This is a genomic window from Asaia sp. Ae19-3 (assembly GCF_059801175.1).
Genome location: NZ_JBCHWF010000001.1, coordinates 1317940 through 1375610 on the forward strand (window position 1 = coordinate 1317940; position 57671 = coordinate 1375610).

Genomic DNA, 57671 nt, shown 5'->3' on the forward strand with positions numbered 1-57671 from the left:
CCCCGGCGCGACGCAGGCGCTTGACCGCCCCTTCAAGGCGCGGCGACGAGACGTCGCAGGCCACGATCTGCCCCTTGTTTTCCATCCCCATGGCAATAGCAAGCGTCTTGCCCCCTGCACCGGCACAGAAATCGACCACGCGCTCGCCCGGCTTTGCATCGAGCGCCCCGACGATGAGCTGGCTGCCCTCATCCTGAATCTCGATAATGCCCTCACGGAAGCTCTGGGTCGCCGTTACCGGCTGACGGCCCGGGAGACGCAGCCCCCAGGGTGAGAGCGGTGTGGGTGTGGCTGTGATTTGCTCATTTCGCAGCGAGCGGATCGCCTCGTCACGATGACCCTTGAGAAGATTGGCGCGCAGGTCGAGCGGCGCTGCGCCGTCGAGCGCCGCCATTTCCGTTTCCAGCTCAGGGCCGAAAGCCCGCTCCAGATAAGGATGCAGCCAGTCAGGATATTCCAGACGCACCGGCCCGGGCATATCCGGGTCGTTCAACGCCTTTCCGCCTAGAGCCGAGAGCGCCGCGTCTTCACGCGATGTCAGATGGGATTGCGCGAAACGCTCACCATTGAACAGGTTGCGCACCGTGCCGATCTCTTCGCCACCAAGCATGAGCGAGGCTGCGCAAAGCGTGCGAGGCGAAGCCCCACCCGGAATATCGCGCAAATGCCAGTGCAGACGGCGCCACTGACGCAGCACGTCCCAGATACGGGCCGAAATGACCCGTCGATCGCCGCCACCAATATAGCGGCGATCACGGAAATACGCATTGGCCGTCGCATCTGCGGGACGGCGGGGGGCAGCCTCGATGGCGCAAAGCAGATCGATGGCGGCTGAGAGTCGAGCGGCGGGAGTCATGCCCCCGCGCTTACAAGTTTTTGTCAGTCCTGGCGATAGTTAGGTGCTTCACGCGTGATGGTCACGTCGTGAACGTGGCTTTCACGCAGGCCCGCATTGGTGATGCGGCGGAAGCGCGTGCGAACCTGAAGATCAGCAATCGTGGCCGAGCCCGTATAACCCATACCAGCCTTGAGACCGCCCACGAGCTGGTGCACGACAGCCGCCATGCTGCCTTTGAACGGTACCTGACCTTCGATACCCTCGGGCACGAGCTTCAGCGAGTCTTTGACCTCGGCCTGGAAGTAGCGATCGGCCGAACCGCGCGCCATCGCGCCGAGCGAGCCCATGCCGCGATAGGCCTTGTAGGAGCGTCCCTGATGCAGGAACACCTCACCGGGGCTTTCCTCACATCCAGCGAGAAGCGACCCGATCATCACGACATCGGCGCCAGCACCAATGGCCTTGACAATATCGCCCGAAGTACGAATGCCACCATCGGCGATGCCGAAAATACCCGCTTCATGGCAGGCTGCAGAGGTTTCCATGACCGCCGAAAACTGCGGCACGCCTACGCCTGCTACCACACGCGTGGTGCAGATCGAGCCCGGTCCGATGCCGATCTTCACGCAGTCAGCGCCGACGCCCGCAAGGGCAATGGCGGCTTCGGGCGTTGCGACATTACCGGCGATGACCTGAATTCCCGGATGGCGCGCCTTGAGCGTTGCCACCGTGTCGAGCACACCACGGGAATGGCCATGGGCCGTGTCAACAATGACGATATCAACGCCAGCCGAGACAAGCGCCTCGGCGCGGGCCAGACCATCGGCACCGACACCGATCGCAGCAGCACAACGCAGGCGACCGAACTGGTCCTTGATGGCGAGCGGATGCGCTTCGGCCTTGTCCATGTCCTTGACGGTAATCAGACCCGTGCAGCGATTCTGGTCATCAACCACCAGAAGCTTCTCGATACGATGGCGATGCAGCAAATCCTGCGCCGTGGCAGCGTCGGCACCATGACGCACCGTCACGAGCTTGTCGCGTGTCATCATGTCGCGCACAGGGGTCGAGAGATCGCTGGTGAAGCGCATGTCACGATTGGTCAGAATGCCGACGAGTTCACCCGTGCCCGGCATGACGACGGGCAGACCGCTGATACCGTGCTGCGCCATGATGGCATGCACATCACGCAGGGTCTGATCAGGTCCGACCGTTACCGGATTGACGACCATGCCCGATTCGAAGCGCTTGACGCGGCGCACATGCTCGGCCTGCTCTTCAACCGAAAGATTCTTGTGAATGACGCCCATGCCGCCCTGCTGTGCCATGGCAATCGCCATCGCGTCTTCGGTCACGGTATCCATGGCCGAAGAGAGAAGCGGAATGTTGAGTTCAATAGAGCGTGTCAGACGCGTGCGCGTCGAAGCCTGGGCAGGGAGCACTTCCGAAGCCGCAGGCTCGACCAGAACGTCATCAAAGGCGAGGGCTTCACGGATGCGGTCATGCGACACGCTGCGCGACGCATAAGAACCAACACGTTCCCCAGCCATTCCGGTCGGTGTTTCATTGGTCGTGGTCATCTGCCGCTGCCTCCCCGCAAATCAATCAGGAAAGCCCGCGGCTTTCCTACCGTTGGCGCGTCCTCTTAGACCAAACCAGTCCGTGTTGAAAACAGGAGATTGCGTTACCGCCTGCAATTTCATTGATTTGCCACGCTAAAAAAGCGACAGGGCACGGTCGGCTCATGACCCGGCGTACAAACCACGAGCGACCAATGCTGAATGACTGTCTTTTCAGGCGACAGCAGGAAGAGGCGCAACCGTGAAGTCGCCCCGCAGGAATTCGCGTATGGACTGCGCTGCGCGATGAGACGCGCCGCGCCGCGGCTGAGAGCCGAAAGTTTCGTGAATCACCTGCTCCTGACGCGCACGGTACAGCACATGACGCGGCTCTGCCTGAGCCAATGCAGGAAGGATATCTTCCTCACGCTCGACCACGTCGCCGAGCGTCCAGTGACGGAAATGAGGGTCGTCCCGCCAGGCAACGCCATGTGGATTGAGAAAGACACAGGGGCGCGGTCGGATCAGGAATTCATACACCTGACTGCTGACATCACCGATATAGAGCGACGCCCGGGCCGTATGGGTCATGTCGAGCAACGCAGAGGAAGCGGCATCGAGACTGACGCGCCCGCCCACGACACTTTCGAACAGACGGCGACGCCCCCCGAAATCCTTGTGGAAAATCTTGATATGCGGCGCAATCAGGAGATCGTATCGATCAAGCTGGTTCACCGCATCGACAAGCGGATGAAGAAACCTGCCATAGGATGACAGACCCTTCTTGTAATGCGGGTTGTACAGAGCAACCGGCTTTCTGGCAGCGAGTGATGGCTCCTGACAGCGCTCCTTGCTCACCGCGTCGAATTTCGGATAACCGACAATTCTGGTTTGCGCTGCCGTTGCCAACTTCTTCGCCAGAAAACTCTCGGCAATCTTGGGCCCGGAGACGAGAGAAAGGTCGAAATGACGAATGAGATGCTCATCATTCACGGCACGATCGCCAGCACCATGCTGGATCAGAATGAGCGCCGGGCGAACCAGCCCCATCTCCCGCAGAAGGCCGGCTGAATATTCCGTCGCCACCACAGCATCAAACTGCTCCAGCTGCGCCAGGTTTTCACGCATGACGACTTCACGCTCGGCGTCGAGCCGACGCAAACGCCTGAGCAGAGCCGCCTTCAGGGGGAATTTCAGAACACCGCGTTCGATCCTGCCGCCCAGATTGTTATCACGGCGGATGGTCTCCAGATGCTGGGCCGTTTCAGGGAAACTGACAAATTCGGTGACCGACACATTCGGGAATTGCGCCAGAGCCGATGAAACGGCGGCGACGTGGTAGCATTGATAAGGCTCTGCGACGTAAAGAAACGCAATCTTCATACGAGCCTTATCCTCTTCCCTCGAGTTGATATCACCCCTTTATAGGTCGAAGATTTATGACAATAAGTAACAATAAGATGCAGCGCTTGACCGCTCGACCTTCGAAGGCCGCATCCAACATAAACACCGCAAGGCGGTTTATGGTATATATAAAAATTATAGGGGAATAACTTCCCACATATCAGGAATTACCATTAAAATATTCTACCCATCATATAATTACAGGTAAACTCTTTGTCTCCCCCCCCCCGCCCCCACAACCCAAAACCCGCAATACAAAACCGCCAAGCCTCTTTTCTTGATGAAAATGTGAGTTTCATTACTTTTAAGACAGACGGTAGAACGCCACCGCATCGAAAGACGCCTGAGCAAAGTTGCTGAATGATGCGATCATTGTAACTTGATGGTTACAAGATTCTGACAGCAGCCGATCGCACGGAGTATGCAAGCCCCCCCCCCTACTGCCCCAGGAAGCGCCCTGAACTGACCTCACGATATTCGGCATGGTCACCCAGAATGCCGAAGGCCTCTCTGTCGGTCCCGGTCATAAAAGCCGTGATCTCACGGTCACGCAGAAAACAGAGCAAGGCGTCGCGCCTTTCTGCGTCGAGATGATTGAGCGGTTCGTCGAGCAAGATCAAAGGCGCCCTGCCCGCTTTTCCCGCAGTCAATGCCGCATGATTCAGCATGACATGCACCAGCATGGCCTTCTGCTGACCACTACTCGATAGCGCCGCCTCTCGCCCTGTCAGCGCGTCTCGCAATGACAGATCGGCGCGATGGGCGCCGAATGACGTGCTGCCCTTCTGGGCATCCTCCACTCGCGAACGTTTCAACGCCGCCCGCAGACTGTCCTCAACCGCAAGCGCCGGCTGCGATGCCAGATCCCTCTCCACATCACAGACAAGCTGCAAACGGGCGACCGGAAAAGACGTATCATCCGTCACGGGAACCCGGTTCATCGACTCGACCAGCGCCATACGGGAGGCGGTCAGGGCGACTGCATGGCGGGCAATGCTGTCTTCAAGGCCATCGAGCCAGGTCGTCTGATCCGGTCGGGTCGCCAACAGGCGGTTACGCTGCGTCAGAGCGCGCTCGTGAGCGGCACTTTCACGCGCATGATTCGGATCAAGAGCAAGAACCAACCGGTCGAGAAACCGACGACGTCCGGAGGCCGGATCGCTGAACAGGCGGTCCATCTGTGGCGTCAGCCAGATCGTCGAGAAATGCGGGGCAATCTGGCCCTGATTACGCACGACCTCGCCATCGAGACGAAAGACGCGACGTGAGGAATTTGCAGGATCGGCACCGGTTGCCAATTCGAGTGCATCCTCGCCATCGCGTGCGAGACGGGCCATGACACCCCATGAATGCCCCTGGTGCCGCTGGATCAGCGCATTGGTGGCACCGCGCAGGCCTCGGCCAGGCGCCAGAAGCGAAAGCGCCTCAAGCAGATTGGTCTTGCCCGCCCCATTTTCGCCAGTGAGAACAGCGAGGCGGCTTTGCGGCGCCCATGCCAGACGCTCGTAATTGCGAAAATCAGTGAGGACGAGCCTGTCTATACGCAAATCAGGCCCGCCATTCCCTAAATTCAGACGCGCATCGGCATCAGCACATAAAGCGCTGTCGGCAGATTGGTATCACGCACCAGTGTGGGTGCTGCGCTATCGGCGAAGGCAAACTCGGCCTCGACGTCGATCTGGTCGGTGATATCGTTGAGATAGCGCGCCTGGAAACCAATCTCGAGCGACGGGCCGTCGTAGGAAACGCTGGTTTCATCCAGCTCTTCCTTGGCCATACCCTGATCGGGGCTGATTGCAGAAAGCGTCAGCAGGTTGGTCTGCACAGCCAGCTTGACCGGGCGCGACCGCTCCTGGCTGATCGCAGCAACGCGCGCCACAGCATCGGCGAAGGCCTGCTTGTTCACACGCAGGAAACGGTCATTGTTCTTGGGAATGACGCGCTCATATTCCGGGAAAGTGCCATCGATCAGCTTCGAGGTCAGCATCACTGCGCCGACGCGAAACTGGATACGCGTGTCGGACAGGCTCACCTGCACCGTGCCTGCCCCCTCATCGAGCAGCTTGCGCAGTTCGGCAACGGTCTTGCGCGGAATGATGACGCCCGGCATGTCGCCAGCGCCTGCCGGCAGATCGGTTTCCACACGGGCCAGACGATGACCGTCAGTCGCGACAGCGCGCAGCTTGGGGCCGTCACCATCCTTGGCAACATGGAAATAGATACCGTTCAGGTAGTAACGTGTCTCTTCGGTGGAAACGGCAAAACGTGTGCGGTCAACCAGACCACGCAGAACGGCGGCCGGGATCGAGAATTCATGCGGAAGATCACCCGCCACCATCGACGGAAAATCCTCGACGGGCAGAACATTCAGGCTTGTGGCATAGCGCCCGGCGCGCAGAGCCAGCGGCGCATCGCCACCGCCATGATCGAGCTCGACCATCGAGCCATCGGCCAGTTTGCGCACGATCTCGTAAAGCACGCTTGCCGGTGCCGTAACCGCACCATCACGCGCCCCTTCTGCCGCCACTTCCTCGACTACCGCAATTTCCATGTCGGTGGCTGTCAAGCGCAGAAGATTGCCTTCGATCGACAGCATGACGTTGGCGAGAATGGGAATGGTGTTCCGCTTCTCGGCGACGCTCTGGATATGGGCAAGGGCACGGATCAGCGTAGTGCGGTCAGCCTGAAATTTCATATGATCGTAGACCCTCGAACACCCGAATAACAAAAAATCATACTAGCAGAGCCGCCAGTAGCAGCAAAGAGATCAGCCTTCCAGCATGCGACGCAGAAGCTCGACATCCTCGGCGAAAGCGACATCACGCTCCATCAGTTCCTGCACACGCGATACGGCATGCATGACCGTCGTATGGTCACGATTGCCGAATTTACGCCCGATCTCGGGAAGGGAACGGCTGGTAAGCTGCTTAGCCAGATACATCGCCACCTGGCGCGGGCGGGCGACAGCACGCGCACGACGGGCAGAAGACATATCCGTCAGGCGGATATTCCAGTGTTCGGAAACCTTGCGCTGGATTTCCTCGATCGTCACGCGACGGTCATGCGCCTTGAGGATGTCATGCAGCACATCCTGCGTGCTTTCGAGCGTCACAGAGCGCCCGAAGAGATTGGCATGAGCAATAAGGCGATTCAGCGCCCCTTCGAGCTCGCGCACATTCGATGTGATCTTATGCGCGAGGAACTCCAGCACCTTGGCAGGAACCGCGACACCAGAGGCGAGCGCCTTGGCCTCGAGAATGGAAATACGCAACTCGAAAGTTGTTGCATGGATATCAGCCACCATGCCGCAACCCAGACGGGTGCGCAGGCGGTCTTCGAGACCAGACAGATCGGAAGGTGACTTATCGGCGCTGACCACGATCTGGCGACCGGCATCGACGAGGGCGTTGAAGGTATGAAAAAACTCTTCCTGCGTGTTGTCCTTGCCGATCAGGAACTGAAGATCGTCGATCATCAGCACGTCAACCGAACGCAGCTGCTCCTTGAACTCCATGGTCGATTGCGAGCGGATAGCCGCAATGAACCGGTACATGAACTTCTCAGCCGACATGTAGGCGACGGACACGCGACCACCGCTGGTCAGTTCGGAGCCGATGGCATGCATCAGATGCGTCTTGCCGAGCCCTACCCCACCATACAGGAAGAGCGGATTGAACCCGGGGCTAGATGGCTTTTCAGCCACACGGCGCGCACAGGCATAGGCAAACTCATTCGGCTTGCCGACAACGAAACTGTCGAAGGTAAACCGCGGATCGAGCGGCGCAGCCAGGTCATGACGTGCGTCCTGCACGCTTGCTGCCTGGGCAACAGGGGCCTCGATCTCGACCGCAGGCACGACCGCTTCCACTGCGACCGGCGCCGCCAGCGCATCACCGACGCGTTGCACCTGCAACTCTACATGATGGACAGCGCGATTTTCGTTGCGCCACAATTCCTGCAGGCGGTCGCCATATTGGCCGCGCACCCAGTCACGCAAAAAGCGCGTGGGAAGAAAAAGCGTGATTTCGTCTTCTTCGAGGGGGCCGAGCACGATCTGCTGCAACCAAGTACGATATTCGACATCGCCGACTTCGACCCTGAGACGCTCGCGCACTTTGACCCATTGTGATGCCAGAACAGGCTCTGTGCCTGTCGTGCAGGATACCGTCTCCGTCATTGCGGGAAGATCCGTATGAGACCCTTCGTCTGCCATCACTCCCCCGAGTTGCAATAAAAGAAACGACAGGAGCCGTCACGACCGCGCAAAACGCCCCGTTCGATCCCCCGGTTGAGGGCAGACAGGATAGGGCAAACGGACCGGGAGAGGCAAGCTTATCCGATCAGCCTGGAAGCGGATGACCGGCGAAAAAAAAGAACGGACATGGCGCTGTCGCCACACCCGTTCTTTCTTGTAGTCTCAGACCAGATATCCTTGGAAACCAAGGATATCCACATGCCTGATCAGGCCGAAGCCAGAGCCTTGATGCGAGCCGAAAGGCGCGACAGCTTGCGGCTAACGGTGTTGGCAGCAAGGACGCCCTTGCCAACAGCTCGCTGCATTTCCGGCTGCGCGGCGCGCAGGGCATCGTTGGCAGCGTTCTTGTCACCCGAAAGAATGGCCGTTTCGACCTTCTTCACGAAGGTGCGGACGCGGGACATACGGGAAACGTTACGCTCACGGCGACGCTCGTTCTGACGGATGCGCTTGCGCGCAGAGGCGGTGTTAGCCATTTCTACTCTTCAGCCCTGTTCTGTTCGGCTTGTTAGGTTGCCTTGCGACAACAATAAAGCATGCCAGCCAATCATCTCTAAAAGAGACGCAGAGCCAGCGGAGGGCTCGCCTTTAGTCCAGTTTGACGCTGCCAGTCAAGCGTCCTCTAAAGAAAGTGGCGGTTGAAGGCGCGGGCAGTAGAAACTGGAGCGCCCCGCCTGCACTACGCGACGAATTCCGTGACAGGCGGGATAGCCCGGGCATTCGGGGCAAGGCTCACCCTCCCGACCGTATACCTGATGCAATTCCTGAAAAGCGCCCGGTTTTCCCTCGGAATCAACATAATCGCGCAATGTCGAGCCACCAGCGCCTATCGCCTCCCTGAGCACCGCTGGCGTCACTTCGGCAATGCGCGTCACCTCATCGACAACCAGCGATGCGGCCCGCCTCTCCGGGTTGATCCGTGCACGAAAAAGAATTTCCGACACATATATATTGCCGAGCCCTGCGACGACATGCTGATCGAGCAGCATCGTCTTGATGGGCGAACGTTTGCCCATCAGCCTTGCCACGAGATAGGGGGCGTCGAATCCCAGCAAAAGAGGGTCAGCCCCGAGCTTCGCCAGAAGCGGATGCTCACGCTCACGCCCTGAATCCAGCAGCAGAAAACAGCCGAAGCGCCTCGGATCGACAAGACCGACCCGCGTACCGTCATCGAGCGTCAGGGTGACATGCTCGTGACGCAGCGGCAGATAGGCTGCCCCCTTGCGCCGAGACTGGGTGATACGGATACGCCCGCTCATGCCCAGATGAATGAGCAGCGTCGGCCCACGCATGAGCGCAATCAGCATGTATTTGCCAAGACGCGTCGCCGCGCGGATTTTCTTGCCATCCGCCCTTATCGAAAGATCATCAGGCACGGGCCAGCGCAGATCACTTCTGACCTCCGTGCTGATGATACGGCGGCCATCGAGGGCCGCCCTTAATCCGATGAGGATGGTTTCAACTTCTGGTAGCTCTGGCATCTTGGGTGCCGACACTATATCCAGAGAACCATGACCGACAACGCATCATTTCCCCGTCCCGAATCAGCCAGTGGCGAAAGGGAGGAGACTACCGATTTCGGATATCGCTCCGTTCCGAAAGCCGAGAAGAAGCCGCTGGTACGCGCCGTCTTCGACAGCGTAGCGGGCCGCTACGATGTGATGAACGATGTGATGTCGCTCGGCATCCATCGCGTCTGGAAGCGTATCTTCATCACCACCCTCGCGCCGAGGCGCGACCTCAAGCTGCTAGATCTGGCTGGTGGCACGGGCGATATCAGCTTTGGCTGGCTGAAGAACAATGGCGGTCCGGCGCTACTGACCGACATCAACGCCTCCATGCTCGAAGTCGGGCGTTCGCGCGCGGCTGCCAAGGGCTATCTGAGCAACATCGAATTCTCGGTTGTCGATGCCGAAGCGATTCCGCTGCCCGATCGCAGTGTCGATCGCGTATCCATTGCCTTTGGCCTGCGTAACTGCACCGACAAGAGTGCGGTTCTGCGTGAAGCCCGCCGCGTGCTGCGCCCAGGTGGCAAGTTCTGCTGCCTCGAATTCTCCCGCGTGCAGGTTGCAGCTCTCGCCCCGATCTACGATGCCTGGTCGTTTGGCGTTCTGCCAAAAATGGGCCAGATCATCGCAAAAGACGCCGAGAGCTATCGTTACCTCGCAGAGAGCATCCGCACCTTCCCCGAGCAGGACGTGCTGGCCGAAATGATGCGCGAGGCAGGGCTTGAAAAGGTGAGCTACCAGAATCTCTCCGGCGGGATCGCGGCGATCCATTCCGGCTGGAAGCTCTGATCTTTCATGCGCGCCCGGGTCATTCTGATCATAGGCGGTGGTATTGCCGCCTATAAATCGCTGGAACTGATCCGGCTGCTGCGCAAGCGTGACATTGCGGTCGAATGCGTGCTGACCGAATCCGCCACCCATTTCGTGACCCCGCTCTCTGTGCAGGGGCTGTCGGGCGCGCCGGTCCATACGGCACTGCTCTCTCTGGCTGAAGACAGCCAGATGGACCATATCGCGCTCTCACGCAGTGCCGATCTGCTGGTGATCTGCCCGGCAACGGCCAATCTTGTGGCGCGCATGGCCAATGGCTTTGCCGATGATCTGGCCACGACGCTTCTTCTCGCAACTGACACGCCCGTTCTGGTCGCCCCGGCGATGAATGTGCGGATGTGGCAGCACCCCGCAACACAGGAGAACCTTCGTCTCCTGCGTACACGCGGCTGCCTGTTCGTCGGTCCGGATGAGGGCGAAATGGCCTGTGGTGAATTCGGCCCTGGCCGCCTGAGCGAGCCGGAAGCCATCGCAAGCGCCATCGAAGACGCCCTGTTTCCACATAAGCCCCTCTCGGGACGGCATGTTCTGGTGACGGCAGGCCCGACCCATGAGCCTATCGACCCTGTGCGGTTCATCGCCAATCATTCTTCCGGCAAGCAGGGCTACGCCATTGCCGCTGCCTGTGCGCAGCTCGGAGCACAGGTGACGCTGGTCAGCGGCCCAACGTCCCTGCCCTGCCCTGATGGCGTCACGCGCGTCGATGTTACGACGGCGGTCGAGATGCTTGCGGCCTGCGAAGCCGCTCTGCCCGCGGACTGCGCCATCTGCGCTGCGGCTGTCGGCGACTGGCGCGTGGCGGACACGGCGAGTCAGAAGCGCAAGAAAGAAGGCGGCGCGCCTCCGAAGCTCACTCTGGTCGAAAACCCGGATATCCTTGCCACGCTCTCGCAGCCGGGTGCGCTTCGCCCATCGCTCGTCATCGGCTTTGCGGCCGAAACGGAAACGCTGGAAGCTCATGCCATCGCCAAGAAGCGACGCAAGGGCTGTGACTGGATGCTGGCCAATGATGTCGGCACCGGAACCAATGTTTTCGGTGGCGATCAGAATCGCGTTCTTTTTCTGGATGGCGATACCATCGAGCCATGGTCCGCAATGGCAAAGACGGACATCGCCAGATCTCTGGCCGCCCGTATCGCGGCCCGTTTTTCTTCTTCCCCAAGGTAAGGCTTCATGTCACCGCTTCCCGTTGAACTCGTCAGGCTTCCCCATGCAGAGGGTCTGGACCTTCCCCATTATGCCAGCAGCGGTGCAGCAGGCATGGATCTTCTCGCTGCCATCAACGAGGATGTCGTGATCAGATCGGGCGAACGCGCCCTGATCCCGACCGGGCTCAGAATCGGCCTGCCTGCGGGATATGAGTTGCAGATACGCCCGCGCTCGGGGCTCGCCCTCAAGCATGGCATCACGCTTCCCAACACGCCGGGCACAATCGATGAGGATTATCGCGGCGAGATCGGTATCATCGTGCTCAATACCGGCAAGGAGGATTTCGTGATCTCACGCGGCATGCGCATCGCCCAGGCTGTGCTCGCCCCCGTCATTCGTTTGACATGGGTTGAAGTTTCTGAACTGGATGAGACCTCACGTGGCGCTGGTGGCTTTGGCAGCACGGGTATCGCCCGCGCCTCCTGAGGCTCTCTGCCCTCTTTCATACCGTGGCCGACCGGCAGATTCTGACCGATCGATACAGGGCTTTTTGATACCAGGTTTCTGAGCCTGAACCAGCCGGTCTCGACTGGTTGCGTGCAGGCTCTGAGTGGCAGGATGCCGGGTTTTCATCTGTTTCCGTGAGGATTCAGGAACAGCCTGGCCGAAAGCCAGACACAAGGAAGGAGCACATGTCGCCATTACGGGTGCGACGCGGCACACGCGGAGCGGATCGAAAATCGGGGCTTACGGCATCGCTCGTTGGCACGCTTATCGTGGTCGCTGCTCTGGCGCTGTTCTCGCGCTTCCTGCCGTCACGGCTGACCCCTTTCCATCATGGCGGGTTGATCACGCCGCATTTCCGCTCGCTGGCAGGGTTGCAGGTGCTGCTTGGCGATTTCGGGCATACGGCTCTGCGCATGATCGGTGCGACGCTCATCGGATCGCTTCTGGGGGCAGTTCTGGCGCTGCTCGCAGCCAAGCTGCCTGTGCTGCGTGGTGCGGTCGGGACGGCTCTGGGTGGCATGCATATGGTGCCCCTGCTCTGCCTTCTGCCTTTTCTGCGCCTTCTGGGTTTCGAGGTCGCGGCCATCGGGACGACGTCCCTGTGTTTTGCCGCGCCCATTGCCACTGCGGCACTTGGAGCCTGGACACAGATACCCCGCACGCTCGAGGAGGCGACACGCGGCCTAGGGCTCACCAGCTGGCAGCGCCTTTGGCGGCTGGAGGCGCCTTTCGCCATTCCCGCAGGAGTGACCGCTCTGGCCCGCGCCATGCCTCTGGCCTGGTGCGTTCTGATTGCCACCGAAATGCTGCCGGTCAATGGCGCATTGTCATCGCGTCCGGGTCTGGGCGCCCATGCGGCGCAGGCAGCAGCCATCGGCTCGCTGTGGCAAACGGCTATCGCGGCGATCCTGATCGGTATTCTGGCCTTTCTGTATGATTCCTGCCTCGTTTTCCCTTGGCAGATCTGGGCCGATCGCTATCGACTGCACCCTCTCTTCGACGGCGCGCCCGATCCCTGGATGCTGAAATTCTGGCGACGCACGCGTCTGCTCAAGCGCGCAGGCGAAAGACTGCGCCGCGCACTGGCCTGGCTCGGCGATATGAGATGGGGGGGAACAGGTTTTCGCCCTGTCGTTCACAGCGTCTCGCCCTCACCGCTCATAGGCCTGTCTTCAGGTCTTTTTCTGCTCCTGATCGTTGTCGGCTTTTTCTATCGTCATCATGCTCTCGCCCTTGTCGATCTCGAGATCGTTGTCGAGCAGAGCCTCATTTCGGCGCTGCGCATGACAGCCGCCCTGGTGCTGGCGATCGCTCTCTGGCTGCCTCTTGGGGTATGGCTCGGCCTGTCTGCGCGTCGTGCCGCGATAGCCCGCGTCACGGCCCGGTTTCTGACGCTTTATCCAAAGAACATTCTGTTCCCCGTTCTGTGCCTCGCCCTGACGACGCTGAATTTCTCGCCGCTTGTCTGGCCGCTGATCCTTTGTTTCTTCTTCGTGCAGGGCCTGCTTCTGGCCCAGATCCTGCGCGGCATGCGCAGCTATCCTGTCGACCTCCTGCAGGCGGCCCGGAACCTGCAGATCAGGGGCTGGCTGTGGTGGAGCCGTGTGCTACTGCCCGGCCTCGCGCCTGCCCTGCTCGAAGCTGTCAGCACGGCGTCCATAACCGGATGGACAATCCTGATACTCGCCGAACGCTCGTCATGGACCCTGCAGAACCGCGACGGCAGCGGCATCGGCGCCTATGTCGCCCATGCCATCGAGACAGGCGATCTGCCGCGTGTCGTGCTGGGCGCCGCCGTGCTCACGCTCTGCATTGCCCTTGGTGAGATTCTGGTCTGGCACCCCCTGCGTGTGCAAATCCGCCGACGCATCCTCCCTCCTCAGAACTGACCATGGAGCCTGACATGCAGGAAATCCTGCTCTCGATCCGCAATTGTCTTCAGGTCTATCAGAAGCAGAGCAGCACCGACCTGCCGGTGCTTGAGGATGTGAGCTTCGACCTTCACGCGGGCGAGATCGTGGGCCTCGTCGGGCGCTCCGGCTCAGGAAAGAGTACGCTACTGCGCATTGCGTCGGGACTGATACCGCCGAGCGCAGGCGAGATCATCTGGAAAGGCGCCCCTCTCGCCGGACCGACACCCGATATCGCCATGGTGTTCCAGTCCTTCGCGCTGTTTCCCTGGCTGACCGTACAGCAGAACATCATGCTCGGCCTTGAAGCCAAACGTCTGCCACGGATCGACTGCGAAAGGCGCTGTGACGACCTGATCGACCTGATCGGACTGAACGGCTACGAGAATGCGTTGCCGAAAGAGCTTTCCGGCGCGATGCAGCAGCGTGTGGGGCTGGCACGCGCGCTGGTCATGGAGCCCGATCTGCTACTCATGGACGAGCCTTTCTCGTCGCTCGACATGCTGACGGCAGAAAACCTGCGTACGGATCTGATCGAACTCTGGTCCGAAAATCGCCTGCCTACGCGGGCGATGATGCTGGTCACGCATGACGTCGAAGAGGCCGTGCTAATGTGCGACCGCATTCTGCTGTTTTCGTCCAATCCGGGACGGGTGTCGCATGAATTGACCGTGCCTTTCCCTCATCCGCGCAACCGCGACGACGCCGAATTCAGGCAATTTGTCGATCATATCTACACGCTCATGACACGCCGCGCGCCGATCGTCTCCGAAGCCAGCCTGGAGAGCAGCGCACCAGCCCCGGCGCCGCATCCCATGGCGCTGGTGCTTCCGCCGATCCCGATCAATGTGCTTGTTGGCCTGCTCGAGACCCTGGCTGCAGCCCCGCTCAACGGGCGCGCCGACCTGCCCCATCTCGCCGAAAGATTGCAGATGGCGCTCGACGATCTCTTCCCGCTGGGAGAGTCTTTGCAGCTGCTTGAACTCGCCGAACTCGAAGACGGCGATATTCTCATGACAGAGGCAGGCATTCGCTTCGTTCAGGCCGATCAGGATGAACGCCGCGAGATCATGCGCACCGCCCTGCTTCATCACATACCGCTCATCCGCTCCATTCGCGCCGTTCTGGACGAGCGCTCGGGCCATCGCACGGGCGCGGATCGCTTCCGTGAGGAGTTGGAGGCCACGATGTCCCCCGGCTATGCCGAACAGACCCTCATGACCGCCACAAACTGGGCGCGCTATACCGAGCTTTTCGACTTCGACGAAGAAGCAGACCAGTTCATGCTGGACCGTGAGGCCGGAGGATACTGACGCTCGCCCGGCCTGATCGGATTCAGGCAAGGCAGAGATCGTCGATCATCATATCAGTCCCGTGGCGCGCAAGGGCCATGGTCGGCGCGTTGGTATTGCCGCTCGTGATATTGGGCATGATGGAGGCATCGATCACACGCAGGTTCTCAATACCGTTCACGCGCAAACGGCTATCGACCACCGCACGGTCATCGGCGCCCATACGACAGGTTCCTACAGGGTGCCACATGGTCGTTGCCACCCGTCTGACCCACTGCGCCAGTTCAGCGTCGCTCTGACGCTCGATTCCTGGCGCGACCTCGGCCGTGAGAATGCGCTGGAGCGAGGGCTGCGTCATGACGTCGCGCATATAGCGCACTGATTTGACGGCAAGGTCGAGATCTTGCGTCTCACCGAAAAAATTCGGATCGATACGTGGCATCGCACGAGGATCAAGGCTGCCGAGTGTGATGCTCCCACGGCTTTGTGGCTGAAGCACCACAAGTTCAAAGGTCACCCCCGCCTGCTTGCCTGACGGACTCAGCCCGTCCTCTGAGATAATCGGCGCGTGATAGCACTGGATGCTCGGCTCTGCTGCCGGGTCCTGCGGATCGAAATAGGACACGGTATCGATCGCATTGCTCGCAGCCGGGCCGGTTTTCGTCAGGAGATAGCGCAGACCTGTTGCCAAGGCCCCCAGTCCCTGGGCTGAACGCTGATAACCAAAACCGTCGCGGCAGAAAGCCTTCAGCGGCACGATGGGGTGGTCCGCAAGATTTTGACCGACTTCCGGTGAGTCATGGCGTATCTGCACCCCGAGCCCCGTGAGCTGGTCGGCTGCACCGATGCCTGACAGCATCAGGAGCTTTGGCGTATGGATCGCGCCCGAACTGACGACAACCTGCCCGGCGAAAAGCCTGTGACGCTTTCCCCGGCTCACATATTCCACGCCGATGGCACGGCCCTTGTCGATCAGGATGCGGGTGACAGTTGCGCTGGTGCGAAGTTCCACACGTCCGGACCGGAGTGCAGGGCGCAGGAAGGCATCGGCCGCGCTGCAGCGACGCCCATCGGCATAATTGCCCTGAACGGGGGAGACACCACGCTGGCTCTCGCCGTTGTAATCCGGATTGTAGGGCAGACCTGCTTCCTGAAAGGCTTTCAGACAGCCTGCATTCAGCGCATTGATCCCTTTGGGCAGGGAAATCCTGAGCGGACCGTCAATCCCGTGGAAACGATCATGGAACGTGTCGTTGCATTCCTGGGCCCGGAAGTGACGCAGCATGGTCTCGAAATCCCAGGACGCTCCCTCACCCGCAGCTTCCTGCCAGCGATCGAAATCCTGCTTCTGCCCTCTGACGTAGCACATGGCATTGATCGACGAGCCACCCCCGACCACACGCCCGGAGCGATAGCGTCTTGTGGTGCCGTCGAGCTGCTTCTGGAGCGCCGTATCATAGGCCCAGACATGCCAGTCCTTCTGCAGGATCTTGGCAAAGCCTGCAGGAATATGGATCAGCGGGTCGAAATCATTGAGCCCGGCTTCGAGAACGACCACAGAAGCGGTGCTGCGCTCGGCCAGGCGACCGGCCACGACACAGCCTGCCGCGCCGGCACCAATAACGATGACGTCGCAGGTTTTTGCCTGTTTCGGCATGAGACTATCCTTAGCTTGAAAAGAGGCTCCCGCCTGAGGCGCGGGAGCAGGCACTGGGTTCAGATCGGATAGGCTGGCGGTGTGTCGCGCAGCGTAACCCATTGCCACTCCGTGAATTCGTCAAGATTGGCCGGACCACCTATCGCGGCGCCATTGCCCGAAGCCCCGAAACCGCCGAAGGGATTGACCACATCGTCACCCACGGTCTGGTCGTTGATATGCAGCAGCCCTGCATGAAGCTGGTCGCCCACGCGCATGGCCCGTCCTACATCCCGGGAGAAGACGGCAGCCGACAAACCGTAATCGGTCATGTTTGCCAGGGTGATCGCTTCTTCCTCAGTGCTGAAACTAGTCACCACGGCAACCGGGCCAAAGATTTCCTCATCGAATGCGCGCATGCCGGGGCGCACGCCTGACAGGACGGTCGGCTGGTAGAAAAGCCCTTCCCCCTTGCCGCCAGCCTCCAGAACGGCCCCCTGGGCAAGCGTGTCATCAACGATCGAGCGAACATGGTCTGCCTGACGCTGATTGATCAGCGGCCCGTTGAACACCTCTTCAGAGACGGGATTACCGGTCCTGATCGCACGCGCCTTTGCGGCAAGCGCGTCGATAAATCGAGCAGCGATACTCTCATGAACGAGCACGCGCCCTGTCGCCATACAGATCTGTCCCTGATGGAGGTAGGCGCCCCAGGCCACATTGGTCGCTGCGGCGTCGATATCGGCATCGTCGAGCACGATAAGCGGGTTCTTGCCACCAAGCTCGAGCGATACCTTTTTCAGATGGCGCCCGGCCAGCTGACCGACTGCACGACCGGCCCCTGTCGAACCGGTAAACTGGATCATGGCAATATGCGGGTCGCAGCAAAGCGCTTCACCCACTTCGCCTCCGCCTGGCAGGACATGCAGCAGCCCTTTGGGGAGACCGGCCAGTTCGAACAGGCGGGCAATAACATGCCCCCCGCAGATTGCCGTGCGCGGATCGGGCTTGAGAATAACGCCATTACCAAGGGCGAGCGCAGGCGCAACGGCCCGCATGGCGAGATAAAGCGGGAAGTTGAACGGTGAAATGATCCCGATCAGCCCGCGCGGCTTGCGTCTTGCGCTGCTTCTCTGACCCGTGACGCTTGGCAGAACGAGCCCCTGCGCCTGTTCCGGCAGGGTCGCCGCCAGCCAGAGCGCCTTGACCGTCACCGCAATTTCGAAATTTGCCTTGAGCTGGGCACCACCGCCCTCACGCACCAGCCAGTGAGCTGCCTCGGCTGCATGGCTTTCAAGCAGGGCCGCCGCTTTCGCAAGCACAAGAGCGCGCTCTACAGGATCGGTTGCAGCCCAGAGCTTCTGGGCGCTGCTGGCTCGCTTGGCGGATTGCGTCACCTGATCGGGGTCTGCCAGCGCAATCTTTGCAAGAGTTGCCCCCGTGGCAGGCTCGACCACAGCGGCGGTCAGGGCGCGTGTCGCCCACTCTCCTGTAAAGAGGCATCCTTCGAGATGACCGCTTTCCAGGAATGGTGCCTTGTTTGTTTCAAGCTCGACGCTCATCACCATGTCTCCTTGTCTGGCCACGAGACATGCCGAAAAAACCCATATTCTGGGAAAGACCAGTTTGGTCGCTTTCTCAACCTTTTAGGTATAATGCCCTTTTGGCGGGGAATTCTTGCCGGCCTCAGGCCAGATCAGGGGTGTAAAGAAACCGTGATAGAGCTTCGCAAGCTGCGTTATTTCCTGACGGTCGCCGAAGAGCGCAATTTTTCCAGTGCCGCGAAACGACTGAACATGGCTCAGCCGCCCCTGAGCCGGCAGATACGCGAACTGGAAGACGAACTGGCCGTCGCTCTTCTCGACCGCAGTTCACGACCACTAAGCCTGACAGCGGCCGGTCAGCTCTTTTTCGAACAGGCGAGCCAGATCCTCAGCAGCCACGAGCGACTGAAAACGACCATGGCGGATTTCAGCCAGACGCGTCGCCCGCGTCTTTCTCTTGGTATCGTGGCATCGGCATTTCATCTGCGTCTGCCGCATCTCATCCGGCACTACCGTCACGCTGCACCAGGCATTGCGCTGTCGATCCATGAGATGAATTCAGCCGAACAGGTGGCCGCGCTAATCGATGGCCGTATCGATATCGGCCTCGACCGTACCGAGAGCAACGAACCCGAGATACGCAGCATCATTCTGAGAGAAGAACGGCTCGTACTCGCAGCCCCGGCAGATTTTGCCGGATCGCAGAGCGATTCTTTCGATCTCACCCGCCTGACCGATGAGACACTTATTCTCTATCCGCGCGATGACGGCCAGAACTACGCCCAGAAGACCATGACCCTTCTTAGGCGTCACGGTGTCATACCACCCAATCTGATCCAGGTTCAGGAAATGACGACCGCCCTGTCACTCGTCGCCGCAAGGATGGGGCTCTGCATCGTCCCTGTATCGGCCCGTGCCATTGGCCATCCGGAGATACAGTTTCTGTCGACACGCCAGAGCATTACCTGCCCGGTGACGCTCAACATGCGTGCCGAACCGCCTTCAGAAGCCATACGGGTCTTTCTGAAGGCGCTTGGCGAGCTCTATGCCGAGTGGGGTTTCGGGGCTCTTTCCCTTTAGGACGAAAAGAGCGGTAGGGGACCTGTCCAGCCTCGCAGCCAAACCGCCCCTTGGCCTCAGGCCTTGAGGCGGTCGCGATACATCTTGCGCGCCTTGGCCACTTTCGGTGCCACGACGGCGCTGCAATAAGCGGTTTCGGGGTTGCGGGCGAAGTAGTCGTGATGCTTCTCCTCCGCCTCCCAGAACACCGCGGGGCCTGTAATCTCGGTCACGATTGGATCGGGCCAGATGCCAGACGCCTCGATTTCCTGCGTCACCTCACGCGCAATGGCATCCTGCGCCGGATCGAGGGCAAAGATCACCGAGCGGTACTGTGTACCGACATCGTTACCCTGGCGGTTGAGCTGCGTGGGATCATGCGTGGTGTAGAATATGCGCAGGACATCGGCAAAGCTGATCTCCTGCGGGTCGAACACGACCTCGACCACTTCGGCGTGGCCGGTGGCACCCGAGCAGACCTGCTCGTAGCTCGGGTTTTCGCGCCGACCGCCCGCATAGCCCGGCTGAGCGGATTTGACGCCGCGCAGGCCGGTGAAGATGGCTTCAGTGCACCAGAAGCAGCCGCCCCCGATAAGGGCTTTTTCAAGATGGGTTTCGCTCATGGGGGCCTCGCTTCGTCTTGGAAATGATGGACGAACCTACTGGTTCACGACAGGAAGATAGATGCTGCTGGCCTGCGCGCCGCCGCGCGAGATCGACTGCGTCGCGGCTTTGTAATCACCGGGCTTGGCCTCGAAGATATTCGACACATAGGTCTGGGGATTACGGTCGTAAAGGGGGAACCATGACGACTGGATCTGAACCATGATGCGATGCCCGGGCAGGAAGACATGGTTCACCGCAGGCAGGGTAAATTTATATTCCTCTACCTTGTTCGCGGGGATGGCTTCCGGACGGGCGAAGTCATGACGATAACGCCCACGGAAGATATCCATCGAGACCGAAAGTTCGTATCCGCCCATCTCGGGCCGGTCGGCGGTGATGCCCGGATAGACATCGATAATCTTCACGACCCAGTCCGCATCGGTGCCGGTTGTTGCGGCAAACAGATCGGCCGTCGGCACGCCTGACACGCGCACCGGATGATCCAGAACGGGTGTCTCATAGGTCAGGACATCCGGGCGAGATTCAGCAAAGCGCTGATCGGAAACAAGCCAGGGCTTCCAGCGTGCGCCATCAGCAAAGCTGTAGGGGCGCGTCATGAACGGCACCGGATGCGCCGGGTCGGACACATAGCTGTCCGTGCCGGGCCTGGCGCGCTCAAAGCTCAGATTGTTGCCTTCTCTCAGATAGAGGCGCTCGCCCGTACCGATGCAGGTATCGCCGCAATTGCCGAGCCAGCCGCGCAGATGATCCCAGCGATTGTCACCGGTGTTGTAGATGATGGCATCGTCGAAATTGACCTTGGCGCTGCCCGGCTTGAGATACTGGTCAAAGAAAGGACGCATGACGTTGGCACGATACCAGAGCGCCGTATCGCCATTGAAATGCAGCGGACCAAGGCTCGAGCCATCATAATTGACGCCGCTATGGCGCCACGGCCCCATGACGAGAATATTTGGCACCTTGGGGTGGTCCTTGCGCAGCGCCATCCAGCTGTGAATTGCGCCCCACATGTCTTCCTGATCCCAGAGCCCCTGCTCCCAGATCGTCGGGACAGTGAGCGGGCGCTTAGCCAGCAGCTTGTCGAGCGCCTGATCCTGCCAGAGCGCATCATAGGCCGGATGCGCCTTCATGCGCTGCCACCAGGGAAACTGGTCGAGCCCTGCCTTTGTCGCAAAATCTCCGGCTGAGCCTGCCTGAAGGAAATTGGTATAGTCATCGGCATCATGACGGGGGATGGCATCGCCCTCACCCTTCTGCGTCATCTGCATCGTGAAATAATCGAAGCTGCCCTGACGGAACGCGCCGTAATGATACCAGTCATCGCCCATCCAGCCATCGACCATCGGGCTTTCCGGTGCCGCAACCTTGAGCGCCGGATGCGGGTCGAGCAGCGCCATGACGACCGTCCATCCCTCATAGGATGACCCGGTCATGCCAACGCGCCCGTTGCTCTGCTTCACATTCTTGATGAGCCAGTCGATCGTGTCCCACGCATCGGTCGTGTCGTCGGTCTTGCTCGGGTTGAGCGGGCCGATCGGCGGGCGCGTCATCACATAATCGCCCTCGGAGCCATATTTGCCGCGCACATCCTGAAAGACGCGAATATAGCCGCCATCGACAAACACGCCGTCGCCCTGGGGCAGCAGGTTGCGCATTTCCGAAGCACCTGACACCCGGTCGGCACGCGCAGAAGCATGATAGGGGGTGCGCGTCAGCAGAATAGGCGCCTCATGATCCTTTGCCGCCTTCGGAATGACGATGACCGTATGCAGCTTTACCCCGTCGCGCATCGGGATCATGACATCCTGCTTGATATAGTCGCGGCCGGTCTGCGGCATCTGCACATGAGCCGGAATATCAGAGCCGCGCTGCACCATATCGGGCGTGACAGCGGGGCCGTTCGATGCCTGGGCAAAAGCCTGTGAAGCCCCCAGCAGGCAGGATGTCATCAGCAACAAATATCGGGTCAGATTTCCACAACGCACGCAATCAATTCCTTGGTCGACTTCACGATGCGGGGATGATTGAACAGACTTCCCCTTGCGGCAAGCGATTGGCCACGTTATTTCGCACAGGGTAATAAAAATACGCCCAACGGTCGTTTGCTATTGCATTTCATGCGCAACACGCCCGCCCCTTCCAGCAGTTCCGGATCAGCCTCATGCCTGCCTATCGTTCCCGCACCACCACCCACGGCCGCAACATGGCCGGTGCCCGCGCGCTCTGGCGCGCTACGGGCATGACGGACAAGGATTTCGGCAAGCCCATTATTGCGGTTGCCAATTCCTTCACGCAGTTCGTGCCGGGCCATGTGCATCTCAAGGACATGGGCGCGCTGGTTGGTGGCGCGATTGCGGAAGCTGGCGGCATTGCCCGCGAATTCAACACCATCGCCGTGGATGACGGTATCGCCATGGGTCATGGCGGCATGCTGTACAGCCTGCCCTCGCGCGAACTGATCGCTGACTCCATCGAATACATGGTCAATGCCCATTGCGCCGATGCGCTGGTCTGCATCAGCAATTGCGACAAGATCACGCCCGGCATGCTCATGGCCTCGCTGCGTCTGAACATTCCGGTCGTGTTCGTCTCCGGCGGCCCGATGGAAGCCGGCAAGCTCGATGGCCCCGGCATCAACCGCAAGCTCGATCTCGTTGACTCCATGGTCGCTGCGGCCAACCCGAAGGTCTCGGATGCTGAATCCGAAGCCATCGAGCGCTCAGCCTGCCCCACCTGCGGCTCATGCTCGGGCATGTTCACGGCAAACTCGATGAACTGCCTGACCGAGGCTCTAGGTCTCTCCCTGCCGGGTAATGGCAGCCTTCTGGCCACTCATGCCGATCGTCGCGAACTTTTCCTCGAAGCCGGTCGTCTGGTCGTTTCACTCGCCCGCCGCTGGTATGAACAGGATGATGCGACAGCCCTGCCGCGCAGCATTGCGACCAAGGCTGCGTTCGAAAACGCCATGACGCTCGATATCGCCATGGGCGGCTCGACCAATACGGTTCTGCATCTTCTGGCGGCGGCACGTGAGGCGGGGGTCGATTTCCACATGGCCGACATCGACCGCCTGTCACGCAAGGTGCCCAATCTGTGCAAGGTCGCGCCCGCGAAGAACGACGTGCATATGGAAGACGTGCATCGCGCCGGCGGCATTCCGGCCATTCTGGCCGAACTCGATCGCTGCGGGCTGATCGATACAACAGCGCATACGGTTCATGCCCCGAGCATGAAGGACGCCCTGAAGAAATGGGACGTGCTTGTAGGGGACGAGCAGGCAAAAACCCGCTTCCTCGCTGCTCCGGGCGGGGTGCGCACCACCGAGGCATTCTCGCAGTCGAGCCGCTATTACGAGCTGGATACCGACCGCAAGAATGGCGTTCTGCGCGACCGCGACCATGCCTTCTCGCAGGATGGTGGTCTGGCCGTGCTTTACGGCAATCTGGCCGAAGCCGGTGCCATTGTAAAAACCGCCGGTGTTGTCGACAGCCTTCTGACCTTCACGGGTCGTGCGCGCGTGTTCGAAAGCCAGGAAGCCGCCGTTTCGGGCATTCTGGCCAACGAGATTGTCGATGGCGATGTGGTGGTCATCCGCTACGAAGGCCCAAAGGGCGGGCCTGGCATGCAGGAAATGCTCTATCCGACCAGCTATCTCAAATCGAAGGGTCTGGCCGAAACCTGCGCGCTGATCACCGACGGGCGGTTCTCGGGCGGCAGCTCGGGGCTCTCGATCGGACATATCTCGCCGGAAGCTGCGGAAGGCGGTCTGATCGGCCTGATCGAGGATGGTGACCGGATCGAGATTGATATCCCGAACCGCGTGATGCGCGCTCTGGTCGACGATGCGGTTCTGGCCGAGCGCCGTGAGCGCATGGAGGCTCTGGGCGCCGATGCCTGGACGCCGGATCGTGTTCGCGAGGTTTCCCCTGCCCTGCGCGCCTATGGTCTGCTGACAACCAGCGCCGCCAACGGCGCTGTGCGTGATCTCAGCCAGATTACGCGTCGCTCCTGACAGCCCCATGGGGCGGCTCGTGACCGAAGCGGGATGGAACTCCCATCCCGGTCATGACCGCACCCGGAACGCGTCGTCTGATCAGGACGGACTTACTGGACAGGCGCGCAATGCGCGCTTGTCTCGGCATCGTGCAGGGTCACACGCTGCTTTTCGAGACTATCGAGCGTTTCCTTCACCTCGCTGTCGCTCTCGATCCCTCCTTCGGGAGTCCAGAGCGCACCCTGCATGATCCCGAAACCCGGCAACGGGTCAAAACGTACCGCCAGCCCCGGATAACCCGGCGCATTGGGCGGCAGACGTGGCTCGTGCCGTCTCTGGCTGATGCGATGGATGAGCCGTTCTTCCTTCTTGAGCATGCTGACACAGGCAAGATCCTGTGCCTCGACCGGCACTGAGGATAACAGCAGCCCGGCGAGAATTAGCGCCGTCGCACCCAGTAGAAACGGCCAGCATTCCCCCCCGGCATGATTTCGCCTGTCTGTTTTCTGCTTCAGGAAACGGTCATGTGAAAATGAACCCGAGCGCATCATCATGATCTCTGTCTCCTCAATACTGCATCTGCATGCCGAGCAGGAATGCATTTGATTGTGCCCCGCTGGCTGGCGTGTAGCGGGCAAAATCGAAGGTGAAACGCAGGTTGTGGCCGTCCATCACATAATTGGCGCCAGCATCGAATTGCCTGGTCTTGGGATTACCGGCCCCGTACAGATCCTTTGCATAGCGAAATTGCTGATAGCGCAGCAAAGGCTGGATGCGCCCCCAGCCTACACGCCAGGGAATGAGATAGGCGGTGCTGACCAGAAAGGCGGTCCCTGCATTGATCCCGCCAATATTGCCGTAATCGGCCTTGTGATTATTGAATCCCGGCGCGATATCGCGCACGCCGTCCGTATGATACTGATAATAGGCTGCTTCAAGCGTATAGACGCCGTAACGGGCTTTCTGGCCGATGCGTTTTTCGAACAGACCGTCGACATTCCAGGCCTTGTAATCACCACGCTGCTGGGCTGAGCCGACACCATTGACCTGATATTGCCCGGCAAGCCCGATCGCCAGAATATCCACTTTTCCGTAATAGGTGCTGGCGGTGTAATAAGCGGGCGAAGGCTCCGGATCGAGGAAGTTATATTCGATACGCCCGGCAAACAAGGGATTATGCCCGTCGCCCGATCCGCCATCGACCCAGTTATGCCCTTTGTAAACACCGACGATATAGCGAAAGCGCTCATGGGCCAGCCTGCCCCACACGGTCGCGCCATCATTACGGCCTGACCACATTCCCGGATATTGCGCGACCATGGGAAACGCGTAGGTGCTCAGGAAATAGGGGCCATCGAGGTTGGAGCGGTCACTGCCGGGCAGCATGCGGCCAAGCCAGAGATTGACGGCCTTCATGGGCTCGAACTGAAGTATCCCGTCGAGCACATTCCAGTTGCCGTCACGAATACGCTCCACGTTGAGCGTCGCCTTGACCATATGAATGATCTGCCCGCCCATATAGACGCGCAAATCACTCGCCGCTGCGGCACTGCCACCATCAGGGGTAGAGGGATCGGCTGTCATATACTGCCCCCTCACCCCGGCCCCCATGGTGAAGGACTGCTCGGGCCCGAGATTGACCGTGATTGCCGCCTGGGCCGGGCTTGCCTGCAACAACAGACCAGCGAGTCCGCCGCAAAGACCTGCCGTCACCCGCAGGATCGCTTGCCCCCTCATCGGGCGTTGCGCCTTCTTCGATGCCCTTGCCGTCGCCAATGTCATTATGCCCTCTCCCATGCCGATACGGGCCATCTGACCGCGAGAGAACATTACGGTTTGAGATCATTCCCAATAAATGCGTAGAATTACTTAGTGGTCTGTCTGCCACGGCTTTTCCACCGGGCTACGCTCTTCCTTGCGCAGCCCGGTAACGCGCGGGGGAACGCGACAATGAGCCGAAAACACCTTCTGAATGCCTTGCTGACACTGCCCCTCGTTCTCGCCTTGTCCTGTGGCGTGAGAGCGCAGGACAAGACGCGCCTTTCCGTGGCCGAAGAGACAGCCGATCGCTGTGTCGCAGATGCCGCGATTCTGCCCCTCCTCGGCGGCCCCGCCGATGCACCGATCATCCCGGTGACAATCGATGGTCACCCCGCCGCGATGTATGTCAGCCCCTTGTTCGGGCATATCTTCGTGCATAATGCGGGCGATATCTGGTTCAATCAGGGCATAACCCGCCCGATGACCGCTCAGGACAATGTGCAGGTCCTGAGCGAGACATCCAGAATGGACACGCTGCAGATTGGTCCGATCATGCTCCATGACCTCATCGTCGAGCGCCTTGATGGCGAAGCACACCAAAGCGTTTCAGGCCGCCCCCTTGTCGGGTTGATCGGACGCCCTCTTTTCCGGCGGCTTCTTCTGATGCTCGACGTGCCGCATGAAAAACTCGGGATCATGGTCTGGCGAAACAGCCCGGAATGTAGTTCCGGGCCATCTGGCCTTTTCACCCTCGCACCCCAGAGCCTCGCGATGGATGATCGGGCCCGGGTGATGGCGCAGATCGACGGCAGGAAAATACGTCTCACGCTCGATCCCGATCTTGGTATGAACACGCTGCCTGTCTCAGACCGGGCCAATAGCGCCACGACAGACGATCTGGCCCGCGACCCCCGTGTCGTCACCCGTTTCGGCGCGATCACACGCGGGGTGCGCCATAGGTTCCGTTCTTTCCAATTGGGTGAAAAACAACTGGGCCCAACAGAATTTCTCGTGCTGGAAAATATCAATGAGGGCATGCTTGGCGCGAGCTTTTTTCAGCATAATGTCGTATTGTTTGACTTTCCTGATGGCCGGTTTCTTTTTTCACCGAGCGAGCCTCGCGTTTTTCAGCCCAATCTCGGATTACATTTCGACGAGACCCATCAGGGCTTTACCAGCGTACAGGAGAATCGTGCCCCCGCCGCCGCCAGGCAGGCAAAATAGGCTGTTAGACGCTTGTTTGTGACGATCTTGCTTCAGATGTCGCAAACATGTCACCCACGATTGCGCTTTGTCATGGCATGAAACCGCATCCTTTCAGAGTGAGGCATTTATCGGCCTCCCGGGATTCGAGAGAGCCTTCATGCGTCGTGTCTTTTCCTCTGCCGCCGGATCTTCGATACGTCGTCGGGATATCCTGCTTGGCCTCGGTGCATTGATGGCGTGCGGTGCCGCCCCTGCCGTTGCGACACTGGAAAAAGAAGCCCCCGCCTGTGACACCGGGACCAAACCGGAAGGCGGAGACCGTCAGGGGAAATTCGACGCCAGGGGCCAACCGCTGATCTGGCCGGGCAATACGATCATCTGCCCCTTCAACGCGACAGATCCACTGGCGCAGGCCATGCTTGATATGAACAGTCTCATCGAGCGAGAATGGCGCGAATATATCACCCCTACGCCCCCATCGAGCTACCACATGACCATTCTCGGTGGGGTCGATCCGGAGCAGCAGGCGAAGGCAAACTGGCCATCTGGCATCAATACAGCGTTGCCCATCGCAGACACCGCGCCGATCATCCGTGAGCGTCTTGCCTCAAAACGGTTCGATATTCCCGATAAAATCGAAATGGAGATCGATGCGGCGCGTTTTCATGCACCGCTCGTAGGCGTTCCGCTCAGACCGGCCAATGCCGCCATGGCGACCGCCCTTTACGATCTGCGCCGACAACTCGCAGAGGCAATCGGTTTTCATCCCGATAACCTCATGACATTCATGTTCCATGCGACCTATGGCTACAAGATCCGCCATGTCCCACGGGCGCAGAAGGACGTGCTGCGTCGTCAGGTGCATAACTGGCGCCGTGAGAACGCGGACAAGCTCGGCACTATCGTCATTCCGCCACCGGTCTTTTGCAGCTTCGAGACGATGTTTGCCTTCAAGCCGCTTCTGACCCTCGCGCGCCGGGCCTGAAACAGAAAAGGCCGCCCGATGAATTATCGGGCGGCCTGTCATTCTGGAAGCAGGACCTGGCCCGCAAGACTTCAGTAGGTGAAAGCGATACTCCCGAGGAAGGTGCGCCCTACCGACGGTGTCGCACGGTCACTGAAGAGATTGGAATAGTTCAGACGGTTCGCCAGATTGTAGCCATTGAGCGCCAGACGCCAGCGATGGCCAACCATATGCGACACCACGGCATCCCATTCTGTCGTATGGGGCACGCGTGCCGTGTTGGCGGCATCGAGCCAGACGGAGTCACGCCAGGTCAGACCACCACCGAAAGTCAGGTTCCAGGGCTTCTCGGGGGCAATCGTATAGGTGCTCCAGATGGTCGCCATGTTTTTTGGGGCGTACTGGATGCGCTTGCCGATATCGGCGGCCGTCAGTGATCCCGTCGTCGTGGCATCATAATAGGCGTAAGTGCCGATCAGGCTCCAGTTGCGCGTGATCTGACCTGACAGACTCAGTTCGACACCCTGGTTGCGCTGCGTGTCGCTCGACGAGGTAACACTGCCCGTCGACGGATCGGTCATGAGCGCATTGCCCTTTTCCAGCCGGAAGAGCGAGGCAGTCGCACCCAGACGGCCGTGCAGGAATTGCTGCTTGATGCCAATTTCGTAAAGGCTGGCCTTTTCGGGCTTGAAGCCTTCGGTCGAGGTCTTGAGCGGCTCGGAGCTGTTCGTCACATAAAGGCCGAGCGGCGTGGTCGAACGCGCCCAGTTAAAATAGACCATCGTGTTGTCGCTGGGCGTATACATCAGGCTGACGGTCGGATTGATGGTATTCTGCTGCTGCGAAAGGCGGGTATCGGCAGCCGTTGCTCCTTCGGTTGCTGCATAATGGCTGTTCCAGTGATCCCAGCGGAAGCCACCGCGAATGGAAAACCAGGGTGCAAGCCACATCTGCTCAGACAGGAAAGCCCCGACATCAGTCGCATCACCGGTTTTGTAGAGCTTGCGCCCTGCCCCGCCCGACAGATTGACCAGATCATATTGATATTGACCCAGGCCCCCGAGCAACAGCCCCGGCTGCGTGTGAGACGGGTTGATCATGCTCGTCGTATCGGTGCGCGTGCCATTCACACCATTGAAATTATAGGCGTAATTGGTGCGGCGATCGTAGATATGCTCGACATCCCAGCCAGCAATGACCTGATGACGAATAAAGCCGGTCTTGAAATTCGCTCTGGCTGAAAAGACGTTCTGCACCGACCAGTCATTCTGCTGATAGGGCTCGGGGCCGCCAAGATGGCCGCGCCGATTGATCTGCGCTGCAGACGGATCGGTGAAGAAGAGCTTCTGGCAGGTGGCATCACACCCTGGCTGGGAGGCCGAGAAATACCGGTCATAAAGCCCGCCACGCAAATCGTCGGAAATGGTGAGATGCTGGCTGATTTCAGAATTCAGCCGTGCCGTCAGCATGTTCACATTCGACACGTCCTGATCGTAATTGGTGCCATACCAGCTGTGACGATCAAGGCCGTATTCCGTTGCCGGGCGACCGATTGTGCTGCCGGGCTTGGTGACGATCGGCACGCCATAATCGGGGATTCTGTTGTCTGACTGGTGGAAATATTCGAGCGTGAAGCTGGTCTTCTTGCCAAGTCCAAACCCAATGGAGGGCGCGAGCCCCCAGCGATGGGAGTAGATGTTGTCGCGACCGACGACATTGTTTTCATTACCCATACCGGTAATACGCACGGCGATGGATTCGCCTATCTGCTTGTTCACATCGAGCGTGCCGCGATAATATTCGCCCGATCCGCCTGAGAACTGTGCATTATAGGTGTCACCAAGATGCGCCACCTTGGTCACGATATTGATCGCGCCGCCCGTCGTGCCATTACCGAATACTTCAGAAGACGGCCCCTTGATGACCGAGATGTGGTCGTAATCGAAGCTGTCACGCGTATAGACACCGAAATCGCGTAGGCCGTTTTCATAGATATCATTCTGGGCGGCAAAGCCGCGGATCAGGAACTGATCGCCCGCCATTCCCCCCTCGCCCTCGCCAACCGATGCCGTGATGCCCGGCACGTTGCGCAGCGCCTCATCGAGTGACTTGACGTTCTGCTGCTGCATCAGGATCTGCGGCACCGCATTGACGGTCTGAGGCGTGTGCATGATGTCATCGGGCATACGGCCCAGACCGATCGGCTCATGCAGGATGTTCATCGCCGCGCCATGCACGATGAGATGCTCATCCACCCCGTCCTGCTGCGTAGCCCGGGTCTTGTCAGCGCGTTTCTTCTTCGCCTCCTCCTGCGATTCCTCCCTGGTTTTCTTGCGATGCACGCTGCCATCTTCGCTTTGCGCCGATTGGGCGTGAGCCGCCGTGCAGGCAAGGGTCATACCGACCAGCAGGGATACAGGATGGGAAGGGCGAACCCATTTCACTGACAAAACGCAGTCTCCACGCAAAAAAAGGAATCAATTTGTGCAATTGAGAATAATTCCTATCTTTCGTGACAAAGTGCTGCAACCGGCTCGCAATCGCATCACGCCTCTTTATGTCGTTGTGTTGCTAGAATGCGACACTGCATGTCACTCGCGACGTCGGCGCCGCATGTGACGCGTCTCAAAGGCTGCCTTAATGGCTTGCACGTGATGCCTGTTGTCAGGTGTTCGTTTTATGTCGATCGTTCGCACGCTCTTGATTCGGCGTCGTCACCCCGAACTGTCCGAGGCGAAGCGCCACCTGAACGAGCAGAGCATCGCGACGGGATGACTTCGAGGGCTGCAACTGGCGCTGCATTGCCAAAAGAATGTCAGAAGTCGCGTCGACCACGGCCTTGTCCCACCAGTCGAAAGCTTCTTCCTCACGCCCCATGGCGCAAAGGGCTGTCGCATAGTTATGCTGACCGCGATAATCGCCGCCCTCGGCCGAGCGCCGATACCAGTCAAGCGCCAGCGCCGGGTCCCGCGGTGTATGCCAGCCTTCCTCGATAAAGCGCGCAAGCAGATTCATCGATTTCGCATGACCGCGTTCGGCACCGCTGCGAAAAAGCGCGAGGGCGCGCGGCAGGTCGGGCTTCATGCCGATACCGCGCATGACCATGATTGCAAGATTATAGATGCCCCAAAGATCGCCGAGCCTAGCGGCTTTTTCGTACGCCTCGGCAGCGGCAGCATGATCGACCGCGCCGCCCCAGCCAAAATGATGGCACCGGCCAAGCATGTTCAGCGCCGGAGCATAGCCCGCGGAAGCGGCTATCTCATACCACTGGCGTGCACGTGCGGGATCGGGGGGCATATAGATGCTTTTGAGCAGGATATCCCCCCATCGTACCTGCTCGGCCACATGGCCTTGCTGCGCCCTGTCCCTGATCTCCCTGATCATTTCCGGCAGCTCCGGGGCTGGCTCAGGGCGTCTGCGCCGACACTTTGGTGAAGAGGGCAGCAGGCGCAGGATACGGGTCACCATGGGCTCGACCAATCAACAGCATGAGAACGTCAGATAAAGCGGGACCCTGCCGATTTAGAGATGATGATAATGTTTCGCAACTTTGCCGTCAGACAAAAAAAGGGAGCCGTTGCAACGGCTCCCTTTTCTCTAACGACATCCTGTTGCACGCTGATCTTCCAGACCGGAAAATGACCCGCTTCGGAACGGATGCTAGAGCACCCCTCAGGCAGCAGAGAGACGAGACAGGGCCGCCTGCAAACGGGCGCGGTCATGGGTGAAGCTGGTCAGGCGGTCGCGATTTTCTTCGACCACTTCCGGTTTGGCGCGGGCCACGAAATCGGCATTGCCGAGCTTGCGCTCAACCTTGTCGATCTCCTTGCCCAGACGATCGATTTCCTTTTCGAGGCGCTGGATTTCAGCAGCGATATCGATCAGCCCTTCGAGCGGCAGCACAAGTGTGGCTTCGTCAATCACGGTCAGGGCAGCGGTCTTTGGCGGCTCGCCCGACAAGGCCGAGACGGAGGCCACGCGCGCCATACGACCGATCACGGCAGACCAGCTTTCGGCGCGCGCAAATGTTGCGGGCGATGCATCGCGCAGAAGCACGGGCACCATCTGCGCAGGCGGGATATTCATTTCCGAGCGGATGGTACGGATTTCGCCGATCAGACGAATGACCCAGTCCATCTCGGCTGAAGCCTCGGCCGCGTCACGAGGCTGCGGCGCAACGGGCCAGGCCGATTGGGCCACGCTGCCGCCGAAGCCAAAGGATTGCCATAGCTCTTCAGTGACGAAGGGAATGACCGGATGCATGATCTGCAGGATCGTGCCCAGTACATGAGCCGCGACAGCGCGGATTTCATCCTGCTCGGGCGTGTTCTCTGCAGCAAAGGCAGGCTTTGCCAGTTCGAGGAACCAGTCGCAGAATACATTCCAGACGAAGCGGTAGCAGGCACCGGCGAGCTCGTCGAAACGATAGGCATCGAGCGCCGTCTTTGCGGCCGTTACGGCTTTTGCGGTCTCGTCGAGAATCCACCGGCCAAGCACACTCTTGACCTGAGACGGGTCGAAGCCTGCAACAGGTTTGACACCATTCATCTCGCAGAAGCGCGCAGCGTTCCAGATCTTGGTGATGAAAGTGCGATAATCCTCGACGCGCTTGCGACCGAACTTGATATCGCGCCCCGGCCCGGTCAGGGCACAGATCGCCATGCGGGTGGCATCCGCTCCAAATTCCGCAACCAGCTCAAGCGGGTCGAGACCATTGCCCTTGCTCTTGGACATTTTCTGGCCGCGTTCGTCACGCACCAGACCATGGATCAGAACCGTGCGGAAAGGCACGTCATCCATAAAATGGAGGCCCATCATCATCATCCGGGCAACCCAGAAGAAGATGATGTCGAACCCGGTAACAAGGGTGCTGGTCGGATAGTAGCGTGCCAGTTCCGGCGTCTTGTCGGGCCAGCCGAGCGTCGTGAACGGCCAAAGCGCAGAGCTGAACCAGGTGTCCAGCACGTCCTCATCACGCGTGAGGCTGACATCATCGCCATATTGGGCGCGTGCCTGCTCGAAGGCTTCTTCCTCGCTGCGGGCGACGAAGACGCTGCCCTCGGGGCCGTACCAGGCCGGGATCCGATGCCCCCACCAGAGCTGACGGCTGATGCACCAGGGCTGGATGTCGCGCATCCAGGCGAAATAGGTATTTTCCCATTGCTGCGGCTCGAAACGGATACGGCCGTCTTCAACCGCCTTGATGGCAGGCTGGGCCAGCGTGGCGGCATCGCAATACCACTGCTCGGTCAGGCGCGGCTCGACAATGGCACCGCCGCGCTCGGCATAGGGAACCTGCAGGGTGTGGGGCTCGATCTTCTCGATATGCTCGAGACGCTCAAGTTCCTCAACGATGCGCTTGCGGGCCTCCAGACGATCGACACCCTCAAGCGAACGCACGAAATCGATCGACGAAAGTCCTTCGACCTCACGCAGTTCATGGGCGATCTCATCCAGCCAGATCGCAGCAGCCTCATCGAGAATGCTCGGCATCGGCAAATCGTGCCGCTTGCCGACTTCAAAATCGTTGAAATCATGACCGGGGGTGATCTTGACGGCACCGCTGCCTTTTTCCGGGTCGGAATAGGTGTCGGCCACGATCGGGATGCGACGCCCGGTGAGCGGCAGGACGACAAACTGGCCAATCAATGCCGTATAGCGCTCATCTTCCGGGTGTACGGCCACAGCCGTGTCGCCCAGCATGGTTTCAGGGCGCGTCGTACCGACAACGATCGTACCGCCGCCCTCGACCGGATAGCGCAGATACCACATGGCCCCCTTGGTCTCGCGGTTTTCAACCTCGAGATCGGAGATGGCCGAGCGGAAAGCCGGGTCCCAGTTGACGAGACGCTTGGCACGATAAATCAGCCCTTGCTGATGCAGCGTGACGAACACGTCGCGCACGGCGCGCGACAGCCCCTCATCCATCGTGAAGCGCTCACGGTCCCAATCGGCCGAAGCCCCCAGCGTGCGCAACTGCTGGATGATCTGACCGCCAGACTGTTCTTTCCAGGCCCAGACGCGCTCGAGGAATTTCTCACGCCCCATTTCCTTGCGGCTAAGACCTTCCTTGTCGAGCACGCGCTCCACAACCATCTGAGTGGCGATACCGGCATGATCCGTGCCGGGCTGCCACAGCACATTCGCGCCTTCGAGGCGCTTCCAGCGGATCAGGATATCCTGCAGCACGAAATCGAGCGCATGACCGAAATGCAGCGTGCCTGTGACATTCGGTGGCGGAAACATGATCGAATAGGCGTCGCCCGGTGCCTCGGGATGCGCGGCGAAAAGACCCGATTTCTCCCACTGGGCGTAGAGGCGGGCTTCGCATGCCGCCGGGTCAAAGGTCTTTTCGAGCATTGTCTTCCTGTCACCTGTCTGGCCCTGCCCGGCTTGCAAGCCATGCAGGGATCACTTTGCGGGCGTTGCGCCCCGAACTCGCAAAGACCATTCGACAAGCCAAACAGGCTCGTCAGACATGGTCAGTCGCAACAAGGGGCGCCCTGTTTCATGCACGAAGCGTATGACCAGATGAGCTGAAAGTTTCAAGCCAGAACGGCACCCGGCAAGTCAGCCGGAAATGTCCGCGATACACCAAGTCGAAACGGCACCCATGACGGCGCATGACCGCCCCCCGGATATGGGGCCAGATGAACAGGCGAGCTGATCGCCCGCCCAGTCACATGATGATCAGCGACCGGGCTGACCGACCGCATAATCGTTGATACCCCACAGCCTATCCTTGACCGCGTTATAATAGGCCTTCTCGTCATAGATCGGCACGTTGAGCTTGAGGTCGGCCGCAGTCAGCCGCCCCATGGCGAAAGCCACCGCATAGGAAGACTGCACGAGCCCGCTCAGATTCTGCACGAGCGCCGTCTGTGCAGAGAGCAGCGTCTGCTGCTGCTGCAATACCTCGAGGGTCGAGCTTGTACCGACGATTGCCTGACGCTCAACGCCATCAAGAGCCACCACGTTGGCCGCGATAGCCGCACGGTTGCTGGAAATCGAATCAGTATAGGAGTGAAGCTGCTGCCAGTTGGCTGAAGCGGCCTGCGCTGCTTTGCGACGCGCAATATCCACTGCCCGGCGAGCCGCCAGATATTGCTGGCGCGCCTCACGCACCGCCGCATATTCCGAACCACCCTGATAGATCGGCACATCGAAATTGATGGTGCCGAACTTGTTGTCGGTCACCATGCGTCCATAGCCCTGGTTCTTGACGTAGGAGTAACCGAGCTGCGCAGAAATCTTTGGCAGAATGGCCGCCATCTGAACGGAGAAATTATCCTTCTGGGCGGCCTCAATGAACAGGGCATTGATGATCGTCGGATTATTCCGCGTCGCTTCCGCTACGGCATCGCGCTCGGCCTTGACCGGAAGGGCAAGTGGCTGCGGCGCCACGAGATTGGGCGCCGGCGGCACCCCCACGACCTGCAGATAGGTTGCCTGAGCTGCGCGCAGAGTGCCTTCAGCCTGCTGGCGTGTGGCCTTGGCGGTCGCAAGGGCAGCCTGCGCCTGAGCGACGTCCGTTCTCGTGATTTCACCCTGCTGGAAACGATCCTGCGTCGCTTTCAGCTGCTCTTCGAGCACGTGTTCGTTATTGATATTGATCTGCAGAAGTTGCTCGCCGCGTACCACGCCCAGATAGGACGACACGACGTCAGTGAAGACCTCTTGCTCGGTTTCGATCAGTTGAGCCCGCTCAGCCATGACCGTGTTGACTGCCTGATGGGTCTGCGCGGTCGTCTTGCCACCCTGGTAGATATTCTCCGTGATGGAGACCCCACCCTGATAACCCGGCGTTTCGTAACTGCGATTATAGGCGGGAGTACCGAAACTCGACCCGGGTTGCGGCCCCTGCGCACCATACGCGTTGAGTCCCTGATAGTAAGTCAGGGCTGCCTGACCGGTAATCTTCGGGCGCCATCCGGCCAGAGCCGTTGGCACGGATTCATCGGCTGCGCGCAGCTTGGCACGTTCCTGCTGAAGCGTCGGATTCGTGAGATAAGCTGTCGCCAGGGCTTCCTGCAAAGTGTGTGGAACGAATTCGGGAGAGCCTTTACCATCATAGGTCTGGGCAAGCGCAGTCGTGCTTTTGAGAAGAACGACCAGACCTACGCTCAGAGAAGTATAGACCCTGGATTGATCCCGTTTCATGGATGCCCTTTCGAATGAGGACGGCGCCATAGTGACGCGATGACAGTCATCATCTCGTCGGTATCAGGCGTCCCGCCGCATTCCTATGCCATATTTAAGCGACCAGAGAAATTTCTTCTTATTTCTCATTCTTATCCAAGATACCCCCTTGACCCGAACGTCCGGTAAAGAGATATAGCTCTCACACCAGCCGGTCCGGTGGCAGAATGGTGATGTAGCGGACTGCAAATCCGCGTATGTGGGTTCGATTCCCGCCCGGACCTCCAATTTTCTGAAAAATCACAGAAAATCGTCACGCTCGCCGAGTTTTACAAAACTCGCGTGAGGCGTCTGACACTTGCTCAGCACATCGCGGCGTTTGCCGCCAGTCGCTCGGGTCCAGAACCTTTGGGTGAATTACCAGCCTGGGCGGGTACTCTCTGATCCGATAATCACGGCTATCCGCCGCAGCAGGGCAGCGCACTCCTTCTCGCCTGCAGATGATTTTGCCCGGGCTCCTGCCCCGGCGGGTCGGCAGATCCCGCGCCAGCATCTCGATAGCAAGCGCTGAGCAAATCGCCTGAATGAATTGAGAACCCTCAGTTCGGCGTGCAGCCCTTTGCGATAAGACCATCAGTGCAGTATCGCAAAACAAGACCGAGATGCTTAGCAATCTGGCTAAAACTCAGACCGCCCAGACCCGATGACTAGTAAGCGCTGAATACAGATTAAGTTCTGGAGAAAAAATGGCGGAGGGGATGGGATTCGAACCCACGGTACGACTTGACATCGTACAACGGTTTAGCAAACCGCCGCCTTCAGCCTCTCGGCCACCCCTCCGCCTAGAGGGACGCAGTTTTCACGGCGTTTGCAGAACTGCTTCTAGGGGGATTTGAACGTCGCGTCAAACCCCCCTTTTGCAGATTTTTTACTCAGCGAGGAGCTTGACCAGAAGCTCGTTCACCATGGCCGGATTGGCCTTGCCTTTCATGGCTTTCATCGTCTGACCAACGAAGAAACCGAACAGCTTGTCCTTGCCGCTCTTATACTCCGCCAGCTTGTCTGCATGCGCCGAAAGAATGGTCCGGATTTCAGCTTCAATAGCGCCCGTATCCGTGACCTGACGCAAACCTTTGCGTTCGACGATCACCGAGGCCGAATCGCCCGTCTCGAACATATCTTCGAGCACTTCCTTCGCGATCTTGCCGTTGATCGTCGAATCCGTGATTAGCGCCAGAAGCTCCATGAGCCCCTCAGCCTTGACCGGGCTCGTCTCGATCGTCGCACCCGTTCTGTTCAGCGCTGCGAAGAAATCACCCAGCATCCAGGTGACCGCCAGACGCGGATCACTGCCCTTGGCCACGGTCTCGTAAAAATCGGCAATCCCCTGCTCGACCGTCAGGACGCCGGATTCATAACGCGAAATGCCATAGGTCTTTTCCAGACGCTCGCGCTTGGCCTCCGGCAGCTCAGGTAGGGCAGCACGCAGGCCCTCCACCCAGTCGCGCTCGATAAGGAGCGGCAGAAGATCCGGATCGGGGAAGTAGCGATAGTCATGCGCGTCTTCCTTGGAACGAAGCGAGCGCGTTTCGCTGCGAACATGATCGAACAGACGTGTTTCCTGATCGACCGTGCCGCCAGCTTCCCAGATCTCGACCTGACGCGCGGCTTCGACTTCAATAGCCTGCATGACATAGCGGATCGAATTGACGTTCTTGATTTCGCAGCGCGTGCGATATTCCTCGCCAGCCTTGCGCACCGAGACATTGACGTCGGCACGCATCGAGCCTTCTTCCATGTTCCCGTCGCAGGTGCCGAGATAACGCAGGATCTGGCGCAGCTTGCGCAGATAGGCCCCAGCTTCTTCCGGAGAGCGGATATCGGGCTCACTGACGATTTCCATCAGCGCCACACCAGCACGATTCAGATCGATAAAGGATCGCGTCGGATCCTGATCATGCATCGATTTGCCAGCATCCTGCTCAAGATGCAGGCGCGTCACGCCGATATGGCGCACCGAACCATTGGCAAGCTCAATCTCGACCTGCCCCTCACCCACAATCGGATGAGCGAACTGGCTGATCTGATAACCCTGCGGCAGATCGGCATAGAAATAGTTCTTGCGATCAAAACGGCTCATCAGATGAATCTGGGCGTTGAGGCCCAGACCCGTGCGTACAGCCTGCGCTACGCACTCGGCGTTGATTACCGGCAGCATGCCCGGAAAACCTGCATCAATCAGGCTGACATGCGTGTTGGGCTCGCCACCATATTCGGCAGAGGCACCCGAAAACAGCTTGGCGTGGCTGATGACCTGCGCGTGGACTTCAAGCCCGACAACAATTTCCCAGGGGCCTGTTGCGCCTTCGATGATATAGCCGCTCATGCGAATGCTCCCGCATGCAAAGCAGGCTTGTGCGTAAAGCCTGCTGCCTTTTCCATGACACGCCCGGCGGCGAACAATGTCTCTTCCTCAAAGTAGCGCCCGATGAGCTGCAGCCCGAGCGGCAGACCGTCATGATCGAGACCAGCGGGTAGCGACAGTGCCGGAACACCAGCCATGCTCGCCGGGACGGTAAAGATATCGTTGAGATAGATCTGTACCGGATCGGTCGGCCGTTCCGAGTGAGCGAAGGCTGCCGAAGGCGCGGTCGGCGTCAGCAGCACATCCACCTTCTCGAACGCATTCAGGAAGTCGCGCTGGATCAGCGTACGAACCTTCTGCGCGCGCAGGTAATAGGCGTCGTAATAGCCTGACGACAGCACATAGGTGCCCATCAGGATACGACGACGCACTTCCTCACCAAACCCGGCATGACGCGTGGCCTCATACAGTTCGTCCAGCGTACCCGCATCGACGCGTTCGCCAAAACGGACGCCGTCATAACGGGCAAGGTTGGATGAGGCTTCAGCCAGAGCCACGATATAATAGGTGGGCAGACCGTATTTCGTGTGCGGCAGGGAGACGTCGACAATCTCTGCACCAGCATCACGCAGCCAGGCGATGCCCTGATCCCAAAGCGCGGCAATATCGGCAGGCAGGGTATCGGGGCGGTATTCGCGAGGGATACCGACCTTCAGCCCCTTCACGCCACGCTCAAGGGCGTCTTCGTAACGCGGAACGGGGCGATCGACCGATGTGCTGTCTTTGGGGTCGAAACCAGCCATGGATTCGAGCAGGATCGCGCAATCTTCCATCGTACGCGCCATCGGCCCGGCCTGATCGAGAGAGCTCGCGAAGGCAATCGTACCGAAGCGCGAGCAGCGACCATAGGTCGGCTTGATGCCGGTAATGCCGCAGAAAGCTGCAGGCTGACGGATGGAGCCGCCGGTGTCGGTGCCGGTTGTCCCCAGAGCCAGACCGGCAGCCACAGCAGCAGCCGAGCCGCCCGAAGACCCGCCAGGAACGAGCTTTACATCCGAGTTCTTACGGCGCCACGGATTGGTCACGGGACCAAAAGCCGACGTCATGTTGGTCGAGCCCATGGCGAATTCGTCAAGATTCATCTTGCCGAGAAAAATTGCGCCGTCAGCCAGCAGGTTCGACGTCACCGTGCTCTCATAAGGTGGCACAAAATTGCGCAGGATGTTGCTCGACGCCGTGGTGCGCACACCATTGGTGCAGAACAGATCCTTGATGCCCAGCGGCAGGCCACAGAGCGAAGGAGCGTTGTCGGTCGCAAGCAGCGCGTCGGCCGCACGGGCACCCGCGCGGGCCTGATCTTCCGTAACCGTCACGAAGCTGTTGATCTCGCCATCGAACTTCCTGATCGAGGCCAGAAAATGATCGGTCAGTTCAACGGCTGAGAGACGACGCTCCCTGAGAGCCTTTCGCGCAGAGGCGAGGGTCAGATCATGCATCACTCAACAACCTTCGGAACGGTAAAATAGGGCCCGACACTGTCGGGAGCATTGGCCAGAACCGCGTCGCGCTTGTCGCCATCGGTCACGACGTCTTCACGCAGGCGCGGCACGGCAAGCCCGGTGCCGATCATCGGCGGCACGTCAGTAATATCGACCTCGTTCAGTTGCTCGACCCAGCCCAGGATGCCACTCAGCTCCTGGCGCATGGCTTCGCATTCCTGATCACTGAGGCCAATTCGGGCCAATTTTGCTATGCGCCTGACTGTGCGCGTTTCCAACGACATAAAGGATCGACTTTCCTGAAAGTGAGCGGATAATCCCGACGGTCCAGAATTTAGCGAGATCATAACGCCTTCCCATGAGTCTGTTCAATCCATACGCCCTGCGCGAAGCCTTCCCCCCCGGTCTGCGTCTGCTCGGGATCGACCCCGGACAAAAGACGATCGGCCTCGCCCTGAGCGATGTGACGCTCATGCTGGCCTCGCCCTATAAGAGCCTCAAGCGCGGCAAATTTGGCGAGACAGCGCAGGAAGTGGCGAAGATCGTGCAGCGCGAAGGGATTGGGGGCCTCATTTGCGGGCTGCCTCTCTCGCTCGACGGGTCATTCGGGCCCGCTGCCCGTGCGGCACAGGACTGGATGACCGAACTCTCCAACCGGCTCGATCTGCCTGCCTGCTGCTGGGACGAGCGTCTCTCCTCCAGCGCCGTCAACCGCTTTCTGATTCAAGAGGCCGACATGACCCGTAAACGACGCGCCGAAGTGGTCGATAAAATGGCTGCTGCCTACACGCTGCAATCCTGGCTGGATGCGACTGCGCCCGAGCGGTCAGATCTATTCTGACTGGGTTGGCGATAAGCGCAGAAGCACCTCGAGCACAAAGCACACGGGCCACATGCGATCAGGAGCTGGGCCCGGCAATAAGCTGTCTTATCAACGCACGATTCGTTGCGGCGCCTCTCGCACCGCCCCCTCTCCGCCAAGCAGGCTCGGCGCTAAGGGAAACAATCGCGAGACGATGGGTAGATAGTGCCAGTCCTACCCGCCCCTCTACTCTGGACCCGATAGCGCTGGCTGGCCGGGCTAGGCCATTACGGCTCTTCAGGACCGGTTGAACGGCCGCAAATTCAGATACCGAGAACCTTACCCGTCTTTTCGCGAATGGCGCGGCAGGTGGCTGCGTCCTGACGCAGATCGACGCCGTAGCTGGGGATGATCGTCTTCAGTTTCTCACGCCATTCAGGCAGACGATGGGCGAAATTTTTCGTCACCACCTGCAACGCCACAGAAGCCGCAATCGATGCCCCCGGAGACGCGCCGAGCACGGCTGCCAGGCTGTGATCCTGTGCACAGAGAACCTCGGTGCCGAATTTCAAAGTGCCTCGACCCTTTTCAGTTTTGATGATCTGTACTCTCTGCCCTGCCACTCCGACGTTCCAGTCATGCTCGCGCGCTGCGGGGTAGAATTCCTGCAGGGCAGCGAAGCGCGCCGATTGTTTTTGCATGACCTGACCGACAAGATAGCGCACCAGATCACGGTTATCGACCATGACATCGAACATTGCCTTGATGTTGTCGCGCGTGATGGAGCGCGGCAGATCCGTCCATTTTCCGGATTTAAGGAATTTGGTCGTGAACCCCGCATAAGGACCGAAAAGCAGATAGGGTCTGCCCCCGATCACGCGCGTATCAAGATGCGGCACGGACATAGGCGGCGAGCCGACCGCTGCCTTGCCATAGACCTTGGCTGTATGACGCTGGCACAAATCGAGGTTGTCAGCATGCAGGAAAAGCCCGCTGACAGGAAAACCGGCATAGCCATGTGCTTCCGGCAGATCAGCACGCTTGAGCAGGTCGAGTGCGGCGCCACCTGCCCCAACAAAAACAAAACCGGCCGAGACAGTTTTCGTCTCCCCGGTAGACGTATTCACCGTGGTCACCCGCCAGCGTCCACCGGGTTCGCGTGAGAGAGCCGTCACCTTATGACGATAATGAAGAGCGACGCCCTGCTTCATCTTGAGCTTCGAGAACAGCACCCGCGTCAGCGTCCCGAAATCAACATCTGTGCCTTCGGTCACACGCGTTGCGGCAAGCTTCTCACCAGATGCGCGTCGGCCCATCATGAGTGGTGCCCATTCCGCAATTTTGGCAGGATCTTCGGTATAGCTCATCGTGTCGAAGCAATGATGCTTCACCATGGCTTCATAGCGGGCACGCAGAAACGCGACATTCTCCGCCCCCCGCACGAAGCTCATATGCGGGCAATTGCGGATGAAGGCAGAAGGATCTTCGATCCAGTTCTTTTCGACCAGATGGGCCCAGAGCTGACGCGACAGATCGAATTCCGTGTTTACATCGAGCGCCTTGGCGATATCGATGCTGCCATCCTTGCGGCGCGTCGTATAATTCAGTTCGCAATAGGCGGCATGCCCGGTGCCAGCGTTGTTCCATGCCTCCGAACTCTCCCTCGCGCAGGAATCGAGCGTCTCGTAGACGCTGAGCGTCAGAGACGGGTCGAGAGAACGGATCAGCGCGGCGAAACTCGCACTCATGACACCCGCACCGATCAGGACAATATCCGGGCGCTCTTCTGGGGAAAGGGTCATGGGGCAAGTCTTCCAGTCTTGTGAAATACCATATGCTTAACCGGCACAACGAAATGTCGTTCCGCCAGCAAGGCACTCTTTGAAACACAGCTTGGTAGCATCAATCGAGCCCCCTTGCTTCGGAATCAGCCGGAGTTGATCGTCAGACCCACCCGTCAGGCGCAGGCGCGCCCGGTGCTCGCTGGCTCTAACCCGCGCGCGAGCGCGATCATTTCCGGCAAGATTCTCTCGAATTGCGCACGCACGGTGCTGAAAGCCGCTGAGGGCTGCACAATCTGCTCATCAAGATAAAGCCCGCGCCCTATCTCCATTTGAATGACATGCACACCGCCCGACGGGTTACCGTGACGCGCGGTTATGTAGCCGCCGGCATAAGGCCGGTTGCGCCCTGTGGAAAATCCCGCCTTCGCCATGCAGGCCGCCACGCCATCCACGATGGACCCGGCGCAGCTTTTCCCATGGAGATCGCCCAGAACGATATCGGGCAGACGCAGATGAGTCAGGCTCGGCATGGAATGCAGATCAATCAGCAGGCACACGCCAAAACGCGCGAGACTGCGCTCTATCATGGCTTCGAGCGCCTCATGATAGGGCAGCCAGCAGGAAGCGATGCGCTCATGGGCTTCGGAAACAGGAAGTTGATGACGGTAGATACCACGCCCTGCCCCGGCGATACGCGCCATCATCCCGAGCCCGTTGCGCACCTTGTCGGTATTGGTGAGGCTACCTTCCGGGAGACGCTCACGAAACATCCCCTGGTCCAGTTCCCAGGCGTAGCGGTTTACGTCGCAATAGGATCGCGGAAATGACGCGCAGAGAAGTGGCACACCATATTGTGGTGCAGAGTCGAACAGCCCATCGACATAGGCATCTTCACTACGGCGAAGGGAGAGCAGATCCAGACGCGACTGCTTCAGGAAGGCCTCAGGATAGTCACGTCCGGAATGCGGCGACGCCATCACCAGTGGTGAGGCAGGGTCGCCCACGTCATGCAGCACAAAATTCTTTGAAAGACAGAGATCTGGCTCCGCCGGAGGGCCATGAGTCATTTTTTTTCCGGTTTGGTGATTTTTTTAAAAAACCCATCTTGCCAGCCCCGTCAACGCCCGCTAAAACGCCGCTCACGGACCGGATGGGCGCATAGCTCAGCGGTAGAGCACTACCTTGACATGGTAGGGGTCACAGGTTCAATCCCTGTTGCGCCCACCATCCGGTCCGTCGAAACCTCCCCCAAATACAGAACTAAAATGCAATCGCCCGCTGTTATGCGATCGCGTTTCGTATTTTAAAGCGCCTGAACCGAGCGATTTTCATTCCCGGGTCAGAGTTGTGTGATCAGCCTGACGATGGTCCGCTGACATTCCACGCCACAGGAATCTCTTTCCTCCCGAGCCACCTTCTTGCGCCACGCGGCCTCCCTCCGGTGAACGGGAGCGTCTGGATAAGCTGCGCGAATAATGGCCCATCTTCATCCCAGCGAGCTTTGTCAGCCATCGCACCAGCAGCGATTCTTTGTGCACGTGCCCGGACAAAAAGCGAAGAGCGCATGGCATCACCGCCTCACCCTTGAAATGCGAACTTACCTACCAAGCCGAGAACGCGGCTCCTGAGCCCTACGCACCCCTGCCTGGTCAAATCTGCTTTGAAGGTCTGGCGGATTAGTGCCAGCAACGACGCGCAGAAAAGCTGACACAAGCTCGCCGCACCTCCACGAATATATTGCGCAGATCCAAAACGCGGGATCGGCGCAGGAGGCCTCGAGCAACCCGAAAAGCAGCCGAAAATGCGCAAAAGCAAGGCGATTGATTGTAAGGCCTCAGGCCGCGATACCCGACCTTCGAACTGCAGAAGCAAACATGATTCAACACGACGAAAGCCAGGGCTGGTTTTCGTCGACCACCCGCGCCCATTGCTCTGAGCGCACGCAACAGCACCGTTACCGCTGTTGCAAATTGCAACCCTGCCCAGACGTTCGCGTAATTACAGATGAATCACATAACCGTGATCGTTAAACGTGATTGGTCTCCTCCTCACCTTTGCCTCGGCAAAGGCGCCTGGGCCGAGTTCTGCGCCACAAAGCTGGCGGGACAACCGACGCGGGAGAATTGGACAATCTCGCAAACCAAGATCATGACGATACAGTCATTACGAAACGAGAAGAGATGACAAATAATCTATGAGTCGTTAATAACTACGACAAATAAAGGTCAAAAACACATTATTCATCGGTAAAGACTTACCCTCCCCTCTAAAAGAATCGGTACCTTTTTGCGTGAATTGGGGGACTGTTTTCAGTGAAGGATACGGGTCTCGACCAATGCAAACGCAAGAAAGTCACTATATTAAATTAAGCCTTTTTCTAGCTAAATCGAATTTTTGGTAAAAAAAACACTTGCAGTTTACTCGTTAATCTACGTTAACTCCCACCCCGCACCGCTTCGTGAATAATGTGAATTTTTTTGTAAGGAACCTGCATGCTGAAAAATTCAATCTTCATTCTCGCCGCGCTCTGTGTCTGGGCAATATCCTCCGCATTGGGAATTGTCTCTCCTTACGGAACCCCGGTTCTGAGCGATTTTCTCGACATGCTTGGCGAGGGCCTTTTCATCGGGGGGCTTCTCTTCATGTTCACCCGCATGGCTGTCGGCATGGTCAAGTCACAGTCTAGCCGCAGGTCGTTACACTGACCGTTCTATCCAGAATGTCTCCCGCGCACTTTAAAATCTGCTGTTACAGCCTGAACGCATCGCCCGAACTCTTGCACCACTAGACCGGCAGAGCTGGCGCCCGCTTGGCCGAACCACCTTCATTGGCTTTCGTACCTGCCTGCATGAGATTATCGAAGGCTTCCCAGTGAAAGCCTGGCTCAAAAGCACTTGCCAAGCGACAGGGCATAGCCCAATGCCGGTGTCATGGTGTTCAGGGCGTCAAGCCTGGCGTGAGTGTCGGTAACCACCGCGACATGACTTCCGGACCCGATTCACGGTTTGATCACAAGCTCAAGAAAAGCTGATCCGCCGCTATTGCAGTGTGTCTGATATGAAGAGCCCATGCAGAGTGCTGATCACGCCATAATCCTGCGCCAAACTCACCCCCTGTCGCAGGGCCTGTCGGCAGCGATGGTGGGGTCTGCAGCTTCTCCCGATCCGCTCAGCTGTTTCCCGCATCCAATTTCCGCTCGTCAGCAATGGGGAGCGTCTCGTGCTCCTGCGTCTGACGAATGATCCTGTATCAGGAGCACCAGACTCATGCCCTCAAGCACAACCAATTCGAAGCCAGCATCGTCTGACGACAGGCTCTCATCCATTTTCCCCGAACAGCATGCGCTGATGCGCGCCCTCGTTACCAAGGCGTCCCAGCTTGGCCCCGTACCCTACGCCATTGTCTGGCCCTGCAGCAGCCATGCACTTGGTGGCGCCGTCGAAGCTGCGCGTCATGGCATCATTGTGCCCATACTCGTCGGCGATCGCGAGAAGATCGAGAAAACAGCGGCGCAGTACGGCCTCGACATCGAGGGAATGCGCATCGAACAGGCTGCAACCCCTGAAGCTGCCGTAAAGCATGCTGTTGCGCTCGTGCATGAAGGCGTCGTGCGCGGTCTCACCAAAGGGAGCCTGCACACCGATACTTTCATGGCTGGCGTTATCAGGCAAGAGAGCGGACTGCGAACGAAGCGGCGCATGAGCCATGTCTTCTGTATTGCCGTGCCCGATTACCCCGACCTGCTTCTGGTCTCGGACGCCGCCATCAACATTGCGCCTGATCTCACAACCAAGCGTGATATCGTGCAGAACGCCATCGATCTGCATCACGCGCTCGGTCTGGGCACACCCCGTGTCGCCCTGCTTTCGGCGGTGGAGACGATCAACACCAAAATTCAGGGCACGCTCGATGCTGCGAGCCTGTGCAAGATGGCTGACCGCAAGGAAATTACCGGCGGTGTGCTCGATGGCCCCCTGGCCATGGACGTTGCCGTCAGCTTTGAATCGGCCGAGATCAAAGGTGTCGAGTCCCCTGTCGCGGGCCGCGCTCAGATCCTCATCGCTCCCGATCTTGAGTCAGGCAATATTCTCGTCAAGACGCTCGCGTTTCTCGGCAAGGCTGCGACGTCGGGAATCGTGATTGGGGCGAAAGTACCCGTATTGCTGACCAGCCGCGCCGATGATGCAACGGCACGCCTCGCCTCAGCGGCAATCGGGGCGCTCTATGCTCGTCATCTCGACGAGCATACTGGCGACTGAAAAGCGGGATCAGCAGGAAACCCTGACATACGTCCCGCACGGGGCGCTCATAAGCGCCCCGTTTTCAATTTTCACAGACGCCCAGCGAGCCAGCTCTCCTGAGGCAAGGTAAAACCGTGCCAGGCTGCCGCGCCCATCTCCATGGCATTATGCGGCACATATTTCGTGACCATAAGCTTCGCGTCTGGCGGCAGAAGCTTCGCCAGGACATCGCGCAGATCTGAAATGATCAGATTGGACGCAATGATCCAGAAATTATCGATTTCATGGAAAACTTCACCAAAGCCAGACAGCTTCTGTTCGACGGCGTCGTAGGATTCGCCTTCTTTTCTTTCATAAACAACGAGATAGGTGGTCACGTATGGCACTCCCCTAAGTGTGATCTGAGCATATTATCGGTTTTGTACCCAATATTAACACCCGCAGACCGGCTCCAGTCACTACAGTGAAATTATTAACATACTGATTTGGTGAGATAAATCATTAGAAAGGCTCGGTATCTGGACAGAAAACCAAAAACCGGATCGTCAAAGAATATGACATTCTCATGAAATAAATGCCATACAGGCGCCCGGTTTCGCGTATGTCTGTTTCCTTAGGAGACAGGATAAATGACGATTTTCGAACTTCACTGGCACAGCGTCAAAACCTTCATGAGACGCTTTTTTCTCAAAGATCTGCGCCTCCCCGAGGCATGACCGTTCCTGGCCCCATATAAGAGCCGGGCGGCGGCCGGTCGATTGGTGGTGAGATGGCATCGGCACTGGGCCAGGCCTCCTCACCCGGCCGCGGAGGCACCACAGCAAAACGCGATCTCGGCAGGGCCTCGGGGCACTCGGCACGCATGCGCAAAATGATCTTTTCCCGGATATCGCAGCGCAGATCCCAACTCTGCAGGGCGTTGCGGGCGCTGGCAATGATACGGATCTTCAATGTCTGCGCATCGCAATCGGCCACCTGACAATCGAATACCTTGCCGTCCCATAACGGGCAGGTCTTGATGATTTCGCCAAGGAAACCGCGGATCGTCTCAATTGGCGCCTCATAATCGACGTAGAGAAACACGACGCCAATGATGGCCGCCGAGTTATGCGTCCAGTTTTCGAAACGATTTTCCAGAAAATAGGAAATCGGCACGATATGGCGTCGCCAGTCCCAGACGCGCAGCACCACATAGGTGGAGGTAATTTCCTCAACCCATGCCCAGTCCCCATTAATAATGATCAGATCTTCCATGCGGATCGGCTGGGTGATGGCAATCTGCACCCCTGCGAGAAGGTTGGTTAGCAACCCGCGCGCAGAAAGACCGACCACGAGAGACGCGGCGCCTGCAGACGCAAAAAGCGAGACGCCATATTGCCGTACTGAATCGAACGTCATGAGTGCTGCTGCAACGGTCACGATTCCGACCAGTATCTCCGTCAGCCGCCTGAGCACCCTTATCTGTGTCTGATGGGTGCGGATCATGATGTCGTCGGAATGATCGCGCGACGTGATCCGCTGCAGATAGGCCTCTGTCATGATTCTGAAGGCAACAATGGCCGCATAGCCGACCATCAGAATGCCCATGAAGAGCAGAAGCTTCTGCAGGAGCTGGGTGGTTTCCCACGTGAACCCAGACGCTGCAGGCAATGCCGAGAGAAGCACTGCAAGCACAACCATCACCCTTACCGGTCGTCTCATTGCCAGAATGATCTTGCGCAGCACGGCGTCTTCGCGATTACCGAAGATACGCAGAATGATCACCGAAACGAGCTTGCTGGCGTAGAAAGAGACCGTCGCCAGCACGATAAGCATGAGAATGGAGACCAGCTGCGCAGGCAGCCAGTCGAAATAGGAGCGCAGGGCGAAAAGGGAGCTGAGAAACTGCTGCTTCAAATCTGAGATCCAGATCCTTGAGAGGGATGAGGCCTGTCGGGCAGGTCATGCAACGCATCGTCTAACCCATTGGTGCACAATGCCACAGAGTGCCAAAGGCTCAAAAACACGATGCGCGCAAAAACCTTTCCTCAGAGTGTTGACACATCCGCCCAACCCTTTTAATTCCACGCCCACCGGTCGCGATGGCGGCGTAGCTCAGCGGTAGAGCAGGGGAATCATAATCCCTTGGTCGGCGGTTCAAATCCGTCCGCCGCTACCATCCGACCGGTTCTCTCCCTCTGATAGACAGATCTGCCGCGCACGAGCTAGAAATGCTCATGAGAGCACCGATCGCTGCCGTTACCATGGTCTATAACGAACCGGTCTTCCTGCCGGTCTGGCTGCGTCACTATGCAGGTCTGGTGGGCATGGAGCGGTGTTATGTCATCGACCATGGGTCTGATGACGGCTCGACTGACGCCCTGCCCTGCAACCGCCTGCGCATTCCTCGTTCGCCCCAGAATGACGCCCAGCGTACCCGCGCAATCAGTGCGCTCTGCGCGGGCCTGCTCGAGTGGTATGAAACGGTGCTGTATTGCGATGTCGATGAGATCATCGTGGCGGATCCAGCCTGTTTTCCCTCGCTTGACGCACTGGCAGCGTCTCGTGCTGCGCTGTGTCTGACGGCAACAGGATTTGACCTCATTCATCATGCGGATCAGGAACCCGACCTCGATTTCGATCATCCTCTTTCGCTGCAACGCAGTTCGCTGCGTTTATCCGCTGCCATGTGCAAGCCATGCCTGATCAGGGCGCCCGTCACCTGGTCACCCGGTTTTCACAGCGTGAAAGAAGTCCTGCCGAACCCCGATCCGGCGCTCATGCTGTTCCATCTGCGCTATAGCGATCTCAGGGAGGGGTTGAAACGGCTTGCCCGAACTCGCGAACAGGCGTGGTGCAGCGAAGAGGCCGGCACCCATCAACGCATGACCAACGAGGCATGGCGTGACATGCTGGCCGGTATGGGTGGGTTGACGGTCGAAGAGGCAACGCTTCTTGAAGATGATCCTTCCCTGACACCTTGGCGTGAGCGCCTTGTCAGGGAGGGGCTGGAAAGGGCCGAAGACCCCTATCCTATCGATCTGAGCCTATCAGGTGACAGGCTCTGGCCCTTGCCTGAGCGGTTCAAGGGCCTGTTCTAGAAATCTGCGCGTTATTCAGCGGTCTCTTCGACCTGCTCTTCGCTGTCATTTTCGGCACCCGACTCATCGCTCTGACGACGGTCTTCTTGCTCCTGCTGGCTGCGTGTACGCTGCTGATGACGCTCCTGGCGCTCCATCTGGCTTTGCTGGGCGGCCTGCGTCATGGCGTTCAGAATGCGGAAATAATGCTCGGCATGCTGGAAATAGGCTTCTGCCAGAATACGATCGCCAGTGCCCGTCGCATCGCGACCAAGCTGAAGATATTTCTCGAAAAGCTGTTGCGCGGTGCCGCGCACCCGCATGTCAGGGCCATTGCTATCGAAGACATGGTTGCGATTCAGAGGCGTCTGACCATTGGATTGACGCGATCCGCCACCGCTCGGGCGATGGTGACGGCTTCTCATACGTTTCATGTTCATGGATCCGCGTAGCACTTTCGTATTCGCAATCCCGATCCGTCACCAGAAGGATCCAAGCGATTGCAGGGAATGAATGACCCTTGGTTTGTCTCATGACGGCCGGATTACGAGATCAGGCCAGTAATCCGCTCAGCTCAATCATCAAGATCATTGCGAGGGGCGGAAAACGCCTTGCCGTGTCGGTGAACGTCACCGCGACCCGAGCAAGCCGTTCTTCGGAAAATAGCAAGCTTACGCCATTCTGCCAATGGTTTTCATGCGTCAGACTGCGACGGAACGAAAGAACGCTCAAAACATAACGCTCTGATGATCCCGCCGAGATCAGCCTTTGCCTCAACGAGCACGAAGCCTGCACTTCCTGCCAGCGCGATGACATCCGCCTCCTGCCCCTGCCCTATCTCGAAAATCAGCACCCCCTTCGGAGCGAGATGGGCCACGGCCTGAGCAATGATCAGCCTATAGGCATCGAGCCCGTCTTCTCCGGCGATGAGTGCACGCGCTGGCTCATGGTCGCGCACCTCGGGCATCAGCCCTGCAAGATCGCCCGAACGGATATAAGGCGGGTTACTGATGATCACATCGTATTGCCCGCTAAGCGCTGAAAACCAGTTGCCGGCAAGAAAACCGGCGCGGCTGGCCAGCGCGTTACGTTTTGCATTGGCATGGGCAAGAGCCGCGGCATCAGGAGAAAGATCGACACCGACACCATAAGCCTGAGCGTATTCGCTCAACGCGGCCAGAAGCAGACAGCCCGTTCCAGTGCCAAGATCGAGAATAGAGCGAATTCGCGTTTTGTCCGGTCGCAGGTTCAGTAAGGCTTCGATCAGGGCCTCACTATCACCGCGCGGAATGAGCGTGTCCGATGAGACCGATAATGTCAGGGTCCAGAACCCGGTCTCGCCCTCAATCAGCGCCAGTGGTCGACGCGTGCAGCGTTGCGCAAGCCCCGCTTCGAGCCTTGGCGCTGCCTCTCCTGGTAGTGTGTCGAGCGACAGCAACCCTGACGCCTCACACCCGATCGCCCAGCAGACAAGTCGGCGTGCCTCCATTCGCGGGGCCTCTATGCCTGCCTTTTCCAGAGACGCTGCCGTCTCAATCAGCACATCCCTGAGGGCGCGTCGATTACCGCTCACTCTTTTCTCCTGAAACGTCTTATAAAACAGGAATGAGAAAGATTTTCTTCCTGCTCGCTGCCGTGAGCGGCATCAGCCCGGGTATCGCCCTTGCCGAAAGCTTCACTGTAACGGACGACCGCGCTCCCATCGAGGTGTCTGAAATATCGCGGCTCTATATTGATGGGACACTTGCCGCGACGTTTCGTCTTGATGACAAGACACCCAGCCTGACGAAAAAAATCGAAATCCCGCTTGGGCGCGTCAATCACAGCTATGCGCTCTGCGGCCAGATTACGGTTATCAACGCCGAAGGGCGCTCCGAGACGCACCAGGTCAGCAGCGAGGGCACGCTGAGCCATCCCGAAGGGCACCATCTGGTCGCGCTTGGCGATGAAGGCTTTACCGACTTCTTCCTGCGCGATCCGTCCGACCCCAATGTCGCCAGACATCATCCGGGCCACGCGGAGATCTGCGCCTCTCCGGTGAGCTGAGCCAGAGAACGACCCGAAACCGGGGGAGGACTGGTTCAGCTCAGCCCCTCGGCTGCAAGTAGCGCTGTCTGCTCTTCCTGAGCCAGCGCATCGACAATCTCGTCAAATTCCCCAAGCATCACGCGATCAATCTTGTGCAGGGTCAGGTTGATTCGGTGATCCGTCACCCGCCCCTGTGGGAAATTATAGGTGCGGATACGTTCAGAGCGATCACCCGTGCCAACCTGTGATTTGCGATCTGCGGCGCGGCTTGCGTGAGCCTCGGCGCGCTGCCTCTCATAGAGACGCGCCCGCAGGATCTTCATCGCCTTGGCCTTGTTCTTGTGCTGGCTTTTTTCTTCCTGCATCGCCACCACAACGCCACTCGGCATATGGGTGACACGCACAGCGCTTTCGGTCTTGTTCACATGCTGCCCGCCCGCGCCCGAGGCACGGTAAACATCGATGCGCAGATCCCCCTCATCGATCGCCACATCCACTTCTTCCGCTTCGGGAAGAACGGCTACGGTAACAGTTGAGGTATGGATACGCCCCTGGCTTTCGGTTGCAGGAACACGCTGTACGCGATGGACCCCCGATTCGTATTTCAGGTGGGCGAAGACCGACCGACCCGAAATCGTCGCGACACCCTCGCGAAGCCCCGACAGGTCGCTCTCGTCATACTCCATGATCTCGAAACGCCAGCCATGCAGATCAGAGAAGCGCTTATAGGCGCCGAACAGCTCTGCAGCGAAAAGCGCGGCCTCATCACCACCCGCAGCGGGGCGGATTTCAAGAATGGCGCTGCGCTCATCGGCTTCGTCACGCGGCAGAAGCGCCAGACGGACCTGCTGGTGCAATCCTTCGAGCTGCCCCTCGAGTGCGTCGATTTCGCCCTGGGCCAGTTCACGCATCTCGGGGTCATCGAGCAGGGCCAGAGCGTCACTGCGTGCAGCGTCGGCGCGACGATAGGCCAGAATGGAAGAGACGACAGGCTCCAGTTCGGCAAACTCGCGCGACGCCCTGACGAAGTCGTCGCCCTGGATCTCGCCGCTGGACATCAGCGCCTGCAATTCATCCGACCGGGCGACAATACGCTCCAGCCTGTCGTCAAGAGCCACGATCAGACAGCTTTCAGGAAATGATCCGCCAGAGAAGCGAGTGCGATTTCAACCTGCTCACGCCTGCCCAGATCGCGCACCGTCACGGCGCCCCGTGCCAGCTCGTCTTCGCCCACCAGAACCATATGGGCGGCGCCCGATTTGACCACGCGCTCCATACGCTTCTTGAGCGAAGAACGTGTTTCCAGCTCGGCGGCGAAACCGGCCTGACGCAGCGCCTGAACGGCGGTGACCGAAGCGGGCAAGGTGGAGTCACCCGTGGGCAGAACGGCAATTGACCGAGCCTGTTCGGGAGCGCTGTCAATCAGCAGGGCCAGACGTTCGATACCACCAGCCCAGCCGATAGCAGGGGTTGCCGGGCCACCCATCTGGGCCACAAGGCCTTCATAGCGGCCACCAGCCAGAACCGTGCCCTGTGCGCCAAGGCGATCGGTCACGAACTCGAAGGCGGTGTGGCTGTAATAGTCGAGACCGCGCACGATATGCGGGTTCTCAACAAAGCTCACACCGAACAGATCAAGCTTGCGGCGCAGGTCATCCCAGAAATTGCGGGAGAACTCGTTCAGATAGGCGCCGAATTTCGGAGCCTCCTCGAGCAATGCCCGGTCCTGCGGCGATTTGCTGTCGAGGATACGCAGGGGATTGGCTTCAAGTCGGGCGCGGCTTTCATCAGAAAGCGCGCTTTCATGCGCCTTGAAATAGGCGACGAGCGCCTCGCGCCAGGCCTGACGGCTCTCAAGATCGCCCAGCGTGTTGATTTCCAGCTTTACCGCATCACCAAGACCCAACGCCTTGAGAATGGCATGAGCCATAGCGATGGTTTCGGCATCCATCAGCGCATCGGTCGCCCCAAGAAGTTCGGCGCCGATCTGATGGAACTGGCGGAAGCGCCCTTTCTGCGGACGCTCATAGCGGAACATCGGTCCCTGATAGAAAACGCGCTGAGGCAGGGCCTGGGTCAGGCCGTTCGTCACGAAAGCACGGCAGATCGCCGCGGTACCCTCGGGGCGCAGGGTCAGGCTGTCGCCGCCACGATCCTCGAAAGTATACATCTCCTTCGTCACGACATCGGAAGTATCGCCGAGCGTGCGCGAGAAGACACGGGTATCCTCGAAAATCGGAGTCGACCATTCCTCATAGCCGTAGCGGCGCGTGATCTCACGCGCCGTTTCGACAACATGAGCATGGCGACGGGCCGTGTCGCCAATCAGGTCATGCGTGCCACGAACCGGTTGAAGCTGGCTCATCTACTCAGACACCTGCCGATGCGAGAGCGGCCTCAGCCTGCTGGGCGGCTTCCTGCTCGGCCAGTTCGGCCTTCTCGGCTTCGATCTTCGCGACGCGCTCTTCGACGAGATCGACGATGTGTTCGATCATGTCCTGGCCCTCGTTCAAGCGATGGTCCTGCTTGCCTGCCGAATAAACCATGTGACGACCGGCGCCACCGCCGGTGACACCGAGATCGGTCATCAACGCCTCACCGGGGCCATTCACGACACAGCCAATGATCGACAGAGTGAGAGGCGTCTTGATGTGCTGCAGACGATCTTCGAGCGTCTGCACCGTCTCCACCACGTTGAAGCCCTGTCGCGCACAGGACGGGCACGAAATGATCTTCACACCGCGATGACGCAGGCCGAGGGATTTAAGAATATCCCAGCCGACAAGCACTTCCTCTTCCGGAGGCGCAGAGAGCGACACACGCATGGTGTCACCCACACCGGCCCAGAGCAGATTGCCCAGACCGATCGACGACTTCACGGTACCTGCGCGCTTCGATCCGGCCTCGGTGATACCGATATGCAGGGGATGGTCGCACACTTCGGCAAGCTGTTGATAGGCCGCAACCGCCATGAACACATCAGACGCCTTAACGCTGATCTTGAATTCATGGAAATCGTGATCCTGCAGGATCTTGGCGTGTTCGAGCGCGCTCTCTACCAGCGCATCAGGGTTGGGCTCACCGTATTTTTCGAGCAGATGCTTCTCAAGCGAACCTGCATTCACACCGATACGGATCGAGCAACCATAATCGCGCGCAGCGTTGACAACTTCACGCACACGCTCGGCGCTGCCAATATTGCCCGGATTGATACGCAGACAGGCTGCCCCGGCCTTCGCCGCCTCAATGGCGCGCTTGTAATGGAAATGAATGTCGGCAACGATCGGCACATTCACTTCGCGCACGATTTCGGCGAGAGCGGCGGTGCTTTCCTCATCTGGGCAGGAAACGCGCACGATATCCACACCGGCGATTTCCGACAGGCGGATCTGCTCGATTGTTGCCTTGGCATCGGACGTCAGGGTGTTGGTCATGGTCTGGACCGAGATCGGCGCATCCCCGCCGACTGCCACCTTGCCAACATGAATCTGACGGGACTTGCGACGTTCGATATACTGGTAAGGGCGATATCCGCTCATAATCTCGTCTCCGTAACGGAAAGACAGCGCGGGTCCCGCCCTGTTCTCCGGGGAAAGCACCGGAACCCCAGTCCCGTGTCACTCACCCAATGTCTGTGTCATGCTGGCCAGTGCACCCCTTTGGGGAGCGCCCTGCCCGTCTCATCTTGACCCTCTCACACCTGTCGAAGCTGGTGTTCAGGGTCTGTAGTTATTTCTCATGCCTGCATTACCTGTCGGAGGCAGGCTCCGATAGGGACAAGGCTTTAGCGTGGCTGCGCTGTTTGTTCCAGTTGCCGCGCGTTCAGACGGTCGGTTTCCGACTCATGTGTCACTGCTGTAGTTCTTGGTGTCACCGGTGCCTTTTTCAAGACTGGCGTTACATTCTGACCCGACGGGGCATCACCGGTTGCAGAGGCAGTACTCGAAGCAGCTGGCGCAACCGGCGTGCTCACCGCATTGTCCTGACCGAGTTGTCCGTTGCGGATCGCCTCCGCAGTAACAACGAGCCCACGACGCACGGCGCCAACACGCCCAAGCGCCGATGTCGTCACATCACCTGCGCTCAGCGTCAGACCACCGGCATTGCCGAGTGTCATGCGATACGGTCCGGCATCTTCCGGCCCCTGCCAGGTTTCACCTGATTTCAGCACACGACTGAAAACGGTCGCCCCAGCCTTGTCCCTGATCGAGACCCAGGCATCAGCCCCGGCATGCAGCACGATCATGTTCGCAGGCGCTGCGGGAGCAGCCGCGCTGGCGGGCACCGTCTCGGAAATAACGGGCTGCGTTCCTGCAGGCTGGGCAGTTCCAGCCTGTGACGGTTGGGTTGCCCCTGGCTGCGCTGTGAATGCGGAAGGCAATGGAGGAGACTGCTCCGCCTGTCCTGTCTGCGGCGTAGGCGTGCTGGTTACCGGATTATTGTTACCCGGCGTCGACGGTGTGTTCTGGCTTTGAACGGAGGGAGACTGAGCAGGGCCTGCCGTTTGGGAAGCTACACCTGCAGCAGATACCTCAGCCGGTGTCGTCTGCGGTGATGGCGCCAGACCCCGATCGGGCATGACGGCAGCAATCTGCGGCGAAGGCGTGCCGTGCTGGGTGACGCCAGGCATGATTTCGGCGACAGGCGGCATCTGATGGGTCGGCGCCGGATCGGCGCCGAAGAAATGGTAATAGCCGATATAGGTACCAACCAGAACGGCGAGCCCCGCCCCGACCCAGAGCCCGACAGGAACACCACGCTCGGAAACAGGTTCGGGAAAGCTCAGATCGGGTTTGCGATCAAGCGCGCCGCGTGTGTCCTGCCTGAATCGCGACACAGCCTGATCGGGGTCCATGCCGAGGGCCGAAGCATAGCTGCGCAGAAAGCCAAGCGCATAGGCACTGCCTGGAAAGACAGACGTATTCCCTTCTTCAAGGGCGATGAGGTAGCTCTCGCGAATGCGCAGCCAGTTCGCCACATCGGGCAAGGTCCAGCCAAGCTCTTCGCGTCTGGCACGCAGATCGGCCCCAAGGCCGCGCGCGCCGTCGGTGCTTCCACCCTGCCATCCCGGAATACGGTCTGTCGTCTTCTCTGGCATGATTACCCGATTGCGATCTCAGAAGTGTGAAGATGCCCGGTACGCGCCTCTCTTGCAACCAGTGCATCGACAGCCTGCTCGACTAGGTCATGCAGGATTTCCGCAACAGGGCGAACAGACTTTACCATGCCGACAGACTGCCCTGCCATCACCGAGCCTTCCTCGACGTCGCCCTCGATCACGGCGCGACGCAGCGCACCGGCCCAGAAATGCTCGATCTCGAGCTGGGCGTCTTCCTTGCTCAGTTCACCCGAGGTAAAGCGCGCAAGTGTTGCCGCCTGATGGGCCATAAAACGACGCGTTCCCGCATTGTTGAGACCACGCACGGGGATGACCGGAAAACGCTCATCGATCTGGTTAGAGGTGACCGCATCACGAGCGGCAGCGCGCACAAAAGCCTTCTTGAAGGCTTCATGGGCGATGCTTTCCGTGCTGGCCGCAAAAACTGTGCCGAGCTGTGCGCCAGCAGCGCCCTGCTCCAGATACCCCAGAACCGCATCACCGCGCGCCAGACCACCGGCAACAAATACCGGCACGTTGTGGATATGCGGCAGGATTTCCTGCGCCAGAACATTGAGCGAGACCGGGCCAACATGACCACCGGCTTCC

46 protein-coding genes and 4 tRNA genes (2 of these 50 only partly in view) are annotated in these 57671 nt (G+C 59.1%); 17 read left to right on the forward strand and 33 right to left on the reverse strand.

Translation table 11 applies throughout. From position 1 onward, the window contains the following. The 8 genes from AAID99_RS05585 to mutM form a co-directional block, all read right to left on the reverse strand. Positions 1-856, reverse strand: partial view of an RsmB/NOP family class I SAM-dependent RNA methyltransferase gene (locus AAID99_RS05585; protein ID WP_188426338.1) — the 5' portion only. Its footprint begins 437 nt before the window's first position; 856 of the gene's 1293 nt are visible here — the first part of the coding sequence; the start codon lies at positions 854-856; its stop codon lies beyond the left edge, outside the window. Positions 857-879: 23 nt separating this feature from the next. Continuing rightward, the gene (gene guaB, locus AAID99_RS05590; RefSeq protein ID WP_188426542.1) at positions 880-2388 is read right to left on the reverse strand and encodes an IMP dehydrogenase; all 1509 of its coding nucleotides are present in this window, start codon (positions 2386-2388) and stop codon (positions 880-882) included. A gap of 243 nt (positions 2389-2631) precedes the next feature. Beyond that, positions 2632-3780, reverse strand: a complete 1149-nt coding sequence (locus AAID99_RS05595) for a CDP-glycerol glycerophosphotransferase family protein (RefSeq protein ID WP_498493382.1) — start codon at positions 3778-3780, stop codon at positions 2632-2634. A gap of 458 nt (positions 3781-4238) precedes the next feature. After that, a complete protein-coding gene (gene recF / locus AAID99_RS05600) occupies positions 4239-5348 on the reverse strand; it encodes a DNA replication/repair protein RecF (protein WP_188426336.1) in 1110 nt (369 codons plus the stop codon). Positions 5349-5371: 23 nt separating this feature from the next. Then, a complete protein-coding gene (gene dnaN / locus AAID99_RS05605) occupies positions 5372-6496 on the reverse strand; it encodes a DNA polymerase III subunit beta (protein WP_188426335.1) in 1125 nt (374 codons plus the stop codon). 72 nt (positions 6497-6568) lie between these two features. Continuing rightward, positions 6569-7978 (reverse strand): chromosomal replication initiator protein DnaA, encoded by a 1410-nt coding sequence (gene dnaA / locus AAID99_RS05610; RefSeq protein WP_188426334.1) that lies wholly within the window; start codon positions 7976-7978, stop codon positions 6569-6571. Between the two features lie 284 nt (positions 7979-8262). Then, positions 8263-8532 (reverse strand): 30S ribosomal protein S20, encoded by a 270-nt coding sequence (gene rpsT, locus AAID99_RS05615; protein ID WP_025885973.1) that lies wholly within the window; start codon positions 8530-8532, stop codon positions 8263-8265. Between the two features lie 135 nt (positions 8533-8667). Next, positions 8668-9537, reverse strand: a complete 870-nt coding sequence (gene mutM, locus AAID99_RS05620; protein WP_498493384.1) for a bifunctional DNA-formamidopyrimidine glycosylase/DNA-(apurinic or apyrimidinic site) lyase — start codon at positions 9535-9537, stop codon at positions 8668-8670. Between the two features lie 30 nt (positions 9538-9567). Here mutM and AAID99_RS05625 point away from each other — a divergent pair, with 30 nt between their 5' ends. The 5 genes from AAID99_RS05625 (at position 9568) to AAID99_RS05645 (ending at position 15274) form a co-directional block, all read left to right on the forward strand. Beyond that, positions 9568-10353, forward strand: coding sequence for a class I SAM-dependent methyltransferase (locus AAID99_RS05625; RefSeq protein ID WP_188426332.1), 786 nt, complete (start codon positions 9568-9570; stop codon positions 10351-10353). Positions 10354-10359: 6 nt separating this feature from the next. After that, positions 10360-11562, forward strand: a complete 1203-nt coding sequence (gene coaBC, locus AAID99_RS05630) for a bifunctional phosphopantothenoylcysteine decarboxylase/phosphopantothenate--cysteine ligase CoaBC (protein ID WP_188426331.1) — start codon at positions 10360-10362, stop codon at positions 11560-11562. 6 nt (positions 11563-11568) lie between these two features. Next, on the forward strand, positions 11569-12030 hold the full coding sequence (gene dut / locus AAID99_RS05635) for a dUTP diphosphatase (protein ID WP_188426330.1): 462 nt from the start codon (positions 11569-11571) through the stop codon (positions 12028-12030). A 206-nt stretch (positions 12031-12236) separates the two neighbouring features. Then, positions 12237-13940, forward strand: coding sequence for an ABC transporter permease subunit (locus AAID99_RS05640; RefSeq protein ID WP_498493385.1), 1704 nt, complete (start codon positions 12237-12239; stop codon positions 13938-13940). 14 nt (positions 13941-13954) lie between these two features. Beyond that, positions 13955-15274 (forward strand): ABC transporter ATP-binding protein, encoded by a 1320-nt coding sequence (locus AAID99_RS05645; RefSeq protein ID WP_188426328.1) that lies wholly within the window; start codon positions 13955-13957, stop codon positions 15272-15274. Positions 15275-15296: 22 nt separating this feature from the next. On the opposite strand, the gene AAID99_RS05650 is transcribed toward AAID99_RS05645, so the two are convergent. Both AAID99_RS05650 and AAID99_RS05655 read right to left on the reverse strand, forming a co-directional pair. Continuing rightward, positions 15297-16910 carry a GMC family oxidoreductase gene (locus AAID99_RS05650; protein ID WP_188426327.1) on the reverse strand — a complete coding sequence of 538 codons (1614 nt, stop codon included), beginning with the start codon at positions 16908-16910 and terminating at the stop codon, positions 15297-15299. 59 nt (positions 16911-16969) lie between these two features. Then, the gene (locus AAID99_RS05655; RefSeq protein WP_188426326.1) at positions 16970-18451 is read right to left on the reverse strand and encodes a benzaldehyde dehydrogenase; all 1482 of its coding nucleotides are present in this window, start codon (positions 18449-18451) and stop codon (positions 16970-16972) included. A 153-nt stretch (positions 18452-18604) separates the two neighbouring features. Between AAID99_RS05655 and AAID99_RS05660 the strand changes: the two genes are divergently transcribed. Next, entirely contained in the window at positions 18605-19513 is a 909-nt protein-coding gene (locus tag AAID99_RS05660) for a LysR family transcriptional regulator (protein WP_498493386.1), read from the forward strand. 56 nt (positions 19514-19569) lie between these two features. Here AAID99_RS05660 and msrA read toward each other — a convergent pair whose 3' ends face one another. Next, positions 19570-20115: a peptide-methionine (S)-S-oxide reductase MsrA gene (gene msrA / locus AAID99_RS05665; protein ID WP_498493387.1), complete on the reverse strand. Its 546-nt coding sequence runs from the start codon at positions 20113-20115 to the stop codon at positions 19570-19572. 36 nt (positions 20116-20151) lie between these two features. After that, positions 20152-22068: a CocE/NonD family hydrolase gene (locus AAID99_RS05670; protein WP_498493388.1), complete on the reverse strand. Its 1917-nt coding sequence runs from the start codon at positions 22066-22068 to the stop codon at positions 20152-20154. Positions 22069-22280: 212 nt separating this feature from the next. Between AAID99_RS05670 and ilvD the strand changes: the two genes are divergently transcribed. Next, positions 22281-24131, forward strand: a complete 1851-nt coding sequence (gene ilvD, locus AAID99_RS05675) for a dihydroxy-acid dehydratase (protein WP_498493389.1) — start codon at positions 22281-22283, stop codon at positions 24129-24131. Between the two features lie 92 nt (positions 24132-24223). On the opposite strand, the gene AAID99_RS05680 is transcribed toward ilvD, so the two are convergent. Together AAID99_RS05680 and AAID99_RS05685 are read right to left on the reverse strand one after the other, a co-directional pair. Next, on the reverse strand, positions 24224-24667 hold the full coding sequence (locus tag AAID99_RS05680; RefSeq protein WP_498493390.1) for a hypothetical protein: 444 nt from the start codon (positions 24665-24667) through the stop codon (positions 24224-24226). A gap of 13 nt (positions 24668-24680) precedes the next feature. After that, on the reverse strand, positions 24681-25943 hold the full coding sequence (locus AAID99_RS05685; RefSeq protein ID WP_498493391.1) for a porin: 1263 nt from the start codon (positions 25941-25943) through the stop codon (positions 24681-24683). 120 nt (positions 25944-26063) lie between these two features. Here AAID99_RS05685 and AAID99_RS05690 point away from each other — a divergent pair, with 120 nt between their 5' ends. Together AAID99_RS05690 and AAID99_RS05695 are read left to right on the forward strand one after the other, a co-directional pair. After that, complete coding sequence (locus AAID99_RS05690) at positions 26064-27098, forward strand: pepsin/retropepsin-like aspartic protease family protein (RefSeq protein WP_498493392.1); 1035 nt, start codon at positions 26064-26066, stop codon at positions 27096-27098. A 139-nt stretch (positions 27099-27237) separates the two neighbouring features. Beyond that, complete coding sequence (locus AAID99_RS05695; RefSeq protein ID WP_498493394.1) at positions 27238-28065, forward strand: DUF1868 domain-containing protein; 828 nt, start codon at positions 27238-27240, stop codon at positions 28063-28065. Positions 28066-28136: 71 nt separating this feature from the next. Here AAID99_RS05695 and AAID99_RS05700 read toward each other — a convergent pair whose 3' ends face one another. From AAID99_RS05700 to AAID99_RS05715, 4 genes are all read right to left on the reverse strand, one after another. After that, positions 28137-30443: a TonB-dependent receptor gene (locus tag AAID99_RS05700; RefSeq protein ID WP_498494267.1), complete on the reverse strand. Its 2307-nt coding sequence runs from the start codon at positions 30441-30443 to the stop codon at positions 28137-28139. A 265-nt stretch (positions 30444-30708) separates the two neighbouring features. Next, positions 30709-31515, reverse strand: coding sequence for a tetratricopeptide repeat protein (locus AAID99_RS05705; RefSeq protein WP_498493395.1), 807 nt, complete (start codon positions 31513-31515; stop codon positions 30709-30711). Positions 31516-31719: 204 nt separating this feature from the next. Continuing rightward, positions 31720-34407 carry a valine--tRNA ligase gene (locus AAID99_RS05710; protein WP_498493396.1) on the reverse strand — a complete coding sequence of 896 codons (2688 nt, stop codon included), beginning with the start codon at positions 34405-34407 and terminating at the stop codon, positions 31720-31722. A gap of 330 nt (positions 34408-34737) precedes the next feature. Beyond that, positions 34738-36207 carry a TolC family outer membrane protein gene (locus AAID99_RS05715; protein ID WP_498493397.1) on the reverse strand — a complete coding sequence of 490 codons (1470 nt, stop codon included), beginning with the start codon at positions 36205-36207 and terminating at the stop codon, positions 34738-34740. A 192-nt stretch (positions 36208-36399) separates the two neighbouring features. On the opposite strand from AAID99_RS05715, the gene AAID99_RS05720 reads away from it, so the two are divergent. After that, a tRNA-Cys gene (locus tag AAID99_RS05720) sits at positions 36400-36473 on the forward strand. A 460-nt stretch (positions 36474-36933) separates the two neighbouring features. Here AAID99_RS05720 and AAID99_RS05725 read toward each other — a convergent pair. From AAID99_RS05725 to gatC, 4 genes are all read right to left on the reverse strand, one after another. Continuing rightward, a tRNA-Ser gene (locus tag AAID99_RS05725) sits at positions 36934-37026 on the reverse strand. A gap of 88 nt (positions 37027-37114) precedes the next feature. Beyond that, on the reverse strand, positions 37115-38572 hold the full coding sequence (gene gatB, locus AAID99_RS05730; protein WP_188426849.1) for an Asp-tRNA(Asn)/Glu-tRNA(Gln) amidotransferase subunit GatB: 1458 nt from the start codon (positions 38570-38572) through the stop codon (positions 37115-37117). Continuing rightward, complete coding sequence (gene gatA / locus AAID99_RS05735) at positions 38569-40047, reverse strand: Asp-tRNA(Asn)/Glu-tRNA(Gln) amidotransferase subunit GatA (protein WP_188426850.1); 1479 nt, start codon at positions 40045-40047, stop codon at positions 38569-38571. Before gatA ends, gatB begins: the two co-directional genes overlap by 4 nt. After that, positions 40047-40334, reverse strand: coding sequence for an Asp-tRNA(Asn)/Glu-tRNA(Gln) amidotransferase subunit GatC (gatC, locus tag AAID99_RS05740; protein WP_188426851.1), 288 nt, complete (start codon positions 40332-40334; stop codon positions 40047-40049). Before gatC ends, gatA begins: the two co-directional genes overlap by 1 nt. 74 nt (positions 40335-40408) lie before the next feature. Here gatC and ruvX point away from each other — a divergent pair, with 74 nt between their 5' ends. Next, positions 40409-40891: a Holliday junction resolvase RuvX gene (gene ruvX / locus AAID99_RS05745; RefSeq protein WP_188426852.1), complete on the forward strand. Its 483-nt coding sequence runs from the start codon at positions 40409-40411 to the stop codon at positions 40889-40891. A 284-nt stretch (positions 40892-41175) separates the two neighbouring features. On the opposite strand, the gene mqo is transcribed toward ruvX, so the two are convergent. Continuing rightward, complete coding sequence (mqo, locus tag AAID99_RS05750; protein WP_188426853.1) at positions 41176-42654, reverse strand: malate dehydrogenase (quinone); 1479 nt, start codon at positions 42652-42654, stop codon at positions 41176-41178. Between the two features lie 155 nt (positions 42655-42809). After that, positions 42810-43703, reverse strand: a complete 894-nt coding sequence (locus tag AAID99_RS05755) for an N-formylglutamate amidohydrolase (protein WP_498493398.1) — start codon at positions 43701-43703, stop codon at positions 42810-42812. Between the two features lie 85 nt (positions 43704-43788). On the opposite strand from AAID99_RS05755, the gene AAID99_RS05760 reads away from it, so the two are divergent. The 3 genes from AAID99_RS05760 to AAID99_RS05770 all read left to right on the forward strand — a co-directional run bounded on the left by AAID99_RS05760 (position 43789) and on the right by AAID99_RS05770 (position 46895). After that, a tRNA-Val gene (locus AAID99_RS05760) sits at positions 43789-43863 on the forward strand. A gap of 1265 nt (positions 43864-45128) precedes the next feature. After that, the gene (locus tag AAID99_RS05765) at positions 45129-45341 is read left to right on the forward strand and encodes a hypothetical protein (RefSeq protein WP_188426855.1); all 213 of its coding nucleotides are present in this window, start codon (positions 45129-45131) and stop codon (positions 45339-45341) included. Positions 45342-45902: 561 nt separating this feature from the next. Further along, positions 45903-46895 carry a bifunctional enoyl-CoA hydratase/phosphate acetyltransferase gene (locus AAID99_RS05770; protein WP_498493399.1) on the forward strand — a complete coding sequence of 331 codons (993 nt, stop codon included), beginning with the start codon at positions 45903-45905 and terminating at the stop codon, positions 46893-46895. A 71-nt stretch (positions 46896-46966) separates the two neighbouring features. Here AAID99_RS05770 and AAID99_RS05775 read toward each other — a convergent pair whose 3' ends face one another. Both AAID99_RS05775 and AAID99_RS05780 read right to left on the reverse strand, forming a co-directional pair. Then, positions 46967-47254, reverse strand: coding sequence for a hypothetical protein (locus AAID99_RS05775; protein WP_188426857.1), 288 nt, complete (start codon positions 47252-47254; stop codon positions 46967-46969). A gap of 310 nt (positions 47255-47564) precedes the next feature. Continuing rightward, entirely contained in the window at positions 47565-48773 is a 1209-nt protein-coding gene (locus AAID99_RS05780; RefSeq protein ID WP_188426858.1) for a mechanosensitive ion channel family protein, read from the reverse strand. 187 nt (positions 48774-48960) lie between these two features. Here AAID99_RS05780 and AAID99_RS05785 point away from each other — a divergent pair. After that, positions 48961-49035: transfer RNA gene (locus tag AAID99_RS05785), tRNA-Met, on the forward strand. A gap of 58 nt (positions 49036-49093) precedes the next feature. After that, a complete protein-coding gene (locus AAID99_RS05790) occupies positions 49094-49957 on the forward strand; it encodes a glycosyltransferase family 2 protein (protein WP_229719839.1) in 864 nt (287 codons plus the stop codon). A gap of 11 nt (positions 49958-49968) precedes the next feature. Here the strand turns inward: AAID99_RS05790 and AAID99_RS05795 are convergent, their stop codons facing one another. Both AAID99_RS05795 and prmC read right to left on the reverse strand, forming a co-directional pair. Beyond that, positions 49969-50370 (reverse strand): DUF4167 domain-containing protein, encoded by a 402-nt coding sequence (locus tag AAID99_RS05795; protein WP_229719840.1) that lies wholly within the window; start codon positions 50368-50370, stop codon positions 49969-49971. A 260-nt stretch (positions 50371-50630) separates the two neighbouring features. Continuing rightward, complete coding sequence (gene prmC / locus AAID99_RS05800) at positions 50631-51509, reverse strand: peptide chain release factor N(5)-glutamine methyltransferase (protein ID WP_188426861.1); 879 nt, start codon at positions 51507-51509, stop codon at positions 50631-50633. A gap of 32 nt (positions 51510-51541) precedes the next feature. On the opposite strand from prmC, the gene AAID99_RS05805 reads away from it, so the two are divergent. Then, entirely contained in the window at positions 51542-51982 is a 441-nt protein-coding gene (locus AAID99_RS05805) for a hypothetical protein (RefSeq protein WP_188426862.1), read from the forward strand. A gap of 35 nt (positions 51983-52017) precedes the next feature. On the opposite strand, the gene prfA is transcribed toward AAID99_RS05805, so the two are convergent. From prfA to AAID99_RS05830, 5 genes are all read right to left on the reverse strand, one after another. After that, the gene (gene prfA, locus AAID99_RS05810; protein WP_498493401.1) at positions 52018-53082 is read right to left on the reverse strand and encodes a peptide chain release factor 1; all 1065 of its coding nucleotides are present in this window, start codon (positions 53080-53082) and stop codon (positions 52018-52020) included. 2 nt (positions 53083-53084) lie between these two features. Next, positions 53085-54329: a histidine--tRNA ligase gene (hisS, locus tag AAID99_RS05815; RefSeq protein ID WP_498493402.1), complete on the reverse strand. Its 1245-nt coding sequence runs from the start codon at positions 54327-54329 to the stop codon at positions 53085-53087. Between the two features lie 4 nt (positions 54330-54333). Beyond that, on the reverse strand, positions 54334-55503 hold the full coding sequence (ispG, locus tag AAID99_RS05820; RefSeq protein WP_188426865.1) for a flavodoxin-dependent (E)-4-hydroxy-3-methylbut-2-enyl-diphosphate synthase: 1170 nt from the start codon (positions 55501-55503) through the stop codon (positions 54334-54336). Positions 55504-55748: 245 nt separating this feature from the next. Beyond that, positions 55749-57062, reverse strand: coding sequence for a helix-turn-helix domain-containing protein (locus AAID99_RS05825; protein ID WP_498493403.1), 1314 nt, complete (start codon positions 57060-57062; stop codon positions 55749-55751). Positions 57063-57064: 2 nt separating this feature from the next. Further along, positions 57065-57671, reverse strand: the 3' portion of a protein-coding gene (locus AAID99_RS05830; RefSeq protein ID WP_498494268.1) for an NAD(P)H-dependent flavin oxidoreductase. 470 nt of this gene lie beyond the right edge of the window; the window shows 607 of its 1077 coding nt (coding positions 471-1077); the start codon falls outside the window, past its right edge — the gene reads right to left on this strand; it ends in the stop codon at positions 57065-57067.

Excerpts from the sequence above, each read along its gene's own strand:
- AAID99_RS05640 (WP_498493385.1), top strand. The coding sequence starts at position 12,237 with ATGTCGCCATTACGGGTGCGACGCGGCACACGCGGAGCGGATCGAAAA.
- AAID99_RS05650 (WP_188426327.1), bottom strand. The coding sequence starts at position 16,910 with ATGCCGAAACAGGCAAAAACCTGCGACGTCATCGTTATTGGTGCCGGC.
- AAID99_RS05680 (WP_498493390.1), bottom strand. The coding sequence starts at position 24,667 with ATGATGATGCGCTCGGGTTCATTTTCACATGACCGTTTCCTGAAGCAG.
- AAID99_RS05700 (WP_498494267.1), bottom strand. The coding sequence starts at position 30,443 with ATGACCCTTGCCTGCACGGCGGCTCACGCCCAATCGGCGCAAAGCGAA.
- mutM (WP_498493384.1), bottom strand. The coding sequence starts at position 9,537 with ATGCCAGAGCTACCAGAAGTTGAAACCATCCTCATCGGATTAAGGGCG.
- ruvX (WP_188426852.1), top strand. The coding sequence starts at position 40,409 with ATGAGTCTGTTCAATCCATACGCCCTGCGCGAAGCCTTCCCCCCCGGT.
- AAID99_RS05825 (WP_498493403.1), bottom strand. The coding sequence starts at position 57,062 with ATGCCAGAGAAGACGACAGACCGTATTCCGGGATGGCAGGGTGGAAGC.
- AAID99_RS05805 (WP_188426862.1), top strand. The coding sequence starts at position 51,542 with ATGAGAAAGATTTTCTTCCTGCTCGCTGCCGTGAGCGGCATCAGCCCG.
- msrA (WP_498493387.1), bottom strand. The coding sequence starts at position 20,115 with ATGAGCGAAACCCATCTTGAAAAAGCCCTTATCGGGGGCGGCTGCTTC.
- AAID99_RS05690 (WP_498493392.1), top strand. The coding sequence starts at position 26,064 with ATGAGCCGAAAACACCTTCTGAATGCCTTGCTGACACTGCCCCTCGTT.
- AAID99_RS05765 (WP_188426855.1), top strand. The coding sequence starts at position 45,129 with ATGCTGAAAAATTCAATCTTCATTCTCGCCGCGCTCTGTGTCTGGGCA.
- dnaN (WP_188426335.1), bottom strand. The coding sequence starts at position 6,496 with ATGAAATTTCAGGCTGACCGCACTACGCTGATCCGTGCCCTTGCCCAT.
- gatA (WP_188426850.1), bottom strand. The coding sequence starts at position 40,047 with ATGCATGATCTGACCCTCGCCTCTGCGCGAAAGGCTCTCAGGGAGCGT.
- AAID99_RS05770 (WP_498493399.1), top strand. The coding sequence starts at position 45,903 with ATGCCCTCAAGCACAACCAATTCGAAGCCAGCATCGTCTGACGACAGG.
- dut (WP_188426330.1), top strand. The coding sequence starts at position 11,569 with ATGTCACCGCTTCCCGTTGAACTCGTCAGGCTTCCCCATGCAGAGGGT.
- rpsT (WP_025885973.1), bottom strand. The coding sequence starts at position 8,532 with ATGGCTAACACCGCCTCTGCGCGCAAGCGCATCCGTCAGAACGAGCGT.
- AAID99_RS05695 (WP_498493394.1), top strand. The coding sequence starts at position 27,238 with ATGCGTCGTGTCTTTTCCTCTGCCGCCGGATCTTCGATACGTCGTCGG.
- AAID99_RS05685 (WP_498493391.1), bottom strand. The coding sequence starts at position 25,943 with ATGTTCTCTCGCGGTCAGATGGCCCGTATCGGCATGGGAGAGGGCATA.
- gatB (WP_188426849.1), bottom strand. The coding sequence starts at position 38,572 with ATGAGCGGCTATATCATCGAAGGCGCAACAGGCCCCTGGGAAATTGTT.
- AAID99_RS05595 (WP_498493382.1), bottom strand. The coding sequence starts at position 3,780 with ATGAAGATTGCGTTTCTTTACGTCGCAGAGCCTTATCAATGCTACCAC.
- ilvD (WP_498493389.1), top strand. The coding sequence starts at position 22,281 with ATGCCTGCCTATCGTTCCCGCACCACCACCCACGGCCGCAACATGGCC.
- ispG (WP_188426865.1), bottom strand. The coding sequence starts at position 55,503 with ATGAGCGGATATCGCCCTTACCAGTATATCGAACGTCGCAAGTCCCGT.
- gatC (WP_188426851.1), bottom strand. The coding sequence starts at position 40,334 with ATGTCGTTGGAAACGCGCACAGTCAGGCGCATAGCAAAATTGGCCCGA.
- mqo (WP_188426853.1), bottom strand. The coding sequence starts at position 42,654 with ATGACCCTTTCCCCAGAAGAGCGCCCGGATATTGTCCTGATCGGTGCG.
- AAID99_RS05790 (WP_229719839.1), top strand. The coding sequence starts at position 49,094 with ATGAGAGCACCGATCGCTGCCGTTACCATGGTCTATAACGAACCGGTC.
- AAID99_RS05625 (WP_188426332.1), top strand. The coding sequence starts at position 9,568 with ATGACCGACAACGCATCATTTCCCCGTCCCGAATCAGCCAGTGGCGAA.
- AAID99_RS05795 (WP_229719840.1), bottom strand. The coding sequence starts at position 50,370 with ATGAAACGTATGAGAAGCCGTCACCATCGCCCGAGCGGTGGCGGATCG.
- AAID99_RS05715 (WP_498493397.1), bottom strand. The coding sequence starts at position 36,207 with ATGAAACGGGATCAATCCAGGGTCTATACTTCTCTGAGCGTAGGTCTG.
- AAID99_RS05755 (WP_498493398.1), bottom strand. The coding sequence starts at position 43,703 with ATGACTCATGGCCCTCCGGCGGAGCCAGATCTCTGTCTTTCAAAGAAT.
- dnaA (WP_188426334.1), bottom strand. The coding sequence starts at position 7,978 with ATGACGGAGACGGTATCCTGCACGACAGGCACAGAGCCTGTTCTGGCA.
- guaB (WP_188426542.1), bottom strand. The coding sequence starts at position 2,388 with ATGGCTGGGGAACGTGTTGGTTCTTATGCGTCGCGCAGCGTGTCGCAT.
- coaBC (WP_188426331.1), top strand. The coding sequence starts at position 10,360 with ATGCGCGCCCGGGTCATTCTGATCATAGGCGGTGGTATTGCCGCCTAT.
- hisS (WP_498493402.1), bottom strand. The coding sequence starts at position 54,329 with ATGAGCCAGCTTCAACCGGTTCGTGGCACGCATGACCTGATTGGCGAC.
- AAID99_RS05670 (WP_498493388.1), bottom strand. The coding sequence starts at position 22,068 with ATGACATCCTGCCTGCTGGGGGCTTCACAGGCTTTTGCCCAGGCATCG.
- AAID99_RS05710 (WP_498493396.1), bottom strand. The coding sequence starts at position 34,407 with ATGCTCGAAAAGACCTTTGACCCGGCGGCATGCGAAGCCCGCCTCTAC.
- AAID99_RS05705 (WP_498493395.1), bottom strand. The coding sequence starts at position 31,515 with ATGGTGACCCGTATCCTGCGCCTGCTGCCCTCTTCACCAAAGTGTCGG.
- AAID99_RS05655 (WP_188426326.1), bottom strand. The coding sequence starts at position 18,451 with ATGAGCGTCGAGCTTGAAACAAACAAGGCACCATTCCTGGAAAGCGGT.
- AAID99_RS05645 (WP_188426328.1), top strand. The coding sequence starts at position 13,955 with ATGCAGGAAATCCTGCTCTCGATCCGCAATTGTCTTCAGGTCTATCAG.